The organism is Paenibacillus sabuli (assembly GCF_014705605.1).
Taxonomy (GTDB): Bacteria; Bacillota; Bacilli; order Paenibacillales; family Paenibacillaceae; genus Paenibacillus_D; species Paenibacillus_D sabuli.
The window spans coordinates 1-42338 of record NZ_JACXIZ010000037.1 but is presented as its reverse complement, the minus strand read 5'-3'; the positions used below and the strand labels follow the sequence as shown (position 1 = coordinate 42338).

The window sequence follows — 42338 nt, the reverse complement described above, 5'->3', positions numbered from 1 at the left end:
CGAGCCGATTTCGCCCCTGTAGCCTCACATTTTGCGCTTATTTCCGCCATCCGAGCGATTCACACTGGCCAGCCTCGCAATAATTGGCGCTGATAACCGCTATGCCAAAAAAAGCGCTCCTCGTAAGAAGCGCTTTTCTGACCTTGCTGGAATTTTTACATAATGGCAGACAGCACATTGACTGCCCCTGCTCGAGTTCTTTCCGTGCGCAGCTCCAGCGCGCGAGGTCCTGCGGCTTGACGGCGGTCGGACGACCACGAGCAACTCGAGACTGTTTAGCTGCTTTGGCCAGGTTACTGATTTTTCTGGTCTGGCTGGGATGGCTGCACTGGCTGCCGGGCTCCAGGCCGCAGGGCGAGCCTATCGACTGCCGCTGATTGGCTGTCGGTCCCCCGACCAATCGTGATGGACCGTCTCTCCTCTTACCAAGGTGCGAGCCGACCGCCGCTGTCCTCCGTCTGTGCATGCTGTCCCGTCTGAAGCGTCTGGTCCGTGCCCGCTGCCGACGCTTTTTTCAGGTAGACCTGGACCTCCTCCTGAATATCCTGCACCGTGCGCGCATCGTCCTCGAGCATGTGGTTGACCCACCGCTTGCCATAGTTGACATGGTTGATTTCCTCGGACCAGTCCACGTCGGAGAAGAGCTGCGAGCGCCCGTCCCCCTGCTGCTCGTAATAGCGGGCCCGCTCGCTCTTGCGCGGCATGAAGAACACCTCCAGGCCTAGCGCCAGATAGCAGAGCCGGTGCACGATCGGCATCGTGCGCGCCTGCTCGAACAGCGACATATTGATCCTGGACGGCTCGACCCCGAGCTCGCGCAGCCGGATCGCACCGAATTCGGCATGGCGCACCTCGTCCCAGAAGTGATGGGCGATCTCCAGATCATAGGCGCGCGGCATGTTCATCTCCCAGGAATCGTAGATGACCGTCGCCAGCAGCGCCGCGGCGTAGAATTCGTTGAAATAGACCTCGAATTCCCCGATCGCACGCTCTCGCAACGGCAGATTCATCTTCGATTCGTACGTGCCCAAGTCTGCATGCTGCAGCCGTTCGTCAAATTGCATCGGCAGCGGCCATTCGAGCCGGGCATTCGCAGGCCGGGTCACCGCAGATTGAGAGGTCGCAGATTGCGCAGTCGCAAGCGGAGTACCTTCAGGTCCGCTGTCCGCGGACCGAGCCGCGCCCTTCGGCGACTCCGTCTGCGACCGGCGGACTTGCAAGCCACCGATGCCGCCCGCCGCCTCGCATATGCCGTCCAGGTACGCGCACCACTGCGCAGCCTCAGCTCCGCCTTGCTCTGGCTTGGCCAGCTCCACTCCCGTCCCAAGCGCACTCTCCGGCGCTTGACCCGTGGACCCGGACCGAGCCAGTAATCCTTCCCCACGCGCTGTATCCACAGCCTCGGACTGCGCCTGCGATCCATCACCCCTGGCTGCATCCTCAGCCTCAGACCGGGCCTGCGCCGCATCCCCCGGCCGCCGGGATCGGCTCCGCCCGAGCCGTCCGAGCTCCTCCAGCTGCTCTTCCAGCTCGGGCAGCCGGCGCCGCAGCAGCCTCAGCTCCGGCGCATTTGCCGCCGGATCAGCGGCCGCGATATGCTCGCGGTACATCGACGTCAACAGCTCAGTCAGCAGCTTCATTCCCGCGACAAAAGCGTCCCCGCCTGGCGCGTGCGCGAGCGCTTCGCCCAGCCGCTTCAGCTCCGGCTCCAGCGCCGCGTGGCGGTTGCCGCCGCGCATATCGCCGAGCCGCTCGCGCAGCGCATGGACGAATTCGGCATGCCCGTACAGGTAATGGCCGAGCCGCAGCTTGACCTCCCAATCCGGATGCGCGACGAACCACCCTGCCAGCGCGCGCACGCAGCTCTGCTCCACATACGCGTACCGCCGCAGCAGATCGGCGGTTCGGGCGATGCCGATGCCGCCTTGTCCGCCATGCTCGATATAGGCCAATAATCCATTGTCAGTCATGGTCTGTTCCTCCTTGTCGTAATTGTCCCTACATCCGGCGGTCCTAGGGCCGCCGTGTCAGATCGCCGATTGTCACCGCCCCGCTCACGGTCTGCCCGGCTGTGCCGGGTCGGCCCACTTGCCGCCGGGCACGAGCGCATACCAGTCCGGCCGCGACGGATCGCGATCGTATGGATACCCCCCGTGCTCGCGATACAGCTCCGCGTATTGCCGCAGCTTGTCGCGATCCACCTCGACTCCGAGTCCCGGCCCGTCCGGCACCCGGATCGCGCCGTCCTCGTACGCCAGCTTGCCGCCGACGAGGATGTCGTCCGTGAGGTGATGGTAATGCGCGTCCGCGGCATGGCTCAGATTGGGCACGACCGCGCCCATATGCAGCATCGTCGCCAGCTGGATGCCGAGCTCGCCGGAGGAGTGCACCGCCACGCCGAGCTGGAACGTCTCGCATACTCCCGCCGCCTTGACGCATGGCCGAATGCCGCCCCAGAAGGTCGTATCGAGCAAAATGACGTCGATCGCCGGGTCGCGCACATTGGCCGCCAACTGCTCGAAATTGATCACCACCGTATTCGTCGCCGTCGGAATGCGAACCATCTCGCGCACCCGGCGCATCCCGTTCATGCCCCAGGTCGGGTCCTCGTAATAATCGTTGTTCAGCCCTTCGATCGCCTGACCGAAGCGGATCGCCTCCTCCACCGTCAGCGCGCCGTTGGGATCGTACCGCAGCCGATCCTGCGGGAACGCATCCGCCAGCGCCCGGTAGCATGCCAGCTCATATTCCGGAGGGTACACGCCGCCCTTGAGCTTGTGCACGGTGAAGCCGTGGCGCGCCTTCAGCTCGCGGCAGTTGTCCAGCAGTTGCTCGATCGTTCGCACCTCGCCCGCGCCGGTCCGCTCATTCGGCAGCCGGTAGAACAGATAGCTTGCAAAATCGATCCGATCCCGCACCTTTCCTCCCAGCAGCTGATGGACCGGCACGCCGAGTTTTTTGCCCATAATATCCAGGCAGGCAAATTCAATCGCGGCATGCAGTTGCGTCCGGTTATTGTACAGACTGGCCGTCGGGTTACAGATTTTGAAGCGCATCTCTTCCAATTGAAACGGATCGTGGCCGAGCAGATACGCCTTCAGCCCGGCAAACGCGAGCTCGGCGCTCTCGCCGCCCCCGCCCATCTCGCCGTAACCGATCAAGCCCTCGTCCGTCTCGACCTCCACGATCGTGCGCACGAAGCGTCCCCAGTGGGCGCCGTTGCTGTGACGCAAGGGCGCTTCGAGCGGCATCATGACCGTAGTGGCTCGCAGGTCCGTAATTTTCATCTCTGGCCCTCTCCCTTCTCTGGCAAGCGTACGCCCAGCGCGGCCAGCATGCCGCCGTCGATTCGGAGCTCGGCGCCCGTCACGAAGCCGCTGCGGTCGCCGGCCAAGAAGGCGATGAGCTCGGCGATGTCCTCCGGCGTCCCGAGCCGGCCGATCGGGTGCATCGCCCCCCATGCCGCGAGCAGCGCTTCCCGGCCCGCTTCCCCGCCGTGCAACTCGGCCGCTTCGCGCAGCATCGGCGTGTCGATCGAGGCCGGGCACACTGCGTTGACGCGGATGCCCTCGGCCGCATGATCGACCGCCATGGCGCGGGTGAGCGCGTTGATCGCGCCCTTGCTCGCGCTATAGGCGGCGACCCGCGTTTGAGAAGCTAAGGCTTGCACCGACGAGACATTGACGATCGAGCCGCCGCCGCGCCGGCGCATCGCCGGTATGACGGCTCTCGAGGCCAGGAAGACGCCTTTTGCATTGACCGCCATCACTTCGTCCCATAGTGCCTCGTCTGTCTCCGTCACGTCGCCGTAGCGCTGGATACCCGCGCTATTGACGAGAATGTCGATGCCGCCGCAAGTGCGCTCCGCCGCTTCGGCAAGCGCTTCCAATTGGGATGCGCTGCGTACATCCGTCTCGCGGTACTCCGTCTTGCAGCCTGCCGCGCGGAGCTCGGCGGCCGCGGCCTCGCCCGCTTCGCGCTGCAGATCGCCAATCAGCACGCTCGCGCCGCCCGCCGCGAGCCGCCGCGCCGCGCCGAGACCGATGCCCGCCGCGCCGCCGATCACGATTGCCGTCTTGCCTGATAGATCTTCCAACATTGGCCCCCCATTCCTCCGATCGTTGCCTGTTGCAACATCCTCTGTTGTTGCATGCTCTGTTGTTGCATGTTCTGTTGTTGCGTGCTCTGTTGTTGCGTGCTCTGTTGTTGCATGCTCTGTTGTTGCGTCCTCTGTTGTTGCATGCTCTGTTATAGGTCAAGCTACCCCGCTAGTAGCGGTGACGATCAAGCCTCGAACCACTCCGGCTCCGCCGCCGCCATGTCGGGCAGGTCGTCCAGCACCTTATGCAGGTGATGCTCCAGCACCGTCGCAGCGCGAGGAGCTTCCCCGCCGATCAGCGCCTCCAGCAGTTGCTCGTGCTCGGCGATCAGCGCGTCGGTCTGATCGAGCCGCTGCAGCATCAGATAGCGAATCCGGTTCAGATGCCCGCGCATCTGACCGACGACGCCGAGCGCCGTCGCATTGCCGTAGGCGCGCAGGAACAGGCCGTGGAAGGCCTCGTCCGTCTTCAGGAACTGCTTCGCATCGCCCTGCCGCGCCGCCTCGCGCTGCTCCTCCAGCAGCAGCCGGGCCGACTGCTCCAGCCGCAGACGATCGGGCCGATCCCGCCACCCCGCGGCCAGCTCGCGGAACGCCGCCGCCTCCAGAGCGGCGCGGACGAATCGGGTCTCGCCCACCTTCGACGCGGAGATGCGCGCGATGCGCGCGCCGCGCTGCGGCAGCACCTCGATCAGCCCCTCTGCCTGCAGGGCGCGCACCGCCTCGCGCAGCGGTGTGCGGCTCATGCCGAGCGCGCTCGACAGCTCCGATTCGTACACCATTTGCCCGGGCAGCAGCTCCAGATACACGATCCGGTCCCGGACCAGTTCGTACGCGACCTCGCTCAGCGGTCGGCGCCCCGCCGCCTGCGTCGTTTGCAGCATCTCCATCACTCCTTGCCTCTCTCCATCACGCCTTGCCTTCATTATGATATATACTAGTATACCAGTCAATTGTAATTTTCCCGATGCATTGTTTTGCTCCAAATTTAGCAGCGTGGTCCAGGGCGCGAAGCGTTCCGCTTCGACGCCTTCTACCCATTGCAGCGCGCTCAGTTCCTTCGCTTTCGTTAGCTACGAACTGTATAAGTGCAGTTCATTTGATGATTTACGGGCCCTGCCACGTCCTGAACTGCATAAATGCATTTCAAATTCGGTAAAAACTTGAATTTCCAGCCGTTTCCCCAAAAATAACTGTACTTTTGCAGTTCATCTTGGATTTCCGCCCAGATCGAAGCCTATGAACTGTATTTTTGCAGTTCAGCCTCACGTACAGTTCAGCTTCACATGATGCACGGGTGCACGGGTGCAGGGGCGCACGGGTGCACGGGCCGCACGGGTGCGCAGGCGCACAAGGTGAACTAGACCGCTACGGGCAGGAACATCACCAGCCAGGAAATATATTTTGTGTGAATCTGCGTCTTGCCTGGTACTTCGTGCATCAACTCGGCCACTGTAGGGTTCAGGTGTGTCAGGCCCCCCTGCGACATCTCCTATGGAACCACGGTGGCGAGGGCAGCGTCTATATACAATAATTGCTTAACAAAAAGCCGCTGATCCTTTTCGGAAAGCGGCTTTGAAGTATTTTTTCAGCGTGTTTGTCAGCGTATTGTCTTCGTGTTGTTTTCATGTTTCTAGCGTATTGTCTTCGTGTTGTTTTCATGTTTCTAGCGTATTGTCTTCGTGTTGTTTTCATGTTTCTAGCGTATTGTCTTCGTGTTGTCTTCGTGTTGTCTTCGTGTTTCCATCGTGTTTCCATCGTATTGTCTTCGTGTTTTCAGCGTATTGCCAGCGTATTTTCAGCGTGTTGTCAGCGTGTTGATCAAGAATTGGAAACGGGATTCAAGAGGCCCAACGACGTTTCGCGTTCCATTTCACGCAGGCTCTGATGAAGCAATTCCACATCTGCTTGCGCCAGATCCAGTTGGGGGGATCGGACAGATCCTCCTGTCAAGCCTCGCCAATTTAGCGCTGCTTTGAAATACGCCATGTTGCGTCCATTTTGAAGAATGTTGCAATACCGCGTGGCGATGTGCTGCCAGCGCCGGGCTTCGTCCAGGTCTCCGCTCTGCATATGGCGGTATACCTCGACGAAGGGCTCCGGGAATACACTCGACACACCGGAAACCGTACCGCTGCAGCCCATCGCCAGGGCAGGAACGAACAAGTGGTCCGCGCCTTGCACGACCGAAAAATCGTTTAACGCCAAGTAAGCGCCAGTACGTGTAAAATCGGGATAGCTGTACTTCAGGCCAACCACATTGCGGCATTGCGTTGCGACACGCTGTACGACTTCGACGGACAAGTCATTCGCCGAACATTGTGGGATATTGTATAAATACACCGGAAATTCCGCAGGAACACTTGAAGCCACCTCGACATAAAACTGCTCCATCTCCCGGTCATTGACAACCGAAAAGATCGGCGTAACGACGCCGATCCCATCTGCGCCGACGGCATGGGCATGCCTGGCCAGCGCGATCGTATCCTTTGTCGTTGTCGCTCCGGCATGAATGTAGACGGTGACCCGCCCGGCTGCTGCCCGGACCACCGTTTCCGCTACGGCCTTGCGTTCTTCAATCGACAAGCGCAGCATTTCTCCGGTTGTCCCGAGCGGGAACAAGGCTTGTACCCCTTTGGATACCAAAAAATTTGTCAACTGCTCTACTGCTTGAAAATCTATATCTCCTTCTTTAGTAAAAGGAGTCACCATCGCTGTCGTGACACCATGTAATAATTTCATGATGGAAAATCTCCCTCTTATCCATAATTGGTGGATTGCCCAAGCCGAGAAGACGGGAATACGCCAAGCATCCCGTCCTCCGTCAGGACAACACCTATCTTTACTTGGGTGCGGCTAAAGTCGCAGCCTGCAGCCATTTATAATTGAATCGGTAATGCAGCTTGCTCGAAAGCAGATGAATCATATGATCGTCCGTCTGGAGGGCCTGCAAATAACCTGCCGGCTCGCTCTGCTCGGCGTTGGCAACAAAGAAATCGGTATTGCCGCCTCCGTCATATTCACGGTCGTCCGAGCTTGGTGTCACCAGTTTGTGATGCGACCAGGTCCGGCCTTCGTCAAACGAAAGAGCCGAAAACATGCCATATACGCGGCGGCGCTCACCCGCTTGATCGACAATTTCAATGCCAAGACGCTGCGCTTTGGCTGTATTGGATTTGTCGGTGAACCCGATATAGAGGATCGGGCCCTCTTTCAAGCGAAGCAAGACCGGCCGTTGGCGCCAATCGATTCCGTGGCCGAGCGCCGGCTCGCGACGGTAAGACCAACTTTCGCCCAGATCGACGCTCGTGCTGATAGGAACTCCGCTCCCGGGAACAGCGGCGTGCTCCGTGTTCCAATTGTCCCGCCCGACGGCCATCAGCGCGCCGTCCGCCAGTTGGACGATACCCGGATGCTGGCCGTGAATCTTCCCTGCCGGAGCGTGCCAGGTGTGACCGTCGTCATGACTGATGATGATACGCCCCCACATCGGTTGATCAAAATTCAGGTCGCTGCTCAGGATCAGCACCCCCTCGCGGGTACGTGTCACGATATGCGGATTCCACATGGAGCGCACATCGCTCATGATGCGGGGCGCGGACCAGTTCGCACCGTTGTCGTCGCTTGTCCGCATGAACAACGTCTGGTTCCCTTGGTTCGGATAGCTGCCGGTTCCTTGAAAGTGATACAGCAATCCGGTCTCGGGATGCGTCCACAACGCACTTGAGTGGTCATTGCGGTCGGCAGCCGACCAGAACAGCGACGGCGCATCCCAGGACTGGCTGCCTTTCCGCAGCCGCGAGGCGGCAATATTGAGCTTGACGCCTTCTTCTCCGGTTGCGTGTTTGCCCAAATCCGTGAACCAGGTTACTAGCAGATCCCCGTTAGGACACCATGTGACAGACGGAAAGTGGTTATGGTCAGAGTATAGCGGGCCCGTCGAATTATCCGGAATCTTGACAAAGTCGATTGGCGTCAGAAAGATAGCTTCCTCCGATTCCACCTGTTGTGCCCGCCAGTCATATCGCTCCTGCGGCACCTCCGACTGACAGAGCGGTCGCGGCTGATGCTCGATATAACGGAATGGCATCGCCCCCACGACAACACGAAATCCAAGTCCGGGGTAGCGATCTGCCGGTAGAAAGCTCATTCGGCCGGCTACAGCATGCGTGCCTTCGGGCGTCCAGCTTGATCCGCCTCGCGTAATTCTGGTCGTCCCTTCGCGATACCCTGCCGGATCGGTCTGCTCCCCGTTCGGATACGGTCCGTACCAATCCAGGCACCACTGCTCGATCTGACCGGTAAAGGCATGCAGTTGCTCCTTTGCCGCTGCCTCCGACTGCGCAGCGTATTCCCATTCCGACTCGCTTGGCAAGCGGTAAGATTGGCCTTCCTTCGCACTCAGCCACTTGCAGAACGCCACCGCCTCATGCCAATTGACCCCGACGACCGGATCATCATCTTGATACGCATGTTCATATTCCGCCACCCAACGCGGATCGGTATTGGTCAAGCGCCGAATCGTCTGCAAGTTCTTCCGAAATCCTGGTCTGAATCGCTCATATTGGCCAAATGTCACCAGCCGGGACGACATATAAAATGGCGAAGAAAGATGAACCGTATGCGAAGGCTGCGTTTCATAGTTCCCGTTGTCGGCGCCTTGCGTAAAGCTGCCTGGCGCGAGAAGCACCATCTCGATGCCGACTGAATTTTGAATTTGCATGGCTTCTCCATCACCCATTTTCGTTATTGATTATCCTGAAAGCGCTGCTCGGCCTCATTGACAATTTCCACAAGCTCTTCGCCGCCGCGACTGTTGATGGACGTAACGAACTGATCGAATTCGCTCAAAGGACGACTGCCGGAGAGGAACTTGTTCAACTCCACTTTCGAGAAGTCGTTGATGTCCTGATTGATTTCTTTGATCCGCTCGCCTTCCTCCGGCGTGTACGGGGGTTCAACCGGAATATCTTTGATGGCGGGACTGTCGACATACATTTCATGAATCGCTTCCGGGCTCAGACTATCGGGCGAAGAAGCGCGGAATCGGTCAGCCGCCGCAGACAGCCAGGAGGGCGATAAGGACAAGTTCCCCACTCCAAAGTCCGATTGCAGCGCATAAAAAGGATCGTCCTTCTTCGTGTACTCATCAATGACAGCCTGCGTCCACTGCGGTTCGCCATTTTCGTCGATCGTATATTGCTCGCCTTCAATGCCGTAATTGGTAGCCAGCGTACCTTCTTCGCTATACAGCCAATTCCAGAACTGAATGGCCAATTCGGGATTTTCTACATTTCGACTAATTCCGAATTGGTGAAAATAATGGTCAGGTTGTTTGTAGTTTTGCTTTTCACCATCCCAGTTTTCCAGAATCGGGATCGGCTCGAAGCGTGCATCCGGGTCAATTTGTTGCAAGGGACCGTTGACCTGATTCATGAAAACCGGATTGTCATAAAAGAATAGATATTTGCCGCTGGACAACCCCTCTAGCCAGGATTGCGTGTCCACCAGCAAAAACTCATTGTCCAGCAATTGCTCTTCGTACAGCTTGTTGTAGAACGTAAGTGCGCGTTTGTACGATTCTTTGGTGCGGCCTAACTGCCACTCCTTGTCATCCGTTTGATACAAATTATAGTACGCGCCCATGCTGGGCAACGGGCTAAGAATATCAAACAGGACGCGGTTGTCCCCTCTGGCGCCGTACGGAATCGCATTGGGGTAAGCTTCTTTCAATTGTTTCAGCACTTCGTAAAGCTCATCCCACGTTGTCGGAACGTCCAGTTGCTGTTCTTCCAGCAGATCCATGCGAATGATCGGCAGCGTGCCTTTTTCATAGTTGACGTCGCGACGAATCATCGGCAGCGTGTAGATGTCGTTGTCAATCATGGTGCGTTTCAGATCTTCGATTGTGTCGTAATCTTCCTGAATAATCGGCGCATGCTCCGCAATCAGCTCGCGCATCGGGAGCAAAGCGCCGGTTTCGTATATTTCCATCGGGTCCGCGCCCCACAATTTAAAGAAATCCGGCAGTTGACCTGATGCCAATAACGTATTCATTTTGGTCGGATAGTCCGCACCGGGAATGACCATAATGTCAAGCTTGATTCCCGTTTTTTCTGTAATAGCCTGAAACGCCGGCGCGTTCGGATCAATGGGCTGCAGCGGATTTTCCGGCAGCGCGATGGTGTAGGTTACCTCTTCGTCCGTCAGCTTTCCTTCGGCCGAATTGCTTTCGCCTGTCGTTCCGGCAGTGTTGTTCGTTTCACCTGATTGCTCGGCATCGGTATTTCCCCCTGAATTTCCCGAGTTGCTGCAGCCAGCCAGCAAGGCAATGCTTATGAGTGTAATGACGGCGAACACGTACACATTCTTTTTCAATGTTTTAACCTCCCACAAATCCGGTTTCTGTTTTGTTCCTGCTGTTTTGCGGATGTTTACCCCTGGCAATCTTTCAATTCTAAAGTGAATCGCTTAGCCTTTTATGGAGCCGATCATCACCCCCTTCTCGAAGTATCGGATGATGAACGGATAAATGACCATCACCGGCAGCGCGGCGCTAATGATCAACGCGTATTTGATTGATTTCTCGGACATTGCCGCGCTCTCCACCTGACTTTGACTCATCGCGTTGCTGATGTCTGCCGTCTGCCCCTCGATTACGATATTGCGCACAAACAATTGAATCGGATAGTTCTCCTTTTCCGTCAAGAAGATGAGCGGCGGCAAAAACGAATTCCATTGGGCCACGGCATAAAACAGAATGAGCGTGGCGAGGATCGGCGTGGAAAGCGGCAATATGATTTTCCAGAAAATATAGATATCATTGGCGCCGTCGATATAGGCCGATTCGGTCAAAGCAAACGGCAGCGATTGAAAAAATGATTTCATGATGACCAGGTAGAACACATTGATGGCAGTCGGCAAGACGATCGCCCAGATGCTGTTGATCATGCCCAGATTGGAGACCAGCAGAAATAACGGAATCAACCCGCCGTTAAAAAACATCGTAAATACGAACAACTTGATAAATATTCCTCTTCCGAAAAAATCCGGACGAGACAAGGGATACGCGCAGAGCGCAGTCATCACCATGTTAATGAGCGTACCTACGACCATATAGAGAAACGAATTTTCAAAGCCTACCAAAATCATAGGATCCTTTAAAATGGACTGGTAGGCCGCAAATGAAGGCGCAACCGGCAACAGATTGACACTGCCAGTCATTACGGCCGTATTGCCGCTGATCGATACAATAAACATGTAATAGAACGGATACACCATGGCCAACGAAATCAGAATCATCAGCAGGATGTTAAATCCGTCAAATAATCTTGAGGGCAAGCTTTTTTGAGCGACCATCGCCAGGCTCCTTTCTACCAGATACTTGAACCGCCGAACCTTTTGGACAATTGATTGGCAGCCACGAGAAAGCAGAGATTAATAATGGAGTTGAAAAATCCGACAGCCGTAGCGTAGCTGTATTGAAATCCTTCCAGCCCTTTTCGAAACACATAAGTTGAAATGACGTCTGCCGTTTCGTAAATTTGCGGGTTTTGCAGCAGCAGTACCTTTTCAAATGATAAATCCAGAATATTCCCAATATTCAGAATAAACATAATGACAATCGTCGAAGCAATGGCCGGCAGCGTGACATGAATGACCTGGTGCCAGCGATTCGCACCGTCGATGACGGCAGCCTCAATTTGTTCCGGGTCTACGCCCGAAATGGCCGCCAAATAGATAATCGAACTCCAGCCGAGCGTCTGCCAGATTTCACTGGTGACAAAAATGGTCCGGAACCATTCTTCCTGCAACAAATAAGAAATTGGCGCAAAGCCAAATATCCCGGTAATACCGTTGATCAACCCATCCACTTTAACGAAAGTCACGACCATCGAAACAACAACAACCATGGAGATAAAATGTGGCAAATAACTCAAGCTTTGCACGGTTTTTTTAAACCATTTTTTCCGAATTTCGTTTATCAAAAGCGCAAACAGTATGGGGATTGGAAAGCCGAACAACAGCAGGTAGAAACCTAGCAAAAACGTGTTTTTCAAAAGCATGACAAAGTTTTCGTCCATAAAAAACTTTTGAAAATGCTTGAATCCCACCCAATCGCTTCCCAGCATCCCATCGTAGATTTTGAAATCTTTAAAAGCAATGATTAAGCCATACATCGGCAAGTACTTGAAAACGATCAAGTAGACAAATGGCAAAAGCATCATGGCATACAAGTATTTCGATCGTTTCAAGTTTCTTGCGATGTAGGCCATCCTTGATTGATTAACCATCGTGTTTACCACCTCAAGTCTGTTTCATATCTCCACAGGTTTGACGCACAACCAGATGGGATTCAAATTTTCTGGCGACAGGCGCTTCAATTTGGTTGGTCATCAGTCCGTCCATTAATTCCAAGCATGCGAGCGCCATCTCTTCAACCGGCAAGTGGACCGTGGTCAACGGAGGGATGGAAAACTTGGAAGCGACTTCATCATCGTGACCGACAATTTCCATATCAATCGGGATACGGACTCCAGCCTCATAGAACGCGTACAAACTTCCAATGGCCATTTGATCGCTCAAAAAGAAAATCGCGTCAGGCCGCTCGCCCATGGCTGCTATTTTTTTCCCACCGCGATATCCTCCCTCTTCGGAATACTCTTCTTGAACATTATAGGCCTCTCGAATTTCGAGTCCCAATTCCTTGCATCCGTCAAAAAAACCTTGACTCCTCGATTGAATAGCCGCCGAAGACACAATCGGCATCATGATACCGACGCTGCGATGTCCGCGCGAAGCAAACAATTCGGCAATCGTTCGCCCGGTCCTGTAATCGTCGACATTTACCGAACAATATTTTTCGGAGTTTCGAAGATACAACACCGTGGGGACATTGATTTCCGCGCTTTCCAGATAACGCTCGTCTTCCATCGTGGAATTGGCAATGATCGCCCCGTTAAAGCGCGTTCCGGTCAGAAGACTGGTTTCCTTGTGAATCTGAGCGCCGACATACGGTTGAATCAAAATTTCATAGTCGTCTTTGTAACCGCTTAACGCGACCTGCAGGCCATTCAAATAACGGGCAATTAACTGGGAGCGCGTGTCAGCCGTCCAAAACAAGGCAATGACCGGCTTAATGGTCTCGCCCCTCGTCCGCAAGCGACGGGCGGAAATATTCGGGCGATAGCCGAGATTTTGCGCGGCATCCATGATGCGCTGTTGCGTGTCAGTTGAAATTCGATAATGCGTGCCCTTTCCATTTAACACAACCGACACCGTACTTTGCGATACCTTGGCCAATTGGGCAATCTCTTTAATACTCGCCAAGCACTCTCCCCCTTCCAGGATAAAACTTTTGATGAATTACTTTGCTAAATTTTTTGCTGAACCACCATGCTAAATCGTTGTGCTAAATCGTTGTGCTAAATCGTTTTTTCTAAGTTGAAATGATTGTATCAGGTTCTAATCCCATCGTCAATGAATTTCGGGGAATTCGTGATTTACATCTTTTCTCTTTTCTATCCTTTCAAAAAAGAAAGCCGCGGCCAAAGGCCGCGGCTTAATGCTTCTGAGTATTGTGACGGTCAATCGGGAACGAACAAGATGTCCCGCAAGTAATTATGATTCTGATACACATTCACAGGCCGGGTTCCGTCCTTCGGTCCCCAGACCCCGGAGCCTGCGTACCAGTACAAGAAATTGTTGACCGTCCCGCCGCCGCCGAATCCGCCCAGGTCAACCGCGTAGTTGCGGCCGGAATCCGTGCCGGTCGAAATAACGATCGTATAGTCATAGCCCGGCGAGATCGCAACTGGCGTGATCTCCTTCGTAATCCAGGCGTCATTGCCGGTATAGGTCCAGGTGCGAGGTCCACGACAGCGCCGGTCGTATTGTTGAACAAATAACAGGCATGATCCCCGGATTCGCTGCTGCCCGCATAGACGCGCAATCCCGTGATGCTTCCGGGCACTGTCGTATAGAACACGGTGCCCAGATTATAATCCGTGCTGTCGGCATTTACCGGAAAGCCGGTGTGCCGTCGCCCTCCCACCGTACACACTTGGAAAGGCGCAATCGATGCGGAGTCAACCCGGCCGTATGCAGCAGGATCGGTCCCGCTGCCATAATTGTCGATACCCATGCGGACATTGCCCGCCATCGTCACGGTAAAGTGCAAGAACGTGGTCGCCCACTCCACTTCCCCCATTCGCGCTCCTGCAACCGCCATTTTGGCGGCTACATGCTCCGCTTCCCCCGGCTGGCACCCCTGCAAGCGCCATTTTGGCGGCTACATGCTCCACTTCCCCCGTTCGCGCTCCTGCAACCGCCATTTTGGCGGCTACATGCTCCACTTCCCCCGTTCGCGCTCCTGCAGCCGCCATTTTGGCGGCTACACGCTCCGCTTCCCTCGGCTGCACCCCTGCAACCGCCAATTTGGCGGCTACATGCTCCACTTCCCCCGTTCGCGCTCCTGCAACCGCCATTTTGGCGGCTACACGCTCCGCTTCCCTCGGCTGCACCCCTGCAACCGCCAATTTGGCGGCTACATGCTCCGCTTCCCCGTTCGCGCTCCTGCAACCGCCATTTTGGCGGTTACACGCTCCGCTTCTCCCGGCCGCGCTCCTGCAGCCGCCATTTTGGCGGCTACACGCTCCGCTTCCCCCGGCTGGCACCCCTGCAAGCGCCAGCAAGACCCTGAATGTGTGAGGGGCAATCTTTGAAAACTAACGACGACATGGGCCGCAACGAGGCGTGGGCGGCGGCGCTGATCCGGGAGAAGGCGATGTTGGCGGAGCCTGGCGACGGGGACGGCAGAGCTAGACGTACCGCAACGACGAACCTGGCAGAATGAAGCAGGCAAGGATGAGGCATGCCGTCGTTGCCGCCGTTATCATTGCAGATCGAGAAGCATCGTGACCGCCTTTCGGAACCACATTCTGCGCACCTCTTGCCTGGTACATCGTGCATCAACTCCGCCACTGTAGGATTCAAGTGTGTCAGGCCTCCCTGAGACATCTCCTATGGAACCACGGCGGCGCGGGCAGCGTCTATATACAATAATTTGGACTAAACAAAAAGCCGCTGGTCCCAGTCGGGACGCGGCTTTTTTGTCACTGCTTCAAAACAAGGGCTGTCAGCGGGAAGTCGGCTCGAAGCAGACTTCCCAGCGCAGGAAGCGCTGGGGCGTACGCGCGCGCAGCACGATGCGCCAATACATCCGCTCCCCTGCGGAGCTCGCAATCTCGCACGGCTCGACGCGCCACTGCCAGAGAGAGGCGTCGTAGCGCATCGCCAACTTGTCCAGCATGAGCCGGCCCGGCGCTTCTTCGACCGGCTCCGCGGCGCTGATCAGCACCTCCTCGAAGCATCCGGGCGGGGCCGTGAAGCTCGCCTCGTCGGTCACCCGGAGCGAGAAGGCCTCGCGCGCTTCGCCGGTCTCCCAGATAAAGGCGCGCTGCAGCCGCTCCAAGGAAGGGCATGGATAAGCGGGGGTCAGGTCGAGCGCAAACAAGGTGCGGGCGCGCGACGACTCGTGCCTCAGCACTTCGGCACGGAATTGCGGGCCGTAGCCTTGGCGGATGCCGTCGACAATCGGCACCGAGTGCCCGTGCGAGCCGGCGGTGAGCGATTCGTACCGGTGCTTCGGCTCGAAGTATTGCCGGGTATACGCTCCTGCCCCCAGGTCGGCCAGCAGACTGCGGCCGCGCCAGTGCAGGATGAAGTGGCCGACGTCATTGTGATTGTGCGGCTCGCCGTTGGTGCCGCCCTTGGCGGCGAAGGCCGCCAGCTCGCCGCCCGATCGCCGCTTAGCGATCACCCACCCGATGCCGGCAAAATAAGCGCGGCTGTCGTCCGGCTCAAGCCGATCCGCGGCGGGATCTGCGCCTGCGAGCGCGCCCCAGGCGAGCTCGCGGACGAGCTGCGGCCAGTTGCCGCTGAGCCGCGCCGGCGCTTCGGCCTGAGCGGCGGTCGCAGCAGTCTCGGCGGTTGTGGCGGTTGTGGCGGTTGTGGCGGTTGTGGCGGTTGTGGCGGTTGTGGCGGTCGCGGCCCGGCGGACGATCGCCGCTTCGCCGGATTCGACCGCCCCGGCATAGCCCGCGGCAGCCAGTCCAGCAACCGCCGGACCGTGCAGCCGCTGCAGCAGGCCGAGCAGCAGACGCGGCCGCTCCGCCGCGTCTGAGAAATTGACCGTCGCCCCCTCGCTCAGCAGACAGGTCAGCGGGAAGGCGGCGATCGCCTCCAGCTTGGCGCCCTCCAGCAGCCGGATGCGCCCGCCGGTGCGGCGCTCGAGCAGCTCCGCCAGGCTCGTATAGGCGCCGAAGCCGAATTGCCAGTAGCTGATCCCCTCGGCTGTGCCGCCCTGCTCGTCGAAGCCGCCGATGTAGCTGCGCAGCGCGCCCAGCGCCCGCCACAGCATGCCCGCCAGCCGCTCGCTGTCCTCCACCCAATAGAGCGCCGCAATCGCCGACGACGAGGCGCAGACGGCCGGCCAATTATTGTGCTTGAGCTCCCAATTCTGCGGACGCGGATCGCCCCACCAGACGGCGAATACGCGCCGCTCCGTCTCCTCGCGCACGCGCGCGCGCACCCACGGGTGCAGCGCATCCTCCAGATGACGGACGATCTCTGCCAGGGCCAGCGCCGTCTCCGCTGCGAACAGGTCGACCGTCTCGCGCGGCGGAGCGGGCTGATCCCAGATGCCCTCCGGGTAGCTGGCGGCATATAGCCCGACATGGGCGGGAACAACCCAGGTGTATTCGTCGCAGATCGCCCAGATCACCTCCTCCAGCGCGGGCAGCCAGCGCTGCGGCCGCGCGTCGCACAGCGCCAGCAGCGCCAGCACCGTCAGCCGGCGGCGGCGGGCGAAGTAGGCGCGCTCGTAGGCGCTCCGGTCGCCGTCGCGGCCGAAGCGGAGAAAATCGGCGAAGCGCAGCGGCTCTTCGGGCTCGCCGAGCAGCCCCTCGCCTTCCTGCCGCAGCGCTTCGCACAGCGACGGCTGGGCATCCAGGCCGGCGCGCAGCCGCCCGGGCAGCCAATCCGTCGCCAAGCGGCCGTCCGCCGTTCGGCCATCCTGGCCGGACTGCGCCCCCGCTTCTTCTTCGCATGTGGTCGTCTGACCTCCTTCCGCACCGCGCTCCAGCGCCTCCTTCAGCTCGCGATAGGTCAAGTTGTATAGCGGCATTTCCATAGCCTGTTTGCGCTCCTTTCGGATCGGCCGTCCGCGGCCGATCGACGTGCAGGCCCCCGCCTGCCGGATGGCAGGACGGGGGCCGCGTCACTTCGGGATGATTATCGTATCATTCGCGCGCCATATAATAGGCCCAGATCATAGGCACAGGTCGCGCTTAGCGCTTATTGGCGCACGAGCACCGGCTGCGTCAGCACGGCGCCAGTCGCTTCCGACGAGTGAGAGAATAATGACAACCCGCCCAGCAGCTCGCTATTGTCCATGTCCACCTCAACCTGCGCCGCCTGCTGCCATTGGCCATCCTGGCGCACATAGGCGGTGAACAGATCGCCCTGCTTCGTCAGCTTGAGCTCGGCCGGATAGGACAGAGTCGGTCCGGATGCATAGCTGGACGCCCCATCTTCGCTCGTGCGGTACACGAATCGCGTCTTCCCGCCGGGCAACACGCGGAAGTTCACATGCTGCGCGCCCGCAGCATCGGTATCGCGGAACATCAGCCCGACCGAAGCGTCCTTGTGCGTGTCGATCAGCGACTCCGCCGTGAAGGTCAGCTCCAGCGTCTCCGCAGGCTGCACATTCGCGATCGTCTGGGCCGCATAGGTGAACGAATCCGCCATTCCCCAGATATCTGCGCCGTTGCTCACCATCGACCACTCCGCGCCGTCCGCCGCGACGAAGCCATCCGCATTGCCGTATTGGTATACGTCCCAGGGCGCAGGCGGCGCTGAGACGCCGTCCGGGCGCACGATCACGTACTTGACCGTGCTCGCTGTGACGCCATCCAGCGTCACGCTGGCTGTCAAGCCCGCTACGCCTTCGCTCAGCGCTGTCAAGAGTCCCGTGCTATCCACCGTGGCAATCGACGCATCCAACGTGCCGTAGGTAATCTGCGCCGCCGACAGATCGGCGGGGCTGCCATCCGCCAACTCGCCGTACACACTGAGCTGCACCGTGCTCCCCACGATCGGCTGCGGCGCGGCCGGCCCCAGCTCGATCGACGCGAGGAAGGCGTTGGCGACGTACAACGTTGCGCTCGCCTGGCGCTGCACACCGCCCAGCTCGCCGCTCGCCGTCAGCACTGCGTCGCCTGTCCCGACCGTGGTGACCGCCCCGTTCGCATCGATCGTTGCGACCGCTGGGTCGGAGCTGCTGTATTGCAAGCTGTCGTACAACCCGGCATAGCGCCCTGAGCGCGTCTCGCCCGCCGCCCACAAGCGCAGCGATTCGCCCGGCGTCGTGTGCGTGGTCGGCGCGAACAGCAGCAGGCGCGCCAGCGGATCGTCCGCCAGCTTGCCTCGCAGCGCGTCTGCATAGCGGGTCAACGCAGCCTTGGCCGCGGCGTCGATATGACTCTGCATATTGGATTGTGTCAGATGCTGGTCGAAGCTGTCGAGCTCACTCAGCACCCCTGCCTCGTCGCCGTCCGCCAGCTCGCTCGCCATCTGCTGTACTGCCGTAGCGAGCAGACCGGCGAGCGGGTCTCGGACAGCGCCGCTCGCTTCGTGCACATCCAGCTCATGTTCCAAATTCGCCAGCCGCTGGGCCGGCGTGCCGATGCCGATCATGCCGAACGGGATCGGCTCGAAGTCTGGTAGCTCGCTCAGCACCTGTGCGCTTGGCGCCAATGACAAGTCGCCGTTCGCCAGATCGACGAAGCCGGGATCGCTCGTCGTCCTCCAGTTCGGGCCGATCGTGCCGCCCGCCGCAGCCGCGCTGTTGATTGACAACTCCTGTGTATTGTAGACCACATTGTTCGCCACCGTATTGTAGAGCGGCGAACAAGGACTGTCGCTCAGCGTCGTCGTCAGCTGCGGATAGCGGGACGCCCACGGCTCATCTTGATAAGGCATCGCCTCGAGTCGGGTGACCATGACGCCGCCCGCCTGACAGGTGTCGCTCCAGCCGCCGAGCCCGCGCGCGTCGAGCGTCATCGAGCGATTGCTGTCCAGCATCATGTTGTTGACGATCAGGTTGCTGCGGCCGCCGCCGATCAGCATGCCGCGGTCCGAATTCTGAATAATATTGCCGTACACCGTCGTGCCGCTGGCCATGTCGTCGAGATAGATGCCGATCTGGCCCACGCCCTGCGCATAGCCCTGCAGGTCGTGCAGATAGTTGTAGCGGATGACGTTGCCCTGCTCCGACCAGTCCCGACCCATGTAGATCGCGCCGGCGTCGCTTGTCTCCAGCAGCACGTCGTGAATATCGTTATACTCCACGATATGATCGTTGCCCTTGAGTCGAATCGCCATATGGGGGGCGTCGTACATCTCATTGTGCGCGACGCGGTTGCCGACGCCGACGATGTCGACAGCCGGGCTATAGGTTGCCTTGAGACGGCTGTAATTCGAGAATTCGCTGTCGATGACCTCATGCTCGCCAGGTGTCAGCGTGATGCGGTCGCCGCCCTTCAGGGACACCCCGCCGACGCCGGTATTGTACACCCGGTTCGCAGCGAAGCTGTGGCGCTGACCGCCATCGATCTTTACAGCGAAGCCGCCCAGATTGCGGAAGGTGGAACCTGTAATGATATTGTCCGCGCCGCCGTTCATCTCGATGCCCGAGCCGCGTCCGGCCTCGATCGTCAGCCCTTCGAATGTCACATGCGATACGTCCTGCATCGTGATCAGCGGATCATCCAGCAGCGACAGTCGCACCGCGCTCGAGGCGAAGCCGGTCGGCGGTTGCAGGTAGAGCACGCCGCTCGTGCGGTCCAGGTACCATTCGCCCGCGCGATCCAGCTCCTCGAGCACATTGTAGTAATAATAGCGCTGACCGCTCTTGACCGTATAATGGCTCGGCTGCGCCGTCTCGATCCGGTTCGTCGCCGCGTCCAGCGTAGCGATTCGCAGATTGCCGTCCGCCCAGTCGATCGCCCAATAGCCGTACATCCACACGTCCGACAGATCGGCCCAGTTCTCTGGCCGCTCGTCAAGATACTCAAAGATCGCGCCGCGGTCCGGCGTTTCGCCCACACGCGGATTCGAGCCGGGGTCGTCGACCGTACCGATCAACTCGTAGCCGCTGTTGGGCCAGCGCGCAATCGTCTGCGGCGCATCGTCCACGAATAGCTCCGGCGGCGGCGGGACAGTAGGTATGCCGAAACCGTATCGTTCGATGCTACCATAATCGGTGACGCCGAGCGCCGCCAGATCGAGCTCCAGCACCTGCGCGCCGCCGTCCGGCAGCCGGGCCGCAATCGCCGGATCACTCACCGCTGCGAAGTCACCCGGATCGAGCTCGATGCCGCCGATGAGACTGACCGCTTCGTCGTCATACGCGCCGTAGACGATCGGCGAGCCGGACGCGCCTGAGTCCTGGGCCGCGAGCGCGAAGCTCTCGTCCAAGCTGTAAGCGCCTTCTCGCAATTCGACACGGACGCCTCCGGCTGGCAATCCGGAACCGGTCTTCAGCGCGCGGATCGCGTCGCGCGCGCCGTCCAGCGTCGCCAGCGGATCGCCGATCGTGCCGGACCCGCTGTCGTCGCCGTCCGGGGCGACGTAGAGCACCGCGCCCGGCGGATCGGCAGCCGCGGTCCGGGCATTGAGCCCGGCCGGGAGTACGGGGGCGGCCACAGCTGCCGCCAGCAGCAAAGGAATTAAGCGAAATCGTTTCATAATTGTGCCTCCTTTGTTTAACGAAACCGAGTTGGGCGCCTAATGAGGCATCCACCGTTTCGCCTTGTTTCGCCTTGTTTCGCCTTGTTTCGCCTTGTTTCGCCTTGTTTCGCCTTGTTTCGCCTTACAAGTTAGGGAGTATAGGTCCATCGCCTATACTTCCTAACTTTCGCGAAACGAAACGCACTTTACAGCCTAACAGGCATCCTCAGTTTCGTCCTATTCTTGCTTTTCCACGCCTTTCTCTTGCAAATATGCGTCAATCTGCTCCTGCAACACGCGCTTCACCTTGTCGCCGCCGGCCTGCTTGATGCGCTCCAGCTTCTCCGTTCGCATTTCCTCTAGTGGACGCGGCGAGAATTCGTATAGCTTGTATTCTGTGCTAATCGCGCTGATCTGGGCGATTTCCGTCCGCACCTCCTGCAGATCCGGCTTGAAGCCGACGAGCGGATGCACGACCGCCTGATCGTGCACGTCCAGAATATAGTCGTTCCAGCCCTCGGGATCGAGCTGCGTCTCGTACGCCATGAACGTGTTGCCCACCGCCCACTTCGGCATTGAGTAGGGGTGCTGCGCCGAATCGGGCTTTTGACCAAAATCGGTCAGCTCGATTCGATTGTCATTCACGACCGTGTAATGCTCGCCTTCGATGCCGTGCACGAGCAACCGATACAGGTCCTTGCCCTTCTCCGTATGCATCAGCTCGAGGAACTGCATCGCGCGCTCGGGATGCTCCGATTGCCGGGCGATAGCCGTATTGGTGGCGCTGTCCAGGCGAGAGATATAGAATTTTTCCTCTAATGGGATGACGTCGATCGGGAATCCGGCGTTCGCCGTCTCCTTTTCGCTCTGTCCCTTGAAATTCTCGTGGAACCAGGCGATATAGCCGTCCTCCTTGCCCTCGTCCTGACGCCGGTTGGTATTGCTCAGAATATCCTCGCGGATAAAGCCCATCTCCTGCCACTGCCGCTGCATCTGCTGTTCGAGGATTTTCTCCGGCAGTTCGTCGAGCAGCTGTACCGTGTAGGTCTTGTCGTCGACCGGCACGACAAAAGGACTGGCAATTTTGACGCCGGCGTTGATGTTTGGCCAGATCGCGTCGCTGATGCCCTTCTGAATCTTGCCCGCTTCCTTGATCTTGCTGAAGTATTCGGTCAGCACATCGTAGGAAGCCTGGTCGAGCGGACGCCCTTCCCGCGCCAGGAACACCTGCTCCGCCTTGTCGCGGTCGAGATACGCGTCGGCCAAGGCCGTGGGCGTGCGCATCCCGATGCGCGTCTCCGTCATCTGCTGATAGTTCGGAATCGCGTACAGCTCGCCGTCGACGCGGGTCATGTCGAGCACCCAGTCCGGTATGACATCCAGGATGCCCGGCGCTTCAGCCTCCACCAGTTCGTCGAGCGGCAGATACGCGCCTTTGCGCACCTCATCGGCCAGCGACAACACGAAGCCCGTCCACACGAGATCGGCTTGCTCCTGCGAGGCTGAGATTAACTGCCAGCGCTCCTTGAATTCGCCGAACGGGATGACTTCGAATTCCACCTTTGTGTTCGGCAAGTACTCCTGCAAGCGCTCGTTGAACAGCGCCCACACCTTGTCGGAATCGCGCTGCTTGCCCGGGCCGCCCATAATCCACTTCAGCGTGACCGGCTCCGCGTCCGCTGTCCCCGAACCCGTCTCCCCAGCCTCGCTGCCGTTGCTGCCGTTGCCTGCAGTGCCGGCATTGCCGCTGCAGGCAGCAAGCAGCAACAGCAGCGCCAGCAGTAGGATATTCCAGCTCCGTCGATTCTTGTTCATGGTCCCGTATCCCCCTCTTTACAATTGACTCAGTCCATCAGAAGCGCTTCTAATTGTATTGTAAGGGCTTTCTTTTGTGCATTTCAATTCCAATGAATTGATATTGCGTACGCGATCTGTACTTATTGACGCATCGCTTGGCGCATCGCGGCGCGGACATCCGCGCCGTCCAGGCAGGCCGGCTCGACCTGCCGCTGCGCCGCCATCGCCGCTGCGACGCCCGCGGCCTCGCCGAGCGGCACCGCATTGCCGGTGACGCGGTACGACGCGTGCGCATGGAAGTCGCCGCTGATGCAGCGTCCGGCCATGAGCAGATTGGCGATATCGGCCGCGACGAGGCTGCGGTACGGGATATCGTAAGGCTGCGCCTGCACCTGCTGCCGCGCATCCTCGCCCTCGCGCTCCGGGCCGAGCGCGTGCACATCGACCGGCAGCGTCGCCCGGCATACCGCGTCGGGGAAGCGGCTGCCCGCAATCAGGTCGTCCCTGGTTACCGTGTAGCGCCCCCGCAGCCGCCGGCCCTCGCGCAGGCCGAGCTGCTGCGCGGTCGCGACGAGCCGCAGCCGCTCCCAGCCCGCCGTGCGCGCCAGCGCCTGCACGGCGTCGCGCAGCTCCGCGCGCGCTTCCCGCGTCGCGTGCGAGATCGCCCACGGATCGTCGCAGCGCACGCCGTACTGATGATTGAGCATCAGCGTCGCCATCCCCGGCTGCGGCAGGCGGAAGAGCACCGGGCGCTTGTAGCTCGGCGCATAGCCGCCGGCCGCGATCCGCGCATACAGCGCCTCCTTGTGCGGCCGCACGAGCGTGCTCTCCTGCTCGTCCGGGACGCCGCTGACGATCGCCAGGAGCGTCGAGGGCTGCACTTGGCCGCTCTCCGGATGCCCCATCTCGTACGCCGCGCCCGCCAGTGCGCCGAGATCGCCGCTGCCGGTGCAATCGATGAATTGCCGTCCGGTATAGGCGGCTCGTCCGCCGAAGCCCTCCACCAGCACCGCCTCGATGGCGGCGGCGCGCGCAGATGCGGCGCGCTCCGCCCGAGCGCGGCTGCCGGTGCGCGGCCCTCCTTCATCGCGCAGGTCTCGCTCGTCCGCCCCCCGCGCCGTGCCTGTCGCGACGCCCCCCTGCATCGCCGCCGCGACGACGCGCGCATGCAGCAGCACGTCGACGCCGGAATCGCGGCACAGCGCGTCGAGTACGGTCTTCATCGCCTCGGCGTCGTACGTATAGTCGGCCGTCCCGTCATAGGCCGAGCCCGCCGAGGGGTGGGGCTCGGGCCGGTAGGCGTCCGCCGCCTGCAGGCGGGCTACAATTGTCTCCAATACGCCGCCCTTGTCCGCACTGTCCATGACGTACGACAGCAGCCCGGCGGTCCAGACGCCGCCGAGGCAGCCGCCGGCCTCGATCAGCAGCGTGCGCGCACCCTGGCAGGCGGCCCCGAGCGCCGCGCCGATCCCCGCCGGTCCGCCGCCGCAGACGATCACCTCATAGTCGGCGCGCGCCTCGTGGCGGCGCGCCGGTTCCTCGATCCATCTCATTGCGCTTCTCCTCCTTTTCATGGCACTTTTTCACCGCGCTTCTAGAGTGTAGCGCAATTGGGGCTTCCGGGATCGTGCACAATTTGCAGATCCGGTGCGCATATTTAACCGATTCGCGAGGCGTCCCCAGGCTCTGGACGATCCGGGCGATCCGGCCGCTCCAGGCCGGGCACCTGCTCGCCGACCGGCAACGCCGGGAAGCGCAGCTCCACGACGAGACCGCCGCCGTCCCGCTGCCGCACGCAGACGCCTGCCGCCGGGCCATATACGAGCCGCAGCCTCTGGCTCACATTGCCGAGCCCGATATGCGCGCTGAGCAGCCCCTCGTCCGCGCGCAGACGGCGATTCAGCGCCTCCAGCCGCTCCGGCGGCAGACCCGCGCCGTCATCGCTGACCTCGAAGCGGATCATGTCTTCCCTCAGCCATCCTCGCACGGTGATGCGGCCGCGCATGCGCCGCGGCCGCAGCCCGTGCGCGACGGCGTTCTCGACGAGCGGCTGCAGCACGAGCTGCACGGTCTGGTAGCCGAGCAGCCCCTCGTCCGCGCCGATGTCGAATTCAATCTCCGGGCAGCGCCGGCGCATGATCCCGACGTACTGCCGGACGTGCTCCAATTCGGTGCCGATGTCGACGAGCGGATCGTCCGCTTGCATGCGGATGCGCATCAGCGCCGACAGCGCCTGCACCATATCCGTCACCGCATTGGGGCGGCCGGTCAGCTCCAGCGCCGACCACTGGATGCTATCCAGCGTGTTGCTGAGGAAGTGCGGCGAGATCTGAGCCTGCAGGGCGACCGTCTGCGCCCGGGTGAGCAGCCGCATCCGCTCCTGCAGCTCCCGCTCGGTCGCGCGCTGGGACTGCATGCTGCCGGCGACGCGGTCGCCGATGTCGTGCAGCTCGTCGCGCGCCCGTCCCGCCGGTCCGCCGCGCTGACGCAGCCAGCGCTCCGGATCTTCGAGGATCGCCAGGATGCGGCGCAGCGGCGCGTAGGTGCGGACCGAGATCAGCAGCACGACCGCCAGCAGCGCTGCGCCGGTGATCGCCGCTACCACGAGGAAGTAACGGCCGACCGTCTCCGTACGCTCGGCGAAGTGCGTGAGCGGCAGCACCGAGGCGTAGGTCCAGGGGTAGCGCGTCGAGGGCACCGCGGAGATGACCAGCTTGCTGCCGTCGATCGCGCGGACGCGGGAGCCCTCTTGGGCCGCATCGATGTCCGCCAGCGCCGGCTGGTCCGCATAGGCGCTCATCAGCAGCTCGGGATTGTTGTTGTACAGGACGCGACCGTCCGTGCCGAGGACGAACAGATTCTCGGCGATTGTCTGACCGAGCCCGTCAAACAGCTCGCCGAGCCGCTGCGCGTCGATATTGATAATCACGGCGCCGGAGACGTCCCCTCCGACCGGTCCCCCCGGCCGTACGAGCGAGATGAGGTACGGGTAGCTGCCGTATTTGGTACGATACAGCGTCCACGGCGTATCGCCTGTACGATCGCGGTAACTCTGCAGCCAGCTCGCGTCGTTGAATTCGCCAGCTCTGGCATTGTTGCTATTGGAGATGACATAATCGTTGCGCTCCGAATAGATGTAGATCGAATCGATGTATTCGTAGGTGTGGGTGAGCAGCGTGATGGATTGATAGATGCTCTTGGTGCCGGCTTGAAAATAACGCGTATAGGCCGGGACCTCGAAGAAGGTCTGTACTTCGGGGAGAAGCGTGAGCTTGGTCGCCATGCGCTCCGCTTCATTCACGATATTGTCCGCCAGCTCGCGCACGCGCTGCAGCGAGTTCAGATTGATCTGGCCGATCTCCTCCTGCAGCAGCTGGCGGTTGTACTTGTTGATCGCCACGAGCAGCCCGGTGAACGGCAGCAGCATGAGCAGCAGGATCAACAGCAGATTGCGCACGAACAAGCTGTTCAGCTTGTAACGACGGAGCGCATGGCGCAGTCCCCGCTCTTTATCGTCCAATTGGCCTCACCCGCTTTCACTCGTCATTCGGCTGTACGCGCCCGGCGTGTAGCCGGTTGCCTGCTTGAACACCTTCGTGAAATATTTGCTGCTTCGGTAGCCGACGATCTCGCTCACCTCGTACGACTTGTAGCGGCCGGAGCGCAGCAGCTCCTTTGCTTTTTCGACCCGCACGCGCGTCAAGTAATCGATGAAGTTGATCCCCATCTCCTGCTTGAACAAGCGGCTGAAGTAGACCGGATTCAAAAACACCTGATCGGCCACGCCGTCCAGATTGAGGTCCTCCGCGTAATGTTCGTGCAGATAGGCCTTGACCTTGGCGAACAGCTTGGCATACGGCGTCTCCTGCCCGCTGCGCAGGCGCGCGGCGATCTCCTCCAGCACGCGCGCGCTCCAGGCCCGCACCGCGGCGTGATCCGGCAGCCGCAGGAGCTGGCCGTAATCGAGCATGCCGCCGGACAGCGCGCCCGCCTGCTCGCCCCATTCGGCCATGTGGCCGGAGATGAGCGCGAACAGATCGATCGCCAGCCGCTGCACCGTCGAGACGGGCAGCTCCTCCATCTCGTCGAACAGCGTCTCCAGCAGCTCGGCCGCCGCCGCGTAGTGGCCGTCGTACAGCTTGGAGACGAGCAGCTTGCAGCGCTGCAGCAGCCGCTCGTATTCCCGCGGACGCAAGCGCGCCGTGCCATCCTCCGCCGGCGCGCCGCCCGGCTCCAGCTGCAAGGGGCGCAGCTCCTGCGCCGCCTGCAGCAAGGTATGGTAGCTGGCCTCGCGGTCGAGCCGCAGCCGCAGGCCGTAGAGCTGGCGTAGCTCCGCCTCCAGCCGCTCCAGCATGGCCTGCAGTTGATCCGCATCGCCCTGGTCCCTCCCGGCGACCTCGCCCAGCGCCATCAGGTGGAGCTGCTCGCCGCTGCGCATGAGCGCGCAGCACGGCAGGCCGCTTTCCTCCTGCAAGGCTGCCTCCACATACTCGATAGCGCTTTCACAAATGCGCGGCCACCCGCTCCGCTGCTCGCCGCCGCGCTCGCCCGGCTCTAGAATCAGCCGCACGACGTCCAGGCTGTACCGACCAGGGTCCTCCGCCAGCTCGAGCAGCCGCAGCCGCTCGCCGAGCCGCTCGACGCTGTGCCGCAGCGCGCCGAGCGTCAGATCGGTAAAAAATTGCGCCCGCAAGAGCGGCAGCAGCTCGGCGTAACGCCGCCGCTCCTGCTCGCGGGCCTGCGCGCGCGACGCCTGCTCGTCCAACTGCTCCGTCAGTGCCACGAACACGCGCTCGATCTCCTCGAAGTTGATCGGCTTGAGCAGGTAGTGCCTTACATTGTACTGCATTGCCGTCTTGGCATACTCGAAGTTCTGGTGGCCGCTCAGGATCACGACGCTGGTCTCCGGATGATGCTGCTGAATATGGCGGGCCAGCTCGATGCCGGTCATCTCGGCCATATCGACATCGGTCAGCACCACGTCGACCGGATGATGCGCCATGTACGCCGCCGCCTCGCGACCGTCGGCGAAGCAGCCCGCCACCCGCAGCCGGTAGTGCTGCCACGGGATCGAGCGCGACAGTCCCTTCAGGATGACCGCTTCGTCGTCGCAGATAATGAGATTGTACAAGCCTGCCCCTCCTCCCGAGTCTCCAAGCTTTCGTATGACGCGCTCCCTTTCTTCGACGGGCAAGCGCGCGCTCCTGTCTGTTTGTTATTCAGTGTACCACAGCGCCGTCCGCGGTAAAATCCCTACCCCTTGACGCTGCCGATCGTCAAGCCGCGGGCAAAATACTTCTGAAAAAACGGAAACACGACCAGCAGCGGCCCCGCCGCCACAATCGCCAGCGCGAAGCGCACCGTCTCCGTCGGCACCGTGAACGCGCCAAGATCAATGCCTGCCGGTGCCTCCGTCGCCATCTGGCGAATGAATTCGGCCTCCATTAATATTTTTTGCAGCAAATATTGCAGCGTGTACAGTTGCTGATCGCGGATATAAATAAGTGCGATGAACCATTCGTTCCAGCGTCCCAGCACGCCGAGCAGCGCCAGCGTCGCGAGCACCGGCTTGGACAGCGGCAGAATCATGCGGAAGTAGATCCGCAGCTCATTCGCGCCATCCATCTTGGCCGACTCGATAATCGCTTGCGGCAGTCCCTGAAAGAAGGTGCGGAAGATGATGATGTGAAACGCATTGGCCAGTGTCGGCAAAATATACACCCATACCGTGTCGCCGAGCTTGAGATACTGCGTGATCAAAATGTAACTCGGAATCAGACCGCCGCCAAACAGCATCGTGAAGAAAATATAGAATGTAATCGGCCCGCGCCAGCGAAACGATTGCCGCGACAGCGGGTATGCGCACAGCGACATCACGAACACGCTCAAAAATGTGCCCAGCGCAGCCTGAAACGCGGTGACCGCATAAGCGCTCATGATCTGCGATGGATTTTGAAAGACGACTTTGTACGCCGTCAAGTCGAACGGGATCGGCAGCAAGCTGTAGCCGCCGCCGAGCACCCGCTCCTCGCTCGTCAGCGATATGGAAATGACCAGAATAAAAGGAATCAAGAAACTCAAACTGAACAGCACGAAAAACAGATGCACCCCTAGTGTCGACGCCGTCAAGCGCCTGCGAATCGCCGGCATACGCACTCACTCCTCACTAAATTGTGGTCTAAAACAGGGCGTTCTCGGGCCGCAGCCGCCGCACAATCGCATTGACGAGCAGGATGAGCGCGAGTCCGACGACCGATTGGAAAAGACCCACCGCCGCCGTAATGCCCAGATCGCCCTGCCGCAGACCGCGAAACACATACGTGTCGATGATGTCCGTCGTCGAATAGAGCATGCCGACATCGCGCGGAATCTGGTAGAAGAGGCCAAAGTCGCCGCGAAAGACATCGCCGATTGCCAAAATCGTCAGGATCGTCATGACCGGGACGAGCGACGGAATCGAGATCGCCTTGGTCTGCTGCCATTTGCCCGCTCCGTCAATGCGTGCCGCCTCATACAGCTCGGGATCGACGCCCATCAGCGCCGCATAGTAAATAATCGAGCTGAGGCCGACCCCCTTCCACAGATTGGCCGCGGTCAGGATATACGGCCAGTATGCCGGGTCCGCATACCAGTCGACCGGAGCCTGCCCGAAGAAATCCCGCAGTTGATTGAACAGACCGAGCGATGGATTAAAAAGCGTGTACGTGATGTAGCCGACGAGCACCCAGGAGAGAAAGGTCGGAAAAATCATCGTCGTCTGGTAGAACTTGAGCGCCAGCCGGCTGCGCACCTCGTACAGCAGCAGCGCAATCGCCGCCGCTCCGGCCGTACCGACCGCGATGAACAGCAGGCTGTAGCCGACCGTATTGCGCGTGATGCGCCAGGCGTCGTTGGAGGAGAAAAAAAATTCGAAATTGGCAAAGCCGATCCACTCGCTGCCGAGTACGCCGAGGTGGTACTTAAAATCCTTGAATGCCATGATGATGCCGAACATCGGCACATAGTGAAAGATGAAAAAATAAAGGATCGCAGGCAGCGCCAGCGCGAGCAGCATCAGATGATCTTTGAATACATGCCTTCCCATGAAGCGGTCCCCCTCTGCATAAAAATAGCGGCAGGCGCGCGCTCCTGCCGCTTCTTTCATTGTAAGGGGTTTCGCAATCGCTTTCAGTCCCAAAAAATTCAGATCGGGCGCTGCGAATGAACGGATTCGCCGGCAAAGGTGCCGGATTTTGATAAAAGGTGTAAAAATTCAACGCCAGAGCGGCTGGCCTGCAAATAGCGACAGCACCCGACGTTGATCCTCCTCCTGCAGTCCGCGGCCGTCGCAATACGCGGCATTGCCGCGAATCATCTCCGGCGAGGTCGAGCCGCTTAGCGACACGGCAATATCGTCGCAGCTCAGGCTGAAACGCATCGCGGGCTCGACAAGACCGTACGGCTCGCTGTGGCGCAGGAAGTCGAGTTGGCGGACACGGCCTTCCGCTTCCGCCAGCAGTTGCGGATCCTTGTTCATAAACGAAGCCGGGTGATCGGCCAAAATGCCCATGCAGAGCGGACTGCCGTTGATCACCTGTACATTGTGCTCCCTTGCCAGCGGGAACAGCTCGTCCACTGCTTCGTAATCGATCAGCGTGTACTTGCAATAGATCTGTACCGTGTCGAGCAGCCCGGTCTCGATATACGGCTTCAGAATTGACAGCCGCCGCGCGTTCACGCCGATGGCGCGTACCTTGCCTTGCTCCTTGAGCCGCGCGAACGCTTCGAGCGTGCCGTGCAGCCCTTCTTCGAACGTCGTGGTCTCGGCCTCGTGCAGTTGAATCAGATCGATCCAGTCCGTCCCCAATCGCTGCAGACTGCGCTCCACGCTGGCCAGGGTGTTGGCATGCGAGTAGGCTTCCCCTCGACGCACCGCCTTGGTTGCCAGCACGATCTGGCTGCGCTTGCCGCCGGCCAGCGCCTTGCCGTAGCGCAGCTCGCTGTCGCCATACGCAGGCGCCGTATCCAAAAAGGTCACGCCCGCGTCGATCGCTGCGTGAATCGTACGCACGGCCGCCTCGTCGTCCATCGGCCCGAAGCCCGAGCCGAACGGCGCGCCTCCGAGCCCGAGCCGCGATACCTTGAGGCCGCTTTTGCGCAGCACCGTGTATTCCATCTGTTCTCCTCCCGCTTACGCTTGATGGCCGGCGGCGCATCGCCGCCCGCCTTCTTAGTGTAAGGGGACGAGGCCAGAATTGCACCCCCTTTATTCTGAACTCGAGGTGCTTTATTTCGCTCTTTGCTATCGAAACAAGCCTTCCGGCGCAGGCTCCCCCGATTCCTGCGGACGCAGGGCAGGCGCATGATCGAATTCGAGCCGGATGACCGGCACCTCCCCTGCGAGCTCGTCGATCGGCAACCCGCGGATCCGCACATCCTCGAGCGGCTGTCGCCAGTGCCGGGTCCCTTGGCTGCGCACGCAGGGCAGCTCGCGCCCGTCGTTCAGCAGGACAGCCCGGATCGGCAGCGTTTCCAGTCCTTCCACGACAATTGCCGCGCCTTGCGGATCGCGATACAGGTGGACGTACAAGCTGGTCCCTTTGCGCGTGAGCAGCATGTTCGGACTGCGCAGGAGCTCCGATGCAGGCTCCGCCCCCTCCCAGGACTCCCGCGCCTTGGCGGACCACTGCCCGATGCGGCCAAAGGCGGCGGCGTACTCCGGCGCAATCGTGCCGTCCGCGCACGGGCCGACATTGAGCAGGTAGTTGCCTCCCATGGCAAGAATCTGGTCCATGCTTTGCATCATATACTTGGCGCTGTAGTAGTCTTCCTCGCTGCGGTAGCCCCAGCTCGTCATCCCGAGCGACTGGCAGGCCTCCGTCGGTCTGTCGAAGGCGCGATGCCCGGCGATCTGCGCCGCGTCGTAGTCCCGCTCCGGTGTCCCGTAATCACCTTCGCCATAGCCGCGGTCGTTGATGACGGCAGCCGGCTGCAAGTGCCGAATCATGGCGTGCAGGCCTGGATCGCGGTGCCCCGGCACATTCATGTCCCAGAAGATGCCGTGCAGCGTGCCGTAATTCGTGCATAGCTCGCGCAGCTGATTGCGCACGAATGCCATATAGGCCGCCATATCCGGTCGATCTCCCTCCTGCGGGCCGGACAGCTCGTGATGCCGCCCCTGATTCGGATAATTCGGATGATGCCAGTCGACGCAGGAATAGTACAGCTGCAGCGGCATGCCGCGACGCGCGCACGCTTCGGCCAGCATGCCGATGATATCCTTGCCGTACGGCGTGTTCATGACATGGAATGCAGTCTCGCGCGTATCCCACAGGCAGAAGCCGTCGTGATGCTTGGCCGTGACGCACATATAGCGCATGCCGGCCGATTCCGCCAGATCGATCCACTGGTCCGGATCGAAGCGTTCGGGGTTGAAGCGCTCCGCCAGCTTGACATAGTGTGCGCGCGGCACATGACGGCGCCACATCTCCTGCTCGTGCCAGCCGTTGATGGCGTACAGCCCCCAATGCACGAACATCCCGATACGCCGTTCGAAGAACCAGTCCCGCTCATCGCCGAATCTTTTCATCATTCGCCTCTCCCCTTTTTCTTGAACTCTAGCTGCTGCCTCGCTGCCCTTTGTCTCACTATAGCCATCCGACTCGAACATTGTCCATAAACAATTTTCGAGGATATACACGTTTTGCTGCAACAGTTTGAAAGCGGTTCATTTGCAATTGTAGCGTCCGTTGTACTATCCTTTTAAGTAGACCAACACGGTAAAGGAAGGGGCGGCACTCGCCATGGAGACCACGCCAACCGAGCTTCAGCTCGACCAGTTCAAAGCATTCAAGCATCGCATTACCCGATTTATGATGGTGTACAAGTTCGCACTGGACACAATGGAGACCAAAATTGAAACGCTGCAGGAGGAATTTCAATTTCTGCACGAATACAATCCGATTGAACACACCAAGTCCCGTCTGAAATCTCCGGAGAGCATTTTAAAAAAGCTGTTCCGCAAAAACTTGCCGGTCTCGCTGCCGAGCATTCAAGACAACATCCGGGACATCGCCGGCATGCGCATTACCTGCTCGTTCATTTCCGATATCTATACGATTCAGGCGATGCTGGCCAGCCAGACCGACCTGCGCATCGTCGAGACCAAAGACTACATCAAGCAGCCCAAGCCTAACGGCTATCAAAGCCTGCACTTGCTCGTAGAGGTGCCGGTCTATATGTCCGATCGTCAGGAAAACGTGTACGTGGAAATTCAGATTCGCACGATTGCCATGGACTTCTGGGCCAGCCTCGAGCACAAGATCTTCTATAAGTACAATCAGTCTGTGCCGGCCAAAATGCTGAGCGAGCTCAAGGCGGCTGCCGACGCCGCAACCGCCCTGGATCAACAGATGGAACGGCTGCACCGGGAAATCGGAGAAATCAAGGAAGCGCAGCAAAGCGACGACGAATTGACGCTGCAACGCATCATGGTGAGCAACCAGCAATTCTCACTGCCCTCCGCGCTGATGGACATGATGGACGACGGCAAAAACAGGCAATAGGCGAGCTTGGAGGCGGCTTCGCTTGTGGACTTAAAGGTGGATTTGCAAGCGGATTCGCTGGCAGAATTGCAGGTGGATTCGCAGACGGACTTTCGATTGACAGACAAGAGTGACTTTTTATCGCTACTGCCCACGCGATTTCGCTTCCTTCCCCCAGTAGAGTGATTTTCTACCTCTATTGGTCTGCTTGGACATAAGAAAAGGACGCGCAACCTCATAAGGATTCGCGTCCATTATTGTAGCCTGACCGGCCTTAAGGTCAGGCTTTCGCTGCTTTAAATCTTCGGCTCTTGGCTCTTCGAGTCTTTAACCTTCATGCCCTCTTGTCCATTCACCCATTCGGATCGGCAGCCGCGACCTCGCGCTCGGCGGCGAACGGTTCTTCGTACCATTCCACCGCCTGCTGCAGCAGCTTGACGAGTCCGCCGAACTCGAGCAGCTCGAACTTGCTGACTGCCGCTTCGTGCTGCAGCGCCCACAGGCATTCTCCCAGTTCGCAGGCAATCGGCACATTCAACCGGATGCGCGCCAGATCGCGGGACAGATGCAGCATCTCCAAATTTGTCTCAATTTTGGTACGCACGCCCTTGGGCAGCTCGTCCAGGCAGGCCAGACAACCTTCGACCGTTTCGTAATCGGCCAGCAGCTTCAGCGCCGTCTTCTCGCCAATTCCTTTTACCCCGGGGTAGTTGTCGCTCGTATCGCCCATGAAGGCCTTCAGGTCCACAATCTGCGACGGCGTCAGCCGTTTGCGCTCGTGCAGCGTCTGCAGATCGTAGACCGTATAGTTGGAGCGTCCCTTGTTCATGATGACGATGTTGATCCGCTCATTGATGAGCTGGAGCATATCGTGATCCCCGGTCAATACGAGCACCTCGGCATCCGCCTGGTGGCACGCTGCCAGCGTGCCGATACAATCGTCCGCCTCGTAGCCGGCCAGACCGACGTTGCGCACGCCCATCGACTCGACGACCTCCTTCACCAGGTCGAATTGCGGCAGCAGCTCCAGCGGCGGCTCGCCCCGATTTTGCTTGTAGGCGCTATACGTTTCCGTACGGAACGTGCTGCTGCCCATATCCCAGCAGCAGATGACATGCGTAGGCCGAAAGTGCTGCAGTGCGTCAAAAAAGTATTGAATAAAGCCGTAGACCGCATTCGTCGGCAATCCTTGACTCGTCTTGCGAATATAGCCGGAGTACGAAGTGGCATAAAACGCCCTGAATAACAAAGCCATGCCGTCTACCAGCATCAACCGTTTTTGTGAATCACCGATTGCCCTCTCCCCCTTGCTAATGCTATACGTTCTATACGTTCAAAATATCGCGCAGGAATGCGCCGATCCGCTGCCCGGCTTCGCAAAGCCTCGTTTCATTTTCTACCAGGGCAATCCGCACGTAGCCCTCGCCCTCGCGCCCGAATGCGTCGCCCGGAATGACGACGACCCCTGTCTTTTGCACCATTTCCCGGGAAATGGCCCGGGCACTCCAGCCCTGTGCAACGGCGGCAGCCGGAAGCGGCGCCCACACGAACATCGTCGCCCGCGGCAAGGGCACGTCCCAGCCCTCCGTTCGCAGCGTCTCTACGAAGGCATCGCGCCGCCGCTCGTACAGCGCGCCGACCGGCGGCCCCTCGCGCTCCATGTCCTCCTGCAGCGCCACGATCCCGGCCTCCTGTACCGCCTCGAACACCCCGTAATCCAGGTTGGCCTTCAGATCGCGCAACGCGCCGATCGCCTCCCGATTTCCTGCAACGAAGCCGATTCTGCAGCCTGCCATATTGAAGCTCTTGGACAGCGAATGGAACTCGACGGCCTGCTCGGCCGCTCCCGGCACCTGCAGGATGCTCGGCGGACGAAAGCCGTCATACGCCATCTCCGAGTAAGCCAGATCGTGCACGACCAGCGTGCCGTATCGGCTCGCCTTGGCCAGCAGCCGTTCAAAAAAAGGCAACTCGGCCACCGCAGATACAGGGTTGCTTGGAAAATTGAGCAAAATAAAGCGGGCACGCTCCCAATCTTGCTCAGCAATGGCTTCCAGATCCGGTAAAAAGTCATTCGTCGCCCGCAGCGGCACAGGAATCGCTTCGACGTCGGCCACGGCCAGCGCCGCTGCATAGATTGGATAGCCCGGGTCGGGCACGAGCACCGCATCCCCCGGATCGGTCACCGCGAGCGCCAGATGAGCCAGGCCATCCTGGGAGCCCATCAGCGCGAGCACTTCCTCATCCGGATCGACAGTCACCCCGAAGCGATGGCGCAGCCAGCGCGCCGCCTGCCCGCGAAAGCCGGCGCTGCCGCGCGATGCCGGATAGGCATAGCGATCGGAGCGCTGCACCTGCTCGCTCAGCGCCGTACGAATGCGGGGCGACGGCGGGAGATCCGGACTGCCGATGCCCAGATCGATCAGATCCATCCCTGCGCGCCGCGCCTCTTCCTTCCACGCCGCCGCTTCGGCGAAGATCGCCGAGCCCAATCGGGGCAGCCGGCTCGAGCGCCAGCGATTGTCGTTATTGATCACCAAGTCACTTCCTTCCGTCACCGGATCGGCGGTGCCAACTGCGCCTGCTGAATATGCCAGATCATCCCGATCAGGAAGACGGCCAGGCCCGCATAAGCGGCCCCGTAAGTCCAGCGCGTCGCGGCAGACACCACATAATACCGGTCGTTGTCATGCTTGACATAATCGACGCGGACCTTGAGCCGCAGCAGCGCGCCGCCGCCCTTGTCCACCTGCTCCGCTCCGACGAGCTGGACGCCCTGCACAATCGCCGGCACTGGCAGCTCCAGCTCGCCGCGAAAGCGCATCGCCGTCCAATCGAATTGCACCAGCTGCTCTCCCGTGAGCCTGCAATACGTCGTGTAGCTCAGCTCTCGCGTGTGCGTGCTGGACGGCATGAACCAGTCCGGCATCTGCACCCGGTCCAGCGGGAGCTCGTAGACGCCGACGATCGACAAGGGCTTGTTGCCGCGGCGGCTGACATAGCGCTGGTACAGCTCCCAGGCGAACAAGGCCCAGATCAGCAGCAGCAGCCAGCTGCGCAGCCACACGATGAGACCCAGTCCGCCCACCAGTCCCAGCAGCCACAGCCAGCGCCCGACTGCCGCAGCGATCCGTCCGCCGTCGAGCGGATGGATCGGCACCAGGTTGAACAGATTGAGAATGAAGCCGACATTCGCCAGCACGAACAGCAGCGGCAGCTCCCAGGCATGCCCCGCCGCGTACACCAGCAGTGCGCCCAGCGTGCCGAGCAGCGGCCCGCCCATGGCGATATACGCCTCGGTCACCGCGTCCTTGGGGTGCCGCTTCATCGTAATGAGCGCGCCGATGAACGGAATGAATAGCGGCGCGCTGACCGGCACGCCCTTGCGCTTGGCCGCCCAGACATGCCCGAGCTCGTGCACGAAGATCAGCAGGACGAGCCCTACGGCGAACCACAGCGGACTGAGCAGCGCATAAGCGCCGACGGTTATCGCCATGCTGACCAGCGGCGCGGCGAATTTGCTCAGCAGGAGCAGCAGCGTTTTGCCCTTCGTGACGACGAACAGCAGCGCCGCCCCGATCATCCACCACAAGCCCCGGCCTTCTTGCTTCGGTTGCTCTCTATCGTTACGAATCGCCGTTCACATCCCGGTAGCCGGCCATACCCGGTTATATTCCGCTTCTTTGTAGCCCACGGTGAGCTTCGTGCCGTCGGTGACGACCGGTCGCTTGACGAGACGGCCGTTGCCTGCCAGCGATGCGATTTTGTCCGCTTCGTCCATCTTCGGCAGCTTGTCCTTCAAGCCCTGCTCGCGATAGACCTCGCCGGAGGTGTTGAAGAAGGCCTTGGCCTCCAGCCCGCTGCGCTCGAGCCACTCGCGGATCTCGCCCGCGGAGGGCGCCTGCTCGAACAGATCGTGCAGCCGCAGCTCGTAGCCGGCCGTCTGGAGATGCTTGAGCGCCTTGCGGCAGGTGCCGCATTTCGGATAATAATACACATCGAGTGTTGTCATGTCCAGTCGTCCTCTCCTTGCTCAGATTGAATGGCTTCCCGCCTCGGACGGCATGTGTTCCAATACGCGCTCCAGCGCCCGTAGCTCCCGCGGCAGCGGCGCGACGAAGGTCATGCGCTCCCGGCGGCCCGGATGCGTGAGCGTGAGCCGCTCCGCATGCAGCGCGTGGCGCCCGGCTGCCGCATGCGCGGCAGCCGCCCAAGGCCGCAGTCTGTCCGCAGCGCGACGGTACATCGCATCGCCGATGAGCGGACAGCCGATATGCAGCAGATGGACGCGGATCTGATGGGTGCGGCCGGTCTCCAGCCGCAATCGCACCAGCGCCGCCTCGCCGGCGCCGCTGCCGTCGGCTGCCCGGCCATATACCGCTGCCGTCTCGTAATGCGTCACGGCCCGGTAGCCGGCGGGCGTGACGATCCGCATATGCGGATCGTCCGGGTCGCGTTCCTGCGGCGCGTCGATCGTCGCCGTCGACGGCTCAGGCACGCCGTATACATAGGCGCAATAGCGCTTGTCGATCTCGTCGCGCTGCAATTGCTCCGAGAGCTGCTGATGAATGTACGGGTTTTTGGCGATTGCGACCAGCCCAGAGGTCTCCTGGTCGAGCCGGTGAACCGGTCGGAAGCGCACTCGCTCGCCGCGCGCAGCCCAGTGGTGCACGACGCCGTTGGCCAGAGTGCCGGTGTAATGACCATGCGTCGGGTGCACGATCACGCCGGCCCGCTTGTTCACCACCAGCAGTTCGTCGTCCTCGTAGACGATCTCCAGCTCCTGCGGCTCGGCCAGGATATCCTCCGAGGTCTCGCGCTCCATGTAGAGCTCCAGCCGATCTCCGGCGCGCACCGGCACGCTTGTATAGGCCCGCCGGCCGTTCAAGGTGATGCCGTGCTCGGTCAGCTTGAGTCTGGACAGCAGCTTGCGGGACACCCCGAGCCGCCGCTCGAGCACGGTGCGAATTTGCTTGCCCTCGTCCTCGGACGTTACCTCGACGACGAGCGGCGCGTAATAGCGGGTCTCGAGTTCCGAGGTCATGGCTGCTTTTTCGCCTTGTGGAATACCTCCGCACTGCGCACGTACGCCACATCCTCCACGCCGAGCCGGGCGTTGGCCGCGCGCGCCGCCGCGAAGAAAAAGTCCGATAGCCGGTTCAGGTAGATCAGGGCCGCCTCGTTGATCGGATGCTCTTGCGCCAGCGTCACCACGCGCCGCTCCGCTCGCCGACACACCGTACGGCAGACGTGCAACTCGGCCGCGAGCTTGCTCCCGCCCGGCAGAATGAACCGGGTGATCTCCGGCGCCTCGCCGTTGAGGCTGTCGATCAGCGGTTCCAGACGGGCTGCCAGCCCTTCTTCGACCTTATACACCGGCTGCCTGGGGTCGGCATAGGCCAGATCGGACCCGCAATCGAACAGCTCCTGCATGATGCCCTCCAGCTCCGCGGCCAGCGCCTCCTGACCGAGCTCGCGCGCCTGGGCGGCGGCCGCCCCGGTACAGGCGTTCAGTTCGTCAATTGTGCCATACGCCTCGACGCGGATGTCGTCCTTGCGGACCCTCCCGCCGATGACCGACGTGTCGCCCCGGTCGCCGCCGCGCGTATATATTTGCATGTACCTCGCTCCTTCGTCGCTCATTCCTTCTACTATAACACATCTCAAGGCGAAACGGCTGTCGCCATCCTTTGGCGGCACAGTAGTTTCGTTCCGCGAAATCGAGCGCTTGGTTCGGCGCGTGAAACGCCGGACACGCTTGATTTCAAGGCGAAACGGCTGTCGCCATCCTTTGGCGGCAGGTCATATTTAGAAACGGTGACTGCAACCATTCTGATGCCAGTAGCTTCATTTCACTTCCGGCGTGGATTCGGCCGAGTAGCCTCACATTTTACGCTTATTTCCGCCGCCCGAGCAATTTCCACCGAATAGCCTCACATTTTACGCTTATTTCCGCCGCCCGAGCAATTTCGCCCCTGTAGCATCGCATTTTACGCTTATTTCCGTCGCCCGAGCAATTTCGCCCCTGTAGCATCGCATTTTACGCTTATTTCCGTCGCCCGAGCAATTTCGCTCCTGTAGCATCGCATTTTACGCTTATTTCCGCCGCTGGAGCAATTTCCACCGAATAGCCTCACATTTTACGCTTATTTCCGCCGCTGGAGCAATTTCCGCTGAATAGCCTCACATTTTACGCTTATTCATCCCTTTATGCCGATTCCGCCAGTCAATAAAAAAACAAGCCCCGCCGAGGCGGGACTCTTCTATTTGAATCTGTGCTTCATGTATTCGTTGATTTTCAAGTCGAGCTTGCGGCTGATTTCGATGACGACTTCGGAATTAAAGGAGGCCTCCTCAAGGTAAACCTGCTCCATAACCGTACGCAATTGATAGATTTCATCCTCAAGCTTGCGCATGTAAGGGGGGGAAGCGGCCGAATTGCACATGCTCCGATCGCTCGCATAGGCCAAGCGCTGGTCCGCATAAGCCATCTTCATCCCTCCTTTAATTCGTCATGCTGTCGCACTCGATTTGCCAAGGGATTGAACGCGCCATCCCGGTTCCATTTGTTAAATTATATCAAATAAACACGATTTAAACAATTCAAATTATGACATTTTTATACGATGGACAAAATTTCCGATTCGATCAAGCGCCTCGGTGAGCTGCGCCACCGAAGTGGCGTAGGAACAGCGGATAAAGCTTTCGCCGCCTTTGCCGAAGACGCCGCCCGGCACCGCCGCGACGCGCCCCTCCATCAGCAGCCGCTCTGCGAACTCCTCCGAGGTCAGACCGGTCGACGCGACGGAAGGAAAAGCATAGAAAGCGCCATGGGGTTCATGGCAATCCAGCCCGATCTCCTTGAAGCCGTGTACGACCAGCCGGCGCCGCTGATTGTACGATTCGACCATCCGTTCCATCTCGCCGATCCCGCTCGTCAGCGCCTCGAGCGCGGCCACCTGCCCCATCACCGGCGCGCACATGATGGTATACTGGTGAATTTTCAGCATCGCGGCGATCAGCTCCGGATGGCCGCAAGCGTAACCCATGCGCCAGCCCGTCATCGCGAACGCTTTGGAGAATCCGTTCACTGTAATCGTGCGATCCTTCATGCCGGGCAAGGAGGCGAAGCTGACATGACGGCCGCTGTACGTCAGCTCGGCATAGATCTCGTCGGCAATGACGATCAGGTCGTGCTTCTCCACCAGCTGCGCGATCGGCAGCCAGTCCTCGCGCGTCATGATGCCGCCCGTCGGATTGCTCGGATAGCAGAGGATCAGCACCTTCGAGCGGGGCGTGATGGCGGCCTCCAGGCTCTCGGCGGTCAGCTTGAACTGATCCTTGGCATACGTCTCGACGCCGACCGGCGTACCTCCGCTGAGCGCGGTGATCGGCGAGTAAGAGATATAGCACGGCTCGGGCACCAGGATCTCGTCGCCGGCAGATACCAGCGCGCGCAGCGCCAGATCGATCGCCTCGCTCGCCCCTACCGTCACCAGAATTTCGCTACCGGGATCGTAGTCCACTGCGAAGCGGCCGCTCAAATAGTCGGCGATCGCCTCGCGCAGCTCAGGCATCCCGGCGTTGGATGTATATTGCGTCTTGCCGGTCTCGAGCGAATACACGCACGCTTCGCGCACATGCCACGGCGTCACGAAGTCGGGCTCGCCGACGCCGAGCGTGATGACATCCTTGCTGGCGCTGACCAGATCAAAAAAACGGCGAATGCCCGACGGCGGAATGGCCCGCACCTGCGGCACCAAATAATCCGACATCGAGCTGCGATCGCGTCCGGTATCCACCTGAAGCTCATTCCGTTGCATCATGACGAGTCACCCTATTCTCATGGCGAAATCATCAGCCGATGGTCATCCTCGTGCTCTTCGTAAATGATTCCGTCCTGTTTGTATTTTTTGAGGACAAAGAAAGTTTTGGTGGACAGTACGGCATCGATCGGGGACAGCTTGTTCGAGACGAACGACGCCACGTCCTTGAGACTCGCCCCTTGCACCTCGACCAGCAGATCATACGCGCCCGACATCAGATAGACCGACTTGACCTCCGGGTAAAGGTAAATGCGCTCGGCAATGCCCTCGAACCCGCGGCCGCGCTCAGGCGTAATCGACACCTCGATCAGCGCCGTCACCTGCTCGTCGCTCACCTTGCTCCAATTCACAACGGCCGCATACTTGACAATGACATGCTCCGCTTCCAGCTCGCCGATCGCCTGCTTGATCTCAGGCTCCGGCACATCCAGCATCGTCGAGATCAACTCCGGACTGCGTCTGGCGTCTTCCTTCAGCAATTCGAGAATGTCGACCTTCAGCTTCTCCACTACCGAATCCCTCCTGCATAAAAACGATAATCTCTATATTACCTCTAATTCCGTATCCCTGCAAACGATTCATGCCCCTCAAAGAAGGGAACAGGCTATAGATCCGACAGCAGCAGCGCCTCCGCCGGCGCGTCGTCTCCGCCCTGCACGACCAGAAACGTCGTCACCGAATCGGGAGCCAGCTCCGACTCTCCCGGCGGGAGCAGGCCGGCGCCGGACCGCCCGTCAAAAAGCCTCACGTCCGCCGCGCCTGCGGGCAGGACGGTGTAAGCGGTTGACATGCCATAGGGCACACGTCGGAACAGCTCCGTGCCGCCGCCGGTGCGAATGTCCGCCTCGGGCAGTCCCGACGCGAGATGAATGAACTTCACGCGCGCCAGGCCGGCGCTGGGCGCGGGATCGTCGATATAGGCGTACAGCCGCAGCTCTGCCGCATGGTTGCCGGCCGCCACCGTATAGGACTGGGCGGGCTGGACATTGAGCGTCTGCGACAGCAGCGGGCGGCTGCGGTCGCCGGCCGCATACACGGTGATGACCTGCTGACCGGGCGCTACGCTGCGGTAAGCGCCGTGCGTGCGATAGACCAGCTCCATGCCCAGCTCCAGCTCGCCGGCACAGATATCCACGGCTGACAGGTCGGGCGAGGCGTGGACGACGCGCACGCGCGAGCCCGAAGGCTCCATGCGGATCGTGTGGCTGCCATAGGCGCCCGGCGCTCCGCCGATGGCATGCCCGGGCCAGCCGCCCCGCCGGCCCGGCAGCGCCCCCGGCGCGGGCCATGGCCCGCCGCGGG

General features: G+C 60.3%; 33 protein-coding genes. 2 read left to right on the top strand and 31 right to left on the bottom strand.

Features of this window, described 5'->3' with window-relative positions; translation table 11 throughout:
* Window positions 1-422 precede the first annotated feature (422 nt).
* The 11 genes from IDH44_RS19705 to IDH44_RS27455 form a co-directional block, all read right to left on the bottom strand.
* Complete coding sequence (locus IDH44_RS19705; protein ID WP_190920538.1) at window positions 423-1970, bottom strand: DUF455 family protein; 1548 nt, start codon at window positions 1968-1970, stop codon at window positions 423-425.
* Between the two features lie 84 nt (window positions 1971-2054).
* Complete coding sequence (locus IDH44_RS19700) at window positions 2055-3287, bottom strand: enolase C-terminal domain-like protein (protein WP_190920537.1); 1233 nt, start codon at window positions 3285-3287, stop codon at window positions 2055-2057.
* Window positions 3284-4099, bottom strand: coding sequence for an SDR family NAD(P)-dependent oxidoreductase (locus tag IDH44_RS19695; protein WP_223869852.1), 816 nt, complete (start codon window positions 4097-4099; stop codon window positions 3284-3286). Before IDH44_RS19695 ends, IDH44_RS19700 begins: the two co-directional genes overlap by 4 nt.
* 185 nt (window positions 4100-4284) lie before the next feature.
* Window positions 4285-4983 carry a GntR family transcriptional regulator gene (locus IDH44_RS19690; RefSeq protein WP_190920536.1) on the bottom strand — a complete coding sequence of 233 codons (699 nt, stop codon included), beginning with the start codon at window positions 4981-4983 and terminating at the stop codon, window positions 4285-4287.
* A gap of 937 nt (window positions 4984-5920) precedes the next feature.
* A complete protein-coding gene (locus IDH44_RS19685) occupies window positions 5921-6841 on the bottom strand; it encodes a dihydrodipicolinate synthase family protein (protein ID WP_190920535.1) in 921 nt (306 codons plus the stop codon).
* A 100-nt stretch (window positions 6842-6941) separates the two neighbouring features.
* On the bottom strand, window positions 6942-8792 hold the full coding sequence (locus tag IDH44_RS19680) for an SUMF1/EgtB/PvdO family nonheme iron enzyme (protein WP_223869858.1): 1851 nt from the start codon (window positions 8790-8792) through the stop codon (window positions 6942-6944).
* Window positions 8793-8845: 53 nt separating this feature from the next.
* The gene (locus IDH44_RS19675; RefSeq protein ID WP_190920533.1) at window positions 8846-10477 is read right to left on the bottom strand and encodes an extracellular solute-binding protein; all 1632 of its coding nucleotides are present in this window, start codon (window positions 10475-10477) and stop codon (window positions 8846-8848) included.
* Between the two features lie 93 nt (window positions 10478-10570).
* Window positions 10571-11458: a carbohydrate ABC transporter permease gene (locus IDH44_RS19670; protein ID WP_190920532.1), complete on the bottom strand. Its 888-nt coding sequence runs from the start codon at window positions 11456-11458 to the stop codon at window positions 10571-10573.
* Window positions 11459-11472: 14 nt separating this feature from the next.
* A complete protein-coding gene (locus tag IDH44_RS19665; protein WP_223869851.1) occupies window positions 11473-12393 on the bottom strand; it encodes an ABC transporter permease in 921 nt (306 codons plus the stop codon).
* A gap of 13 nt (window positions 12394-12406) precedes the next feature.
* Window positions 12407-13429, bottom strand: a complete 1023-nt coding sequence (locus tag IDH44_RS19660) for a LacI family DNA-binding transcriptional regulator (protein WP_190920531.1) — start codon at window positions 13427-13429, stop codon at window positions 12407-12409.
* A gap of 310 nt (window positions 13430-13739) precedes the next feature.
* Window positions 13740-14243 (bottom strand): DUF4082 domain-containing protein, encoded by a 504-nt coding sequence (locus IDH44_RS27455; RefSeq protein WP_223869857.1) that lies wholly within the window; start codon window positions 14241-14243, stop codon window positions 13740-13742.
* 576 nt (window positions 14244-14819) lie between these two features.
* Here IDH44_RS27455 and IDH44_RS27020 point away from each other — a divergent pair.
* The gene (locus tag IDH44_RS27020) at window positions 14820-14954 is read left to right on the top strand and encodes a hypothetical protein (RefSeq protein ID WP_263364398.1); all 135 of its coding nucleotides are present in this window, start codon (window positions 14820-14822) and stop codon (window positions 14952-14954) included.
* 282 nt (window positions 14955-15236) lie between these two features.
* Here the strand turns inward: IDH44_RS27020 and IDH44_RS19650 are convergent, their stop codons facing one another.
* The 10 genes from IDH44_RS19650 to IDH44_RS19605 all read right to left on the bottom strand — a co-directional run bounded on the left by IDH44_RS19650 (window position 15237) and on the right by IDH44_RS19605 (window position 32258).
* Window positions 15237-17291, bottom strand: a complete 2055-nt coding sequence (locus tag IDH44_RS19650) for a heparinase II/III family protein (RefSeq protein ID WP_190920529.1) — start codon at window positions 17289-17291, stop codon at window positions 15237-15239.
* Window positions 17292-17455: 164 nt separating this feature from the next.
* The gene (locus tag IDH44_RS19645) at window positions 17456-20908 is read right to left on the bottom strand and encodes a right-handed parallel beta-helix repeat-containing protein (protein ID WP_190920528.1); all 3453 of its coding nucleotides are present in this window, start codon (window positions 20906-20908) and stop codon (window positions 17456-17458) included.
* A 219-nt stretch (window positions 20909-21127) separates the two neighbouring features.
* The gene (locus IDH44_RS19640) at window positions 21128-22705 is read right to left on the bottom strand and encodes an ABC transporter substrate-binding protein (protein ID WP_190920527.1); all 1578 of its coding nucleotides are present in this window, start codon (window positions 22703-22705) and stop codon (window positions 21128-21130) included.
* Window positions 22706-22827: 122 nt separating this feature from the next.
* The gene (locus IDH44_RS19635) at window positions 22828-24240 is read right to left on the bottom strand and encodes an FAD-dependent oxidoreductase (RefSeq protein ID WP_190920526.1); all 1413 of its coding nucleotides are present in this window, start codon (window positions 24238-24240) and stop codon (window positions 22828-22830) included.
* Window positions 24241-24344: 104 nt separating this feature from the next.
* Window positions 24345-26207 carry a sensor histidine kinase gene (locus IDH44_RS19630; RefSeq protein WP_190920525.1) on the bottom strand — a complete coding sequence of 621 codons (1863 nt, stop codon included), beginning with the start codon at window positions 26205-26207 and terminating at the stop codon, window positions 24345-24347.
* Between the two features lie 6 nt (window positions 26208-26213).
* Window positions 26214-27818, bottom strand: a complete 1605-nt coding sequence (locus tag IDH44_RS19625; RefSeq protein ID WP_190920524.1) for a response regulator — start codon at window positions 27816-27818, stop codon at window positions 26214-26216.
* 122 nt (window positions 27819-27940) lie between these two features.
* Window positions 27941-28837: a carbohydrate ABC transporter permease gene (locus IDH44_RS19620; protein WP_190920523.1), complete on the bottom strand. Its 897-nt coding sequence runs from the start codon at window positions 28835-28837 to the stop codon at window positions 27941-27943.
* A 28-nt stretch (window positions 28838-28865) separates the two neighbouring features.
* Window positions 28866-29771 (bottom strand): ABC transporter permease, encoded by a 906-nt coding sequence (locus IDH44_RS19615; protein WP_190920522.1) that lies wholly within the window; start codon window positions 29769-29771, stop codon window positions 28866-28868.
* A 168-nt stretch (window positions 29772-29939) separates the two neighbouring features.
* Window positions 29940-30842: an aldo/keto reductase gene (locus IDH44_RS19610; RefSeq protein ID WP_190920521.1), complete on the bottom strand. Its 903-nt coding sequence runs from the start codon at window positions 30840-30842 to the stop codon at window positions 29940-29942.
* A gap of 126 nt (window positions 30843-30968) precedes the next feature.
* Window positions 30969-32258: an alpha-L-fucosidase gene (locus IDH44_RS19605; protein ID WP_190920520.1), complete on the bottom strand. Its 1290-nt coding sequence runs from the start codon at window positions 32256-32258 to the stop codon at window positions 30969-30971.
* A gap of 211 nt (window positions 32259-32469) precedes the next feature.
* Here IDH44_RS19605 and IDH44_RS19600 point away from each other — a divergent pair, with 211 nt between their 5' ends.
* Entirely contained in the window at window positions 32470-33231 is a 762-nt protein-coding gene (locus tag IDH44_RS19600; protein ID WP_190920519.1) for a GTP pyrophosphokinase, read from the top strand.
* Between the two features lie 331 nt (window positions 33232-33562).
* On the opposite strand, the gene IDH44_RS19595 is transcribed toward IDH44_RS19600, so the two are convergent.
* From IDH44_RS19595 to IDH44_RS19550, 10 genes are all read right to left on the bottom strand, one after another.
* Entirely contained in the window at window positions 33563-34504 is a 942-nt protein-coding gene (locus IDH44_RS19595; protein WP_317890221.1) for a 5'-3' exonuclease, read from the bottom strand.
* A gap of 31 nt (window positions 34505-34535) precedes the next feature.
* Window positions 34536-35747, bottom strand: a complete 1212-nt coding sequence (locus IDH44_RS19590; RefSeq protein WP_317890220.1) for an aminotransferase class I/II-fold pyridoxal phosphate-dependent enzyme — start codon at window positions 35745-35747, stop codon at window positions 34536-34538.
* A gap of 17 nt (window positions 35748-35764) precedes the next feature.
* Window positions 35765-36793 carry a site-2 protease family protein gene (locus IDH44_RS19585; RefSeq protein WP_190920540.1) on the bottom strand — a complete coding sequence of 343 codons (1029 nt, stop codon included), beginning with the start codon at window positions 36791-36793 and terminating at the stop codon, window positions 35765-35767.
* A gap of 57 nt (window positions 36794-36850) precedes the next feature.
* Window positions 36851-37222 carry an arsenate reductase family protein gene (locus IDH44_RS19580; protein WP_190920518.1) on the bottom strand — a complete coding sequence of 124 codons (372 nt, stop codon included), beginning with the start codon at window positions 37220-37222 and terminating at the stop codon, window positions 36851-36853.
* Between the two features lie 21 nt (window positions 37223-37243).
* On the bottom strand, window positions 37244-38254 hold the full coding sequence (locus tag IDH44_RS19575) for an RluA family pseudouridine synthase (protein WP_190920517.1): 1011 nt from the start codon (window positions 38252-38254) through the stop codon (window positions 37244-37246).
* The gene (locus tag IDH44_RS19570) at window positions 38251-38829 is read right to left on the bottom strand and encodes a cob(I)yrinic acid a,c-diamide adenosyltransferase (RefSeq protein WP_190920516.1); all 579 of its coding nucleotides are present in this window, start codon (window positions 38827-38829) and stop codon (window positions 38251-38253) included. The genes IDH44_RS19575 and IDH44_RS19570 overlap by 4 nt, the downstream gene beginning before the upstream one ends.
* 644 nt (window positions 38830-39473) lie before the next feature.
* Window positions 39474-39701, bottom strand: a complete 228-nt coding sequence (locus IDH44_RS19565) for an aspartyl-phosphate phosphatase Spo0E family protein (RefSeq protein WP_190920515.1) — start codon at window positions 39699-39701, stop codon at window positions 39474-39476.
* 117 nt (window positions 39702-39818) lie between these two features.
* A complete protein-coding gene (locus IDH44_RS19560) occupies window positions 39819-41033 on the bottom strand; it encodes an aminotransferase class I/II-fold pyridoxal phosphate-dependent enzyme (protein WP_190920539.1) in 1215 nt (404 codons plus the stop codon).
* Between the two features lie 20 nt (window positions 41034-41053).
* Window positions 41054-41545: an Lrp/AsnC family transcriptional regulator gene (locus IDH44_RS19555; protein ID WP_190920514.1), complete on the bottom strand. Its 492-nt coding sequence runs from the start codon at window positions 41543-41545 to the stop codon at window positions 41054-41056.
* Between the two features lie 95 nt (window positions 41546-41640).
* Window positions 41641-42338 (bottom strand): DUF4397 domain-containing protein (locus tag IDH44_RS19550; RefSeq protein WP_190920513.1); only part of this gene is annotated, 698 nt, incomplete at its 5' end.

Coding starts and splice junctions, on each gene's coding strand:
- IDH44_RS19565 (WP_190920515.1), bottom strand. CDS start 39,701: ATGGCTTATGCGGACCAGCGCTTGGCCTATGCGAGCGATCGGAGCATG.
- IDH44_RS19585 (WP_190920540.1), bottom strand. CDS start 36,793: ATGATCGGGGCGGCGCTGCTGTTCGTCGTCACGAAGGGCAAAACGCTG.
- IDH44_RS19695 (WP_223869852.1), bottom strand. CDS start 4,099: ATGTTGGAAGATCTATCAGGCAAGACGGCAATCGTGATCGGCGGCGCG.
- IDH44_RS19650 (WP_190920529.1), bottom strand. CDS start 17,291: ATGGAAATGCCGCTATACAACTTGACCTATCGCGAGCTGAAGGAGGCG.
- IDH44_RS19605 (WP_190920520.1), bottom strand. CDS start 32,258: ATGATGAAAAGATTCGGCGATGAGCGGGACTGGTTCTTCGAACGGCGT.
- IDH44_RS19690 (WP_190920536.1), bottom strand. CDS start 4,983: ATGCTGCAAACGACGCAGGCGGCGGGGCGCCGACCGCTGAGCGAGGTC.
- IDH44_RS19610 (WP_190920521.1), bottom strand. CDS start 30,842: ATGGAATACACGGTGCTGCGCAAAAGCGGCCTCAAGGTATCGCGGCTC.
- IDH44_RS19615 (WP_190920522.1), bottom strand. CDS start 29,771: ATGGGAAGGCATGTATTCAAAGATCATCTGATGCTGCTCGCGCTGGCG.
- IDH44_RS19645 (WP_190920528.1), bottom strand. CDS start 20,908: ATGAAACGATTTCGCTTAATTCCTTTGCTGCTGGCGGCAGCTGTGGCC.
- IDH44_RS19700 (WP_190920537.1), bottom strand. CDS start 3,287: ATGAAAATTACGGACCTGCGAGCCACTACGGTCATGATGCCGCTCGAA.
- IDH44_RS19620 (WP_190920523.1), bottom strand. CDS start 28,837: ATGCCGGCGATTCGCAGGCGCTTGACGGCGTCGACACTAGGGGTGCAT.
- IDH44_RS19600 (WP_190920519.1), top strand. CDS start 32,470: ATGGAGACCACGCCAACCGAGCTTCAGCTCGACCAGTTCAAAGCATTC.
- IDH44_RS19670 (WP_190920532.1), bottom strand. CDS start 11,458: ATGGTCGCTCAAAAAAGCTTGCCCTCAAGATTATTTGACGGATTTAAC.
- IDH44_RS19705 (WP_190920538.1), bottom strand. CDS start 1,970: ATGACTGACAATGGATTATTGGCCTATATCGAGCATGGCGGACAAGGC.
- IDH44_RS19635 (WP_190920526.1), bottom strand. CDS start 24,240: ATGAGATGGATCGAGGAACCGGCGCGCCGCCACGAGGCGCGCGCCGAC.
- IDH44_RS19580 (WP_190920518.1), bottom strand. CDS start 37,222: ATGACAACACTCGATGTGTATTATTATCCGAAATGCGGCACCTGCCGC.
- IDH44_RS19685 (WP_190920535.1), bottom strand. CDS start 6,841: ATGAAATTATTACATGGTGTCACGACAGCGATGGTGACTCCTTTTACT.
- IDH44_RS19560 (WP_190920539.1), bottom strand. CDS start 41,033: ATGCAACGGAATGAGCTTCAGGTGGATACCGGACGCGATCGCAGCTCG.
- IDH44_RS19640 (WP_190920527.1), bottom strand. CDS start 22,705: ATGAACAAGAATCGACGGAGCTGGAATATCCTACTGCTGGCGCTGCTG.
- IDH44_RS19680 (WP_223869858.1), bottom strand. CDS start 8,792: ATGGTGCTTCTCGCGCCAGGCAGCTTTACGCAAGGCGCCGACAACGGG.
- IDH44_RS27455 (WP_223869857.1), bottom strand. CDS start 14,243: ATGGGTATCGACAATTATGGCAGCGGGACCGATCCTGCTGCATACGGC.
- IDH44_RS19575 (WP_190920517.1), bottom strand. CDS start 38,254: ATGACCTCGGAACTCGAGACCCGCTATTACGCGCCGCTCGTCGTCGAG.
- IDH44_RS19570 (WP_190920516.1), bottom strand. CDS start 38,829: ATGCAAATATATACGCGCGGCGGCGACCGGGGCGACACGTCGGTCATC.
- IDH44_RS19665 (WP_223869851.1), bottom strand. CDS start 12,393: ATGGTTAATCAATCAAGGATGGCCTACATCGCAAGAAACTTGAAACGA.